The organism is Arthrobacter globiformis (assembly GCF_003261175.1).
Lineage (GTDB): Bacteria > Actinomycetota > Actinomycetes > Actinomycetales > Micrococcaceae > Arthrobacter > Arthrobacter globiformis_A.
Genome location: NZ_QLNP01000076.1, coordinates 1 through 44,782, shown reverse-complemented (window position 1 = coordinate 44,782; position 44,782 = coordinate 1). Strand labels below are relative to the sequence as shown.

39 protein-coding genes are annotated in these 44,782 nt (G+C 66.2%); 19 read left to right on the top strand and 20 right to left on the bottom strand.

What is annotated here, in order from left to right; all coding sequences use genetic code 11:
- Positions 1 to 1,514 (bottom strand): HNH endonuclease (locus DBZ45_RS11515; protein WP_111904044.1); only part of this gene is annotated, 1,514 nt, incomplete at its 3' end.
- A 94-nt stretch (positions 1,515 to 1,608) separates the two neighbouring features.
- A complete protein-coding gene (locus DBZ45_RS11510; RefSeq protein WP_102973571.1) occupies positions 1,609 to 3,207 on the bottom strand; it encodes an ABC-F family ATP-binding cassette domain-containing protein in 1,599 nt (532 codons plus the stop codon).
- Positions 3,208 to 3,521: 314 nt separating this feature from the next.
- Here DBZ45_RS11510 and DBZ45_RS11505 point away from each other — a divergent pair, with 314 nt between their 5' ends.
- Genes DBZ45_RS11505 through DBZ45_RS11495 form a run of 3 tightly spaced genes read left to right on the top strand, consistent with a single transcriptional unit; the run spans position 3,522 to position 5,553 of the window.
- Positions 3,522 to 4,211 (top strand): biotin transporter BioY, encoded by a 690-nt coding sequence (locus DBZ45_RS11505; RefSeq protein WP_111904040.1) that lies wholly within the window; start codon positions 3,522 to 3,524, stop codon positions 4,209 to 4,211.
- Positions 4,208 to 4,933, top strand: a complete 726-nt coding sequence (locus DBZ45_RS11500) for an energy-coupling factor ABC transporter ATP-binding protein (RefSeq protein ID WP_111904039.1) — start codon at positions 4,208 to 4,210, stop codon at positions 4,931 to 4,933. Before DBZ45_RS11505 ends, DBZ45_RS11500 begins: the two co-directional genes overlap by 4 nt.
- Positions 4,930 to 5,553 carry an energy-coupling factor transporter transmembrane component T family protein gene (locus DBZ45_RS11495; RefSeq protein ID WP_111904038.1) on the top strand — a complete coding sequence of 208 codons (624 nt, stop codon included), beginning with the start codon at positions 4,930 to 4,932 and terminating at the stop codon, positions 5,551 to 5,553. The genes DBZ45_RS11500 and DBZ45_RS11495 overlap by 4 nt, the downstream gene beginning before the upstream one ends.
- Before the next feature lie 34 nt (positions 5,554 to 5,587).
- Here the strand turns inward: DBZ45_RS11495 and DBZ45_RS11490 are convergent, their stop codons facing one another.
- A complete protein-coding gene (locus DBZ45_RS11490) occupies positions 5,588 to 5,785 on the bottom strand; it encodes a hypothetical protein (protein WP_111904037.1) in 198 nt (65 codons plus the stop codon).
- A gap of 149 nt (positions 5,786 to 5,934) precedes the next feature.
- Between DBZ45_RS11490 and DBZ45_RS11485 the strand changes: the two genes are divergently transcribed.
- The 3 genes from DBZ45_RS11485 to DBZ45_RS11475 all read left to right on the top strand — a co-directional run bounded on the left by DBZ45_RS11485 (position 5,935) and on the right by DBZ45_RS11475 (position 7,899).
- Complete coding sequence (locus DBZ45_RS11485; protein WP_111904036.1) at positions 5,935 to 6,498, top strand: dihydrofolate reductase family protein; 564 nt, start codon at positions 5,935 to 5,937, stop codon at positions 6,496 to 6,498.
- A 116-nt stretch (positions 6,499 to 6,614) separates the two neighbouring features.
- A complete protein-coding gene (locus DBZ45_RS11480; RefSeq protein ID WP_223257030.1) occupies positions 6,615 to 6,932 on the top strand; it encodes a hypothetical protein in 318 nt (105 codons plus the stop codon).
- A gap of 361 nt (positions 6,933 to 7,293) precedes the next feature.
- Positions 7,294 to 7,899, top strand: coding sequence for a dihydrofolate reductase family protein (locus DBZ45_RS11475; RefSeq protein ID WP_111904035.1), 606 nt, complete (start codon positions 7,294 to 7,296; stop codon positions 7,897 to 7,899).
- A gap of 17 nt (positions 7,900 to 7,916) precedes the next feature.
- On the opposite strand, the gene DBZ45_RS11470 is transcribed toward DBZ45_RS11475, so the two are convergent.
- A complete protein-coding gene (locus DBZ45_RS11470) occupies positions 7,917 to 8,258 on the bottom strand; it encodes a YciI family protein (protein ID WP_111904034.1) in 342 nt (113 codons plus the stop codon).
- A gap of 142 nt (positions 8,259 to 8,400) precedes the next feature.
- Here DBZ45_RS11470 and DBZ45_RS11465 point away from each other — a divergent pair, with 142 nt between their 5' ends.
- Positions 8,401 to 8,835 (top strand): VOC family protein, encoded by a 435-nt coding sequence (locus DBZ45_RS11465; RefSeq protein WP_190243099.1) that lies wholly within the window; start codon positions 8,401 to 8,403, stop codon positions 8,833 to 8,835.
- Here DBZ45_RS11465 and DBZ45_RS11460 read toward each other — a convergent pair.
- From DBZ45_RS11460 to DBZ45_RS23475, 5 genes are all read right to left on the bottom strand, one after another.
- Complete coding sequence (locus DBZ45_RS11460) at positions 8,823 to 9,887, bottom strand: spore photoproduct lyase family protein (RefSeq protein ID WP_111904033.1); 1,065 nt, start codon at positions 9,885 to 9,887, stop codon at positions 8,823 to 8,825. The genes DBZ45_RS11465 and DBZ45_RS11460 overlap by 13 nt on opposite strands.
- A gap of 108 nt (positions 9,888 to 9,995) precedes the next feature.
- Positions 9,996 to 11,069, bottom strand: a complete 1,074-nt coding sequence (locus DBZ45_RS11455) for a DNA polymerase IV (protein WP_440130515.1) — start codon at positions 11,067 to 11,069, stop codon at positions 9,996 to 9,998.
- 72 nt (positions 11,070 to 11,141) lie between these two features.
- Positions 11,142 to 11,699 (bottom strand): hypothetical protein, encoded by a 558-nt coding sequence (locus tag DBZ45_RS11450; protein ID WP_111904031.1) that lies wholly within the window; start codon positions 11,697 to 11,699, stop codon positions 11,142 to 11,144.
- A gap of 692 nt (positions 11,700 to 12,391) precedes the next feature.
- Positions 12,392 to 12,742, bottom strand: a complete 351-nt coding sequence (locus DBZ45_RS11440; RefSeq protein WP_223257029.1) for a hypothetical protein — start codon at positions 12,740 to 12,742, stop codon at positions 12,392 to 12,394.
- A gap of 238 nt (positions 12,743 to 12,980) precedes the next feature.
- Entirely contained in the window at positions 12,981 to 18,677 is a 5,697-nt protein-coding gene (locus tag DBZ45_RS23475) for a peroxidase family protein (RefSeq protein WP_111904028.1), read from the bottom strand.
- A gap of 738 nt (positions 18,678 to 19,415) precedes the next feature.
- On the opposite strand from DBZ45_RS23475, the gene DBZ45_RS11430 reads away from it, so the two are divergent.
- Complete coding sequence (locus DBZ45_RS11430; RefSeq protein ID WP_111904027.1) at positions 19,416 to 20,666, top strand: Nramp family divalent metal transporter; 1,251 nt, start codon at positions 19,416 to 19,418, stop codon at positions 20,664 to 20,666.
- Between the two features lie 490 nt (positions 20,667 to 21,156).
- Here DBZ45_RS11430 and DBZ45_RS11425 read toward each other — a convergent pair whose 3' ends face one another.
- Positions 21,157 to 21,462 (bottom strand): hypothetical protein, encoded by a 306-nt coding sequence (locus tag DBZ45_RS11425; RefSeq protein WP_111904026.1) that lies wholly within the window; start codon positions 21,460 to 21,462, stop codon positions 21,157 to 21,159.
- Between the two features lie 88 nt (positions 21,463 to 21,550).
- Complete coding sequence (locus DBZ45_RS11420; protein ID WP_111904025.1) at positions 21,551 to 22,495, bottom strand: alpha/beta fold hydrolase; 945 nt, start codon at positions 22,493 to 22,495, stop codon at positions 21,551 to 21,553.
- Between the two features lie 75 nt (positions 22,496 to 22,570).
- On the opposite strand from DBZ45_RS11420, the gene DBZ45_RS11415 reads away from it, so the two are divergent.
- Entirely contained in the window at positions 22,571 to 23,194 is a 624-nt protein-coding gene (locus DBZ45_RS11415) for a hypothetical protein (protein ID WP_111904024.1), read from the top strand.
- 91 nt (positions 23,195 to 23,285) lie between these two features.
- Complete coding sequence (locus tag DBZ45_RS11410; RefSeq protein WP_111904023.1) at positions 23,286 to 23,897, top strand: class I SAM-dependent DNA methyltransferase; 612 nt, start codon at positions 23,286 to 23,288, stop codon at positions 23,895 to 23,897.
- A 48-nt stretch (positions 23,898 to 23,945) separates the two neighbouring features.
- Here DBZ45_RS11410 and DBZ45_RS11405 read toward each other — a convergent pair whose 3' ends face one another.
- Both DBZ45_RS11405 and DBZ45_RS11400 read right to left on the bottom strand, forming a co-directional pair.
- Positions 23,946 to 25,145 (bottom strand): thiolase family protein, encoded by a 1,200-nt coding sequence (locus DBZ45_RS11405; RefSeq protein WP_190243098.1) that lies wholly within the window; start codon positions 25,143 to 25,145, stop codon positions 23,946 to 23,948.
- Positions 25,146 to 25,161: 16 nt separating this feature from the next.
- Positions 25,162 to 26,583, bottom strand: a complete 1,422-nt coding sequence (locus DBZ45_RS11400; protein ID WP_111904022.1) for a class I adenylate-forming enzyme family protein — start codon at positions 26,581 to 26,583, stop codon at positions 25,162 to 25,164.
- Between the two features lie 60 nt (positions 26,584 to 26,643).
- On the opposite strand from DBZ45_RS11400, the gene ypfJ reads away from it, so the two are divergent.
- Complete coding sequence (gene ypfJ, locus DBZ45_RS11395) at positions 26,644 to 27,540, top strand: KPN_02809 family neutral zinc metallopeptidase (protein ID WP_111904021.1); 897 nt, start codon at positions 26,644 to 26,646, stop codon at positions 27,538 to 27,540.
- Between the two features lie 71 nt (positions 27,541 to 27,611).
- Here the strand turns inward: ypfJ and DBZ45_RS11390 are convergent, their stop codons facing one another.
- From DBZ45_RS11390 to DBZ45_RS11365, 6 genes are all read right to left on the bottom strand, one after another.
- Complete coding sequence (locus DBZ45_RS11390; RefSeq protein ID WP_102973549.1) at positions 27,612 to 27,944, bottom strand: metal-sulfur cluster assembly factor; 333 nt, start codon at positions 27,942 to 27,944, stop codon at positions 27,612 to 27,614.
- A gap of 16 nt (positions 27,945 to 27,960) precedes the next feature.
- Complete coding sequence (gene sufC / locus DBZ45_RS11385; RefSeq protein WP_111904020.1) at positions 27,961 to 28,749, bottom strand: Fe-S cluster assembly ATPase SufC; 789 nt, start codon at positions 28,747 to 28,749, stop codon at positions 27,961 to 27,963.
- 108 nt (positions 28,750 to 28,857) lie between these two features.
- On the bottom strand, positions 28,858 to 29,217 hold the full coding sequence (locus DBZ45_RS11380) for a non-heme iron oxygenase ferredoxin subunit (RefSeq protein WP_111904019.1): 360 nt from the start codon (positions 29,215 to 29,217) through the stop codon (positions 28,858 to 28,860).
- Positions 29,218 to 29,271: 54 nt separating this feature from the next.
- Positions 29,272 to 30,513 carry a Fe-S cluster assembly protein SufD gene (gene sufD, locus DBZ45_RS11375; protein ID WP_111904018.1) on the bottom strand — a complete coding sequence of 414 codons (1,242 nt, stop codon included), beginning with the start codon at positions 30,511 to 30,513 and terminating at the stop codon, positions 29,272 to 29,274.
- The gene (sufB, locus tag DBZ45_RS11370; protein WP_111904017.1) at positions 30,513 to 31,976 is read right to left on the bottom strand and encodes a Fe-S cluster assembly protein SufB; all 1,464 of its coding nucleotides are present in this window, start codon (positions 31,974 to 31,976) and stop codon (positions 30,513 to 30,515) included. The genes sufD and sufB overlap by 1 nt, the downstream gene beginning before the upstream one ends.
- On the bottom strand, positions 31,976 to 32,830 hold the full coding sequence (locus DBZ45_RS11365) for a helix-turn-helix transcriptional regulator (RefSeq protein WP_111904016.1): 855 nt from the start codon (positions 32,828 to 32,830) through the stop codon (positions 31,976 to 31,978). Before DBZ45_RS11365 ends, sufB begins: the two co-directional genes overlap by 1 nt.
- A 132-nt stretch (positions 32,831 to 32,962) precedes the next feature.
- On the opposite strand from DBZ45_RS11365, the gene DBZ45_RS11360 reads away from it, so the two are divergent.
- The 3 genes from DBZ45_RS11360 to DBZ45_RS11350 are packed head-to-tail and all read left to right on the top strand — an operon-like array spanning position 32,963 to position 35,638.
- Complete coding sequence (locus DBZ45_RS11360; protein WP_111904015.1) at positions 32,963 to 33,931, top strand: ABC transporter ATP-binding protein; 969 nt, start codon at positions 32,963 to 32,965, stop codon at positions 33,929 to 33,931.
- Positions 33,928 to 34,686: an ABC transporter permease gene (locus tag DBZ45_RS11355; RefSeq protein WP_111904014.1), complete on the top strand. Its 759-nt coding sequence runs from the start codon at positions 33,928 to 33,930 to the stop codon at positions 34,684 to 34,686. Before DBZ45_RS11360 ends, DBZ45_RS11355 begins: the two co-directional genes overlap by 4 nt.
- Positions 34,687 to 34,693: 7 nt before the next feature.
- A complete protein-coding gene (locus DBZ45_RS11350; RefSeq protein WP_111904013.1) occupies positions 34,694 to 35,638 on the top strand; it encodes a COX15/CtaA family protein in 945 nt (314 codons plus the stop codon).
- A 386-nt stretch (positions 35,639 to 36,024) separates the two neighbouring features.
- Here DBZ45_RS11350 and DBZ45_RS11345 read toward each other — a convergent pair whose 3' ends face one another.
- A complete protein-coding gene (locus tag DBZ45_RS11345) occupies positions 36,025 to 36,972 on the bottom strand; it encodes a heme o synthase (RefSeq protein ID WP_111904012.1) in 948 nt (315 codons plus the stop codon).
- A gap of 519 nt (positions 36,973 to 37,491) precedes the next feature.
- On the opposite strand from DBZ45_RS11345, the gene tkt reads away from it, so the two are divergent.
- The 5 genes from tkt to DBZ45_RS11320 all read left to right on the top strand — a co-directional run.
- Complete coding sequence (gene tkt / locus DBZ45_RS11340) at positions 37,492 to 39,609, top strand: transketolase (protein WP_111904011.1); 2,118 nt, start codon at positions 37,492 to 37,494, stop codon at positions 39,607 to 39,609.
- 29 nt (positions 39,610 to 39,638) lie between these two features.
- Positions 39,639 to 40,757, top strand: a complete 1,119-nt coding sequence (gene tal, locus DBZ45_RS11335; protein ID WP_111904010.1) for a transaldolase — start codon at positions 39,639 to 39,641, stop codon at positions 40,755 to 40,757.
- A 6-nt stretch (positions 40,758 to 40,763) separates the two neighbouring features.
- Positions 40,764 to 42,398, top strand: a complete 1,635-nt coding sequence (locus tag DBZ45_RS11330) for a glucose-6-phosphate isomerase (RefSeq protein WP_111904009.1) — start codon at positions 40,764 to 40,766, stop codon at positions 42,396 to 42,398.
- Between the two features lie 15 nt (positions 42,399 to 42,413).
- The gene (gene zwf / locus DBZ45_RS11325) at positions 42,414 to 43,973 is read left to right on the top strand and encodes a glucose-6-phosphate dehydrogenase (protein ID WP_111904008.1); all 1,560 of its coding nucleotides are present in this window, start codon (positions 42,414 to 42,416) and stop codon (positions 43,971 to 43,973) included.
- On the top strand, positions 43,970 to 44,782 hold an 813-nt coding region (locus DBZ45_RS11320), incomplete at its 3' end, for a glucose-6-phosphate dehydrogenase assembly protein OpcA (protein ID WP_111904007.1). The genes zwf and DBZ45_RS11320, both read left to right, overlap by 4 nt.

Below are 44,782 nucleotides of genomic sequence, written 5' to 3'. Positions count from 1 at the left end.
CCGCCGCGTGACCAGTAGGTGATGTGGTGGGCTTCGCACCACGCAGCCGGGATGGTGCAGGCGGGGAACGCACAGCCTTGGTCCCGGGCCATGATGGCCTTGCGGATGTGGGGCGGGAAGACGCGTGAGGCGCGGCCGATGTCCAGGATCCGGCCCTGGCTGCCGAGGACGACGGGGATGATGTCGGCGTCGCAGGCAATTTTGCGGATCGTGGCCGGGTTCACCGGCCCGGAGAAGGCGAACAGTGCGGTGCCGCCGGTGCTCCCGGCGTTGGTCCGGCCGGTGTAGGCCGGCTGCGGGCCCTCGGTGCCCTGGTCCCACTGGGTGCCCTGGTCCCCCTGTGAGTCTTGGGCCCATTGTGCGTCTTGTCGCTTCCGAAGGTCGGCGAGGAGGTCGCGGTAGTTGATGGTGGCCAGGATCTGGGGCCGGTGTCCGCCGTTGGCGGGCAGGATGTCGGTGGTAAGGACGGTCTGGACGGCGCCGACGAGCCCGTCGAGCCGCATCTGCCCCTGTGAGCGGTGATCCAGGGAGACCTCCGGGACACCCTCGGTGTCCCAACCGTCAAGGCTGGCCGATTCAGCGTTCCCCGCCCCACTGCTTGGTCCGTCACTGCCTGGTCCGTCGGCGCCGTTCCCGTCGTTGCCGTTGCCTTTTGCAGGGGCCGGGGTGCGGGGGTTGGTGGCGGTGTTCATGGCGGTGGTGAGCGTTTCGAACTGTTCGGTGGTGGCGAAAATTTCCAGGTGCTGCAGGCCGTGTTTGGGGCGGCGGATGAACGCGCCCTGGATTTGCCGGAGGGCCGCTTCGGAGGGTTCGGTCCCGTCCTGGTCGATGGCTTCGGCCCAGTGTTTGGCGACGCGGGTGAGGAAGTCGGCGTCGTTTTCGACGGCGGCTTGGGTCAGGTCGTGTTCCATCACGGCGGTGTGGTCCGGGGTGGTGAAATGCTGCGCCCGGTCCAGGGCCAGGGTGATGGTGGTTGCGGCGCGGGAGCTGATCTGGGCGGTGCTGACCGCGGCGGCAACTCCTTGGTACCTCGGGGGGAGCTGTTGCCCGCCGAACCCTGCCCTGGGCAGGACAGAGTCGGCCAGCCCGATCCGGCGGCGGGCTTCGGCGGAGCTGATCCGCAGCCTGCCCCGGAGGAACTCCACGGTGTTCCGGGAGCCGTCATCGCCCGGACCCGGGCCCGCTTCAGCGGCCGTGACGGGGACGAGGGGTGATGCTGCGGCGGTGACCGCTGCGGTGCGGGCCCGGTCCACCGCGCCCGCGGCGAGCACCTGCAGACGGTCCACCTGCCGGGAGAGTACCTCGACCCGGTCTGCGAAATCCGCGGCCTGCCCGAAACCACACGGCGCGGTGTCTTCGGCGGTGATCGCGTCCGCTGACAGCAGCGCCAAGGCCTCATCAACCACGTCCCCCTCAGCAGGACCACTTTGAAGGGCGTTGGCACCGACGATAGCCAGCCCACCGGCACCGGCCCCTAAGGCCCGGTGATCGGTGAGTCCCCCAATGACTTCCATAGAACCAGTCTGATGAGGGGGTCTGACATTAACGGGCCTCTAGCGAGGCCCGGTCGACATTCTGCAGGCTGGCGGCAGAAGAACGGTGGCGAAACTAGGCCAGCGTGATGAGGTCCAGGTAATCCTCGTTCCAGAGGTCCTCAACGCCGTCAGGCAGCAGCACCACGCGCTCCGGGTTGAGGGCCTCCACGGCGCCTTCGTCATGGCTAACCAGGACGACGGCGCCGGTGTAGTTGCGCAGTGCGCCCAGGATTTCGGCGCGGCTGGCGGGGTCGAGGTTGTTGGTGGGCTCATCCAGCAGGAGAACGTTCGCGCTGGAGGCCACGATGGTGGCCAGCGCCAGACGGGTCTTCTCACCGCCGGAGAGCACGCCGGCGGGCTTGTCGACGTCATCACCAGAGAACAGGAACGAGCCCAGGATGCCGCGGACCTCGGCGTCCTTCATGTCGGGGGCAGAGGAACGCATGTTCTCGAGGACGGTGCGGTCGACGTCGAGGGTTTCGTGTTCCTGGGCGTAATAGCCCACCTTGAGCCCGTGCCCCGGGACAATGTCACCGGTGTCGGGGCGGTCCACACCGGCGAGCATGCGCAGGAGGGTGGTCTTGCCGGCACCGTTGAGGCCGAGGATAACCACCTTGGATCCGCGGTCGATGGCAAGGTCCACGTCAGTGAAGATTTCCAGCGAGCCGTATGACTTGCTGAGGCCCTCTGCCGTGAGCGGGGTCTTGCCACAGGGCGAAGGATCCGGGAAGCGAAGGGCTGCCACGCGGTCGTTTTCGCGCACTGCTTCGAGCCCGCTGAGCAGCCGCTCTGCGCGCTTGGCCATGTTCTGGGCTGCAACAGCCTTGGTGGCCTTGGCGCGCATCTTGTTGGCCTGGTCGAACAGGACCTGGGCTTTCTTTTCGGCATTGGCGCGTTCCCGCTTGCGGGCGCGTTCGTCTGTTTCGCGCTGCGTCAAATAGCGCTTCCAGTCCATGTTGTAGAAGTCGATCTGGGCACGGTTGGCGTCCAGGAGGAACACCTTGTTGACGGTGGCTTCGAGCAGCTCGGTGTCGTGGCTGATCACGATCAGTCCGCCCTGGTGGTTCTTGAGGAAGTCACGGAGCCACGCGATGGAATCGGCGTCGAGGTGGTTGGTGGGCTCATCGAGGAGCATGGTCTCGGCGTCTGAGTACAGGATCCGCGCGAGTTCGACGCGGCGCCGCTGACCGCCGGACAGGGTCTTGAGAGGCTGGTTCAGCAGGCGGTCCGGCAGGGCAAGGTTCGAGCAGATGGCTGCGGCCTCGGCTTCGGCAGCATAGCCGCCGGCGGCCAGGAACTCGGATTCGAGCCGGTCGTAACGGTTCATGGCCTTACGCTGGACCGCGGCGTCCTCGCTGGCCATCTCGTCGTGGGCCTTCTTCAGCTTGCCGACGACGATGTCCAGGCCGCGGGCGGACAGGATCCTGTCCCGCGCCAGCTGCTCCATATCCGGTGTCCGGGGGTCCTGGGGCAGGTACCCGATCTCGCCGCTGCGGGTCACCTTGCCGGCGGCAGGCAGGCCCTCGCCTGCCAGGACGCGGGTCAGCGTGGTCTTGCCGGCACCGTTGCGGCCCACGAGGCCGATCTTGTCGCCCTTGTCGATCCGGAAGCTCACCTGGTCCATGAGCAGGCGGGCGCCGGCGCGCAGTTCAAGATCCTGAACGGTAATCAAAGCAGGTAAGGCCTTTCACAACAGGGAAGCCGCAGCACGGCCGGTTGCATGCCGCACGGCGAAAAAGCTGGAACGCCGGGGATGCCGGCCGTGAGAACGGCCCGTTCAAGTCTACCGGCCAGCGCAACCCTGCCAGAACACGCCTTCCCCACTCCGGAGGAGCGCCTTCCCCCGCCCAAAGGGCCGAGTATTTGTGCCTAGCGCCAGACCCCGCGCGGTCCCTCTTGTAGAAGACCAACAAAATGCGGCCAATACCGGGCCGGTAACGTCGAGACGAGCTGATAATTGTTTGTACCCCCTCGACAGGACCTCCCATGACCCAGACCCATTCCGCCGGCACCCTGCAGCCGGCAAAACGCCGACGCTGGAACGCCACCGACCTCGGACTCATCGCCGTCTTCGCCGCGCTCGTCGCGGCGTCAGCCCTGGTGGCGGCCATCCCGGTGGGCGGCCTCGGGGTCCCCATCACGCTCCAGACCCTCGCGGTCATGCTGACCGGCCTTGCCCTCGGCCCCGGCCGCGCGTTCGCCGCCGTCGGGCTGTACACCTTGCTTGGCCTGGCAGGCCTGCCCATCTTCAGCGGCGGCCGCAGTGGCCTCGGCATCCTGGCCGGCCCGTCCGCCGGCTACATCATCGCGTTCCCCCTCGCCGCAGCGGCGGTGGGCTGGCTGGCCGCCGTCGTTATCCGCCGTACGGTGAAGTTCCGTGCCGTGCTGCTGTTTGTCTCCGCGATGGCCACGAGCATTGTGCTGGTCCACGGTCTGGGCATCGCCGGCATGATGGTCAACGCCAAGCTGGACTTCGCCAAGGCGTTCCTCGCCGACCTCCCCTTCTACCCGGGCGACATCATCAAGAACGTCCTCGCCGTCACGGTGGCCATCGCCCTGCACAAGGCCTTCCCCGACCTGCTGGTCCGCCGCGTCCGGCAGCTCCCGCAGAGGGCCACCACACCGCAGGCCGCGGCGCCGGAAGCAACCGCACCGGAAGCCTCCGCACAGCAGTGAGCACCATCTCCCTCAGGAACGTGGGGGTCAGCGTGGCCGTTGACGGCCGCCCTGACCCCAAGGTTCTGCTGCAGGACATTTCGCTGGAGCTCACCGAGGAACGGATCGGTGTGATCGGGGCCAACGGTTCGGGCAAATCGACGCTGCTCCGCCTGCTCAACGGCCTCGTGGTTCCCAGCGAAGGCACCGTGACGGTCAACGGCGCGGACACCGTCCGCAACGTGCGTGCCGTGCGCCAGCAGGTGGGCTTCGTCTTCACCGATCCCCTCTCGCAGCTGGTCATGCCCACCGGGCGTGAGGACGTGGAGCTGTCGCTCCGTCGTTCGGTGCGGAGCGGGAAGGAGCGCCGGGAGCAGGCCACCGCCGCCCTGGACCGTTTCGGGCTTCTCCCCCTCGCGGACCAGAGCATTTACGAACTCTCCGGCGGGGAACGGCAGCTCCTGGCCCTGGCGTCCGTGCTGGCGGTGGAACCCGGAGTTCTCGTGCTGGACGAGCCCTCCACGCTGCTGGACCTCCGGAACCGCGAGCTGCTGCGCCGCACCCTGGCCGGCCTCAGCCAGCAGATCGTAATGTCCACCCATGACCTGGAGCTGGCGCTGGACATGGACCGGGTTCTGGTGGTTGAGTCCGGACAGATAGCGTACGACGGCGGTGCTGCCGCCGCCGTCGAGCATTACCGCTCGATCTCAGCCCGGAGCCTGTCAGGCGGCGACTTCCGGTGAGGGGCCATGGCTTCCTGCTCGCCAACTACGTGCCCGGCACGTCCCTGATCCACCGCATGCCGCTGTGGCTGAAGTTCCTGCTGGTCCTGGCCTGCGGGATGGCCTCGTTCCTGATCGTCGACTGGCGGCTGGCCGCCGCGGCCCTCGCCGTTCTGTGCGGACTGTTCCTGCTCAGCGGCGCCGGGCCCATGCGCCTTTTCCGCGCCGTGCGGCCGCTGCTCCCCATCCTGCTGGTCATCGGCGCCTTCCAGTGGTGGCAGCTGGGCGGGCCCGTTGCCGCGCGAATTGTGCTGAACATCCTGCTGTGCGTGGTGGCGGCGTCCCTGTTGACGGCCACCACGCCGCTGCACCGGCTACTCGACGGCGTCGTTTCCCTGGCCCGCCCGTTCCGGCGCTTCGGCGCTGACCCCGAGCGGTTTGCCCTGACCATCGCCATCATGCTGCGCAGTATCCCGTTCATCGCTGGCGCCTTTTCGGATGTCCGGGACTCGGCGCGAGCCCGCGGACTGGAACGCAACCCCCGGGCGTTGGTCCTGCCGGTGTTCATCACCACCGTTGCGTATGCCCGCCACACGGGCGAGGCGCTGGCCGCCCGCGGATTGGGCGAGCCGGAGGACTGAGCTGGCTGAAGCATAAGCGCCGTCCCTGCTCCGCTCAGCTTGCCGTGGACGACGGCTTCCGCTGGGCCGGTCCCGTCGACTGCCCTTCCTCGAAACGGCACATCACCGCGGCCTGGCGCATGGGACCGCCCCGTTCCTCGAGCTGATCGACCAGCGTCTCGACGCCCATACGCCCCAGCTCCGTACTGGGCAGCGTGAGCACGGTCAGCCGAGGATCCGTCGTCCCAGCCATATCCGGCGTTGAGCCGATCAGCAGAATGGTGCCAGTAAAGGTTCCACGTACTGGACGAAAGACCCATGGTGGACACCTGCCCTCGGTGATGACTTTTCCGCACCGCGCTGGTCTGTACAACGAATACCGGCTCGCGGGAGACTGACGCCATGCGCAACCTGACCTTCGGCATGAACGTGAGCCTGGACGGCTATATCGCCGCGCCCGGCGACGACCTCGGCTGGAGCGTACCGAGCGACGAGCTGTTCCAATGGTGGTCCGACCGGGTGGGGGCGACGGGCCTGGCGCTGTACGGGCGCAAACTGTGGGAGACGATGAGCTCCCACTGGCCGACCGCCGACCAGCAGCCTGGCGCCACACCGGCGCAGATCGAGTTCGCCCGCCGCTGGCGGGACATGCCGAAAGTGGTGTTCTCCTCCATGACCAGCACGGTCGACTGGAACACCCGCCTGGTCACCGGCGACGCGATCACCGAGATCACCCGGCTCAAGGCCGACGACGGCGGCCTCATGGACATCGGCGGTGCCACACTCGCCGCGGCGGCCATGCGCGCCGGGCTGATCGACGTGTACGCGATCGTCACCCATCCGGTCCTGGTGGGCGGCGGCACGCCGTTCTTCACAGCCCTGGACAACTGGGTGAACCTGAGCCTGGTGGAGACCCGCACGTTTCCCGACGGCGTGCTCCTGACCAGGTACGAGACCAGGCGCTGAGGGCGCGACGTCACAGGTTCCCTTTGCGGAGACGTCAATGCTCGTTTATCTCTTGATTGATTTTCACGTTGCATACGTGGATCGTTTGCTCCCTGAGCCGGGGGAAGCCAATCGCCTTGTCATTGCTGTTTTTCTCGTTGCTGCTTGCAGGGGTTCTCGCCTGCGTGAGGTTATGGAACGTCCATCAACAAACGTCGTACTGGGTCCTTTCGCCCAAGGAAGTGCCTTCCAAAGTGCAATTTGCCGACCGCGAATATAACTGCGGTCCCGATGCCAAGCCCGCCGAGCACGACATGACCGGCCTGACCTCCCAGGCTAGGACAGCGGGAGGGGCTGAAATATTTGCGCAGTCACCTTCTGCTGAAGCCAAAGTCTTTATCATCGTGCGAACGGATCAGGGCACTTTCGGGTGCGATCTAATGGGCGGACCCTAGGCCAAGCGTCTGACCCTGAAATGTGGGCCAATGGGGTAGGGCATCCTCATCCACGAAGCTCATCGGTGCCGGGCTTCGATGGGCCAACTGCAAGCAAACGGGCGTCCGAACTCTCGGGTTCGTCCGTTGCCGGCATCCCAAACGGCCCCCTCTGTCGTAGCTGATCTGTTGCAAACAGTTGCAGTGAGGTCATCCCAAAGTTCGGACCGCCGTCGGGCCAGCAGCTCGGCTCGTGCACTTGGAGGGAGACCATCGGCGACTAGCCGCTGAAGGCGGTCGGCGAGGATGCCATCACGTGCTAAGCTCCCCAGAATCGCCACACACGCCCGCGTGCAAGTCGCAATCACTCAGGAGGTTCGCGGTGCCGGACACCACCTGCCACATGTCGATCTCGCTTGACGGCTTCGTCGCCGGGCCGGACCAGAGCCGCGAAGACCCCCTAGGCAAGCGGGGCCGGGAGCTGCACGGCTGGCACATCGGCGACCCGCGAGCCAACGACGCCGACAAGGTCGCGAACGAATGGCTCATGCGCCCGCGCGGCGCGTATGTGATGGGTCGAAACATGTTCGGCCCGATCCGCGGGGACTGGGATGAGGAATGGACCGGGTGGTGGGGCCCCATACCGCCGTACCATGCACCGGTGTTCGTGCTGACCCATCACGAACACGACCCGATCCAGATGGACGGCGGGACCACCTTCCACTTCGTCACCGAGGGCTTCGACACTGCTTACTCGGCAGCGTGCCAGGCCGCAGGGAACAAAGGCGTGGACATCGCCGGTGGGGCCTCGACCGTCCGCCAGGCACTGATCGCCGGCGTGATTGACGAGCTCACCCTCGATATCGCACCGGTCCTGCTCGGTTCGGGCGAGCGCATCTTCGACGGGGTTGAATCCTTTGGCTTCGAACCCGCCGAGGTGCTCCACTCACCGCTGGCCTCCCACATCCGCTATCGCCGCGTCAGCTAACGTCACCCGGCCGGGACCTAGCTTGCGGGGTCGTATTGGAAGGCTCGCACCTCCTGCGGGCAACGACAGGCGACCGCGATCCTCGCGGCCCACTCCAAGGCGGCGTCGTACGTGGGCAGCTCCAGCACCGCGTAGCCGCCTTGGAGCTGCTCCGTCTGGGGGTAGGTTCCCTCGCTCACGGTCCCATCGCCGTCGACCATGACGGGCGGGATGGTCTCATCGATGCCGCCGCCGAACACCCAGACGCCGGCGTCCTTCGCCTCCTGAACCACCGCGTGCGCCGCATCCGAAACGGCCTGCAGGTCTTCGTCAGGGACGGCCATAGCGGCACTCGGAAACGAGATCAGATACTTGGTCATCGCGTCGACTCCTTCTTCGCAGTACGGGGGACCGCCTTCATCCTCGCGGATGCAATCGTGCCGTGCCAAGGCCCCTGCCGTCCCCCGGATGCCGGTACGCGCTGACGGATCCTCTAGCCAGACAGCATGAAAGACTCGCAACTTGAACGACGACACCAAAGGCGCCCTGCACCATATCGAACTGTGGGTGCCTAACCTCAAGCGGGCCAAGGAAGAATGGGGCTGGATATTGTCCCGCTTGGGATACGAGATTTATCAGAATTGGGGCAGCGGAATCAGCTGGCGGCTGGGTCCCACCTACATAGTTGTCGAAGAATCACCGGACTTGAGCAGCCGGGAACATCAGCGCACTGCGCCCGGGTTGAATCACCTGGCGTTCAAGGCCGGGAGCCGAGAAGGTGTAGATGCTTTGGCTGGAGAGGGCGCGCACCACGGCTGGAGCCCGTTGTTCGTGGACAAGTATCCGCACGCTGGCGGGCCCGAACACTACGCCGCTTATCTCGTGAACTCCGACGGCTTCGAACTAGAGCTCGTTGCCACCGCCGAGGAACCCCAACTGCACCCTCAAAACGCGTAGCGGATGCGGCAGTAGGGAGCGATCTTCTCAATAAGCGCGGTCAGTTGCCGCACGTAGCCCGCCTTGGCTCTTGAACGGTACCGGACGTTGGTGAAGCCGTTGGACGAGACCTTCGACTCCTGGAGGTCCGGACGCCACAGCACGTTCTCCGCCTGCGGATGCCACCCTAGGTTGACCTCGTGGAGGCCCTCGTTGTGAGTCAGGAAGATGACTTCCGCCGCGAGTTGGGCCTTCGCGGCGTCTGACAGGGTGGCATCGAGTTGGCGCAGCAGCTGCTCCCAATCGCTGAGCCAGGTGTCCGTAATGATGACAGGCGAGAAGTTCACGTGCACCTCGTAGCCTGCATCCACGAAGTCGTTGATTGCAGCCATGCGTTCCGCAACCGCCGACGTACGAACGTCAACCGATTTGGCCAAATCCGCGGGCATGAGGGAAAAGCGGATCCTGGTGTGACCGCCGTGGTCCCACTCGAGCATCGCCTGGTTCACGTACTTGGTGGCGAAGGACAGCTTGGCTGTCGGCAGGTCGCGGAAGAGCGTGACGAGGTCCTCCACGTTGTCGCTGATCAGCGCATCGACGGAGCAGTCGCTGTTTTCACCGATGTCGTAGACCCAGAGTTCCGGGTCGCACTGGTTGGGCTCCAGCTTCATGCCCTGGCGTGTGGCGTGACGTTCAAGCGCCCCGGCAATCTGGTCGATGTTGGCGAACACAGTTACCGGGTTGCTATACCCCTTGTGCCGGGGAACGTAGCAGTAGGCGCATGCCATGGCGCAGCCGTTCGCGATGGAGGGGGCAATGAAGTCCGCGGACCGGCCATTCGGCTTGACCGCCAGCGCTTTCTTTACGCCCAGGACTAGCGCCTCCGTTTTGATCCGGGACCAGCGCGGCACGTTCGTTTCGTCACCGTGCACCTCCGGGATGTTCCAGTGATTGTCGACAAGCACGACGTCGGCATCCGGCCAGCGTTCGACGATCTCCTGGCCCCTGGGCAGCTCCAGTGCAGCACTTTGCGCATAGATGCGCCGGATCTGCAGCAGCCGGTTGAATTCCATACTCCCATTCTCCCAAGACGCCGAAGATGCCGTTGGCCGTTAAGCCCACGGCATCTGTTACGTCCGCGAAGCAATTCATCCGCGCCGGCAAGGAAGGGGACGACGGCGTCACCAACCGCCGCGTGTTGGCGTATGTCCCTTTCGGGCATCGGCGGGCATGGCCATTTCGGCCCGCAGGCCCAGGAGCCGGATGGGACGGCCCGCTTCGATTGTGGCTACGAGGTCCAAGACCCTCGCGAGGATTTCGCTCCGGTCGAATGTCTCGGGGATCTTCTTCGCGTGGGTCGTGGTGAAGAACGGCGCGTACCGGACCTTGAGGGTCAGCCCTATAACGGGCCGTCCTTCGGCCACAACGTCCTCAAGAACGCGCGCTGTCAGCTCCCGCACGGCGTCGTCCACCTGGGCAGGCTCGGTCAGGTCTCGCTGGAAGGTGGTCTCCCGGCTATGCCCGCGGGCAACCCACGGGGTGTCGTCCACAACGCTGACGCCGTCTCCGCGTCCGAGCTCCGCGTACCAGGGGCCCATCTTTGGCCCGAATTCCGGGACCAGGTCTTGAGGGTCGGTCGCGGCGAGCTGGGCGACTGTGTTGATACCGAGTTTGGTCAGTCGGCCGGACACTTTCGTTCCGACGCCCCACAGGTCCTTGGTGGGGCGATTGCCCATGACGTCGAGCCAGTTCCCGGAAGTGAGGCGAAAGACGCCGGCCGGCTTGCCGAATCCCGTGGCGACCTTGGCTCGAACAAGGGTGTCGCCGATACCCACGCTGCAATGGAGCCGAGTTCGCTCCAGGACAGCCGCCTGCACCTGCCGGGCGTAGGCTTCCGGGTTCTCCGTCTCAGTGCCTACAAAAGCTTCGTCCCAACCCAGCACCTGCACGGTGGCGCCGGGCTGCGAGCGCAGGGTAGCCATCACCGTGTCAGACGCCGCGAGGTAAGCCTCCTGATCGACGGGGAGAATCACAGCGTCCGGCACTTTCCGGGCCGCGATGCGCAAGGGCATTCCGGACCCCACGCCGAACGCCCTGGCTTCATAGGAAGCAGTCGACACTACAGCCCGTTCCGTTGGGTCGCCCCGGCCCCCGATAATGATTGGCTTGCCCACGAGATCCGGCCGCCGGAGCACTTCGACCGCCGCGATGAACTGGTCGAGATCGACGTGCAGCACCCACCGGATTCCGCTCACGCCACCAGTGTGCACTAAACATCCCGAGCAAGCACCATCGCTGCAGGCCGCATCGCCCAAGGAACTGCGAAGCTAAAACTCACCGCGGACCGCGCGGAGCTGCGAACGGCGGCCTTGCAAATAGGGCTCTATGTCGGAAACAGTACGCAGGGACAGTGCCCTTACGTCCAGTCCCCTCGTCCCTTCCAGCACCAGGCCGTTGCCATCATGCTGACCGGCTGCCCACCAACGGTCAGCGTCCCGCCATATGGCGAATAACTCCTCCGCACCGTCGACCGGTATCGACACTTCCTCGCCCCGCTCCGCAGTAAGCACCTGTAATCGGCGTGACAAGTCCTCTCCGCTGACTGGAGGGCCGTCGGCCATCAGCCGGCGGTGGGCAATGGTCAGCCGCGGATCCTGACTTGTGGTGGTGACCTGGACCCTGGGGCCGGCTTGGCCTGAACCAAACACAACGCCCACTGCGGTGGGCGGGCGGCTGCCAAGATCCCACTCGCCTATTGCAATTGGCCCGGACCACTCGCCGAGTCCGTAACAGGGCAACTCGCCGAAGGACCCCCGGACGAGTTCCTCCATGCGCCCGTACTCATCCCAGAATTCGTCCGGCGAAAGCCACCCCGTCACCTTCATAGCGAAAGTATGACAGCGCTGGGCGCCACAACCGCCGTCCGCGCCGGCAGCCAGGACCGTAGCGCCGTCATGTGTAAAAAGGACTCCACCGCCACACCCCCGCATAGTGCGCATAGTGTTTGAGCGCAGAAGGGCATCAGCCGCCGGGTTGCGCGACGTTACGGGCGCCTCTTGACCCCTCCCGGCATCCGGACCACACTCGTTACTGATTACCAATTGAGAAATTCGTAAATTCCTGTCGACACCCCACCCAGCGCCGTGGCCGGAACCGGACAGCGCAGTGTTGACGGGCCAGCGCCGTGATTGGGGGCCGGTGGGCATGAGTACCTAGGCTGTGCGCGCTTGGTGATTTCTGCACGTTTAGCGGCGCCGTGAGGCCTTAACCCGGCTGCCGCCATCAACTAATGTAGGGTCTCAATCCGAGGAGCACCTCATGGGCCAAAGGCCAATTGTTCAGTGGTGGAATGAGCTTGATGAGCCCACAAGGAAGTGGCTCGTTGATAACCCCGGTTGCGTTGTACTTCCGCGGACCGTGGCAAACGTGGTTTGCCAGGTCTCCGGCGGCCATGTCGCCCAGGATCAGCACGGCGAACTCCAGCTTTCAGAGGCGGAACAGTCCTTCATCAGGGCGAAGAGCAAAGCCTCCCAGGTATCGGCCGGCAAACGCGCGTGAATTCACCGGTGGCGGAACGCTACCGGCCGATGGTCAGGGGTTTTGTCGGCAATACACACGATGCCCGCTGCAGCTGAACGACGGCGGCGCCCGCCACCCGGTTGTTTCTTCCGGTGTCGTCGCACCAGTCAAGGTTGTACGGCACTGCCGTGACCGTCGCCTGTCCCGAAACAGTGCGGGCGGGGACGACGAAAGTGTAAGAGAAGCCGCCGCCGTCGTTCATTGCGGAGGTGGTGTTGACGACTTTCGCCCCGGAGGAATCGGCAACGCTGATCTGAATCCGGGCGTTGGCACCATAGCGGGGGTTGCAATCGGCGTCCGGTGCCGCGACGGTCACCGGCTCCCCCGGCCTGGCTTCTGAAGGCTTCACCGAATATGGCGGCGGAAAGCAGGGCGGTTCCCCGGCCGGGGAGGGAGCGCAGCCCGCAGCGGCAATCGCCACCATTGCGCCGGCCGCGGCAACGGCGGCGATTCGCCGACACCCCGGGGAATCCACACCGCCATTATGGCACCGGAGGGTGCCGCAAGCACGGCACAAGGATGCGGGGACCGCCTGCAACAGGCGGTCCCCGCATCCTTTGTTATTGCGGATCAGTGGCTCTTTGCGATCACCGCGTTCCAGTGGTGAAGGTCCAACTCCGCGAGACGAACGGGTTGCCCGCCATGTCACGGATGGACGAGACCAACACTGTGTACGTACGGTTCGCCGCCAGCGTTTGCGACGGGTTGAGGGTCACTGTCCGGGTGGTGCTGTTGTAGCTTACCGCCGCCGAAATGACCGTCGTTCCGAGCCGCAGCACCACAGTTCTTGTGCTGACGCCGGTGATGGGTTCGCTGAACCTGGCGGCCACATTGGCCGTCCGGGCTACGCCCCGTGCACCGCTGGCCGGGCTGACCGCAACCAGCGTGGGTGCCGGTCCTGCGGTGAACTGCCATGACGCTGGTGCCATCGTGTTCCCCGCCGTGTCGCGGATCGACGAGAATGCCAGGCTGTAGGTGCGGTCCGCCAGGAGGTTCGCGCTCGGGTTGACCGTGACGATCCTGGTCGCGTTGTTGTACGTCACCGCGGCGGGGACGACAGCGGTTCCGAGCCGCAGCACCACCGTCCGTGTGCTCATATTTGTGACCGGCTCGCTGAACGTCACTGTCAGGTTGGTGGCCTGACTGACCGACGTGGCCCCCGGCGCCGGGTTGCGCGAGGTGATAGTCGGGGCAACGAACTCGGAGCGCGGGGTCGTAATGGCCGTGCGTGCCGACCGCGCCCCTGTGCCTACCGCGTTGATCGCAGCGACATCGAATGTATAACCCGTGGCGTTGATCAGCCCGGCCACCACAGCACCCGTTCCGGTGCCGACGGTGGTCGTCCGTACCGGGGTGGTTCCGGTGCCGATGAAAGTACGGACCTCATAGCCGGTGATCTGTGCCCCGCCGTTAGATGCCGGCGCGGACCAGCTCAGTGTGACCAGCGCGTTGCCGGCCACAGCCCTGACGCTGCCGGCCGCAGCCGGTGCCACCGCCGCAGGCGCCGGGGTAACCGGTGCCGAGGCGGCCGAGGCCGCCCCGGTGCCCGCCGCGTTCACGGCGGCAACATCGAACGTGTACGCCGTCCCGTTGGCCAGGCCGGTAACGACGGCGGTTGTCACGTTGCCGGTGACCTGCTGCGTAACTGCCACAGCGGCTCCGTTGAAGGCCCGCACGCGGAATCCCGTAATGGGCGACCCGCCGTCGGAGACCGGGGCAGTCCAGGTCAGCGTGGCCGTTCCGTCGCCCGCCCTTGCTGTCACCGCGGTGGGAGCATCGGCAGCGGCCAGCTCGGCTGTTGGCGCCGGGGTCACCACGTTGGAGGCCACCGAGAACGGGCCCGTGCCCTGGGCGTTCGTTGCCGAAACCTGGAACACGTACTTGTTGCCGTTCGTCAGGCCCGGCACCACGAGGCTGGTGTCGGTTCCCGCCGCTGGGAGCAGGTTGCCCACCTGCACGCCGGCAGGGTTCGTGGTCACATCAAGCACCTTCACGCTGAAGCTGCTGGCGATGCCGACGGTCGGCGCGGTCCAGGTAACAGTGGCCCGGGCATTTCCGGCGGTGGCGGTGCCGATGACGGGAGCTCCCGGCAGTACCGTGTCGGAGAATGCGAGGGCTTCGATGTTCCGAAGGGTGTCCGTTCCATCGGTGCCGACGTTATCCGTCACGGTGGTGGTGGAACCGGGTGAGCCGAGGGTACCGTCGCCGCCGGTGGTGGCCACGGTGTAGTTGGCCGCCGGTCCGGAGAAAACGGCAGTGTCGGTGTTGCCCGAGGTCTGCGCGGCCGTCGGAGTGATGACCTCCCGGACTGCCACCAGGTTGCCTGGATCGATCAGGCCGGCGGCGACGTCGGCTTCCAGGGTGTGGGTGCTGTCCGGCCGGTAGGTGTGCTCCATGAGGTCCGTGCTGCCGATTTCACTGGCAGGATCGCTCGGGTTGCTGCGGACGCTGATCCGCACCTGGACGTACCGGTCACCGTCGATCACGTCGTCGGCGCCGCGGCCCTCCAGCCTGTCGCTGCCGAGGCCGCCCAGCAGGATGTTCCCGTCGCCCCACACCGGTCCTTCAAGGGGGCAGGTGCCCATTGCGGAAGCCGCGGCGATTGGGTCGAGCGGGGTGCTCGGGGCCGGAAGGACCGCGCCCAGTCCGGCGATCCGGTCGATGCCCGCCTGGTCGAGGACGTCGCAGCCGCTGAAGCCGGCGCCGCCCACGGTGCTCGGCGCCCGGTCGTCACCCTTGATCACGTCGTCAAACGCGGATCCGGAGTTGGCTTCCGTTTCCTGCCAGCGGTCGCGGTTGACCACAATCTGCAGCGGCAGGCCGCCCAGGTTCTGGTTGATCTTCATGTCATCGTTGGCGCCCACCGTGTCGTACTGGTGGATGGCCCAGTCGAACCCGGCCGCACCGGCGAACCGGTCAATCGCTGCGTTGGAGGCCATAAGGTCGTCGCCGCCTTCAGCGTCGTAGTCGTTCTCGCCTACCTGGCCAACCATGATGTCGTTGCCCGGCTTGGTCTGCGCCGGGTCGTCGAAGAACGGGGCACCGTGGTCGCCCTGGAGCAGGTCCTGGCCGGAGCCGCCCTGGATCCAGTCGTCCCCGCCGTCGCCGAACACCGCGTCCGCGCCGTCACCGGCCCGGACGAAGTCGTTGCCGGGCCCGGCAAACGTCTCGTTGTCGTTGGCGCCGCCGTTCATGAAGTCCTGGCCGTCGCCGCCCATCGTGATGTCGTCGCCGATGCCGGCATTGACGTAGTCGTTGCCCGGGCCGCCCTTGAGCACGTCGGCCCCGGAAAGGTCGGTGATCCTGTCGTTGCCGTCACCGCCGAGTGCCACGTCGTCGCCGCCGTTGCCTTCCATGACGTCGTTGCCGGCGTTGCCCCAGAACGTGTCGTTGTCGTTGCCGCCGGTGACCCTGTCCGGGCTGTCCGTGCCGTTGTAGACGGACTGCCCGTTGATGCCTGACGGGTCGACCGTGTTCTTCTCCTGGTACTGGATGGTGCCGTCAGGCTTGCGCAGGAGCAGCGCATTCTCGTTGCAGTCGGTGGTCGTCGTGTCGTCGGCCACGGATGGACCTGACGCAGTGAACCCGTCCGGCGTGCCGGCGAGGTTGCCCAGCTGGAACTTGCAGTCCGCCGTCGCAAACACGTCAGCCTTCAGCGTGTTCACGCCGTCGGTGTTGCGCATGATCATCTCGGAGAAGCTGTTTCCCTCGAGCTGGGTTCGCAGGTTCATGCCGGGCGTGCGGGCCAGGTAGTACAGCCGGTCACCGTTCTGCAGGTCAGTCAGCTGGTTCTCGAACACGTAGTTGAACGTGCTGCCGAGGAGACCACCGAAGAGGTTAGTTTTCTCCGCCAGGCCGCCGACCCACAGGTCAACCTTGTTCAGCCCGGTCTCCTGGCCCGCCCAGGCTCCGGAGCTGTTCATGAAATCGATCATTTCCGCGGTGGGAGGCGTGGCACCGGGGCCCGGATCGACGATCGCTTTTGCCGCTGCGCGCTTGTCCGCCAGGGTGGTGGCGTTGGCAATGGTCGGGTACGTGCCGTAGGCGGCCACGAAGTTGATCAGGGACTCGGGGTGCTTGATGTTCTGCCCGAAATCAGCCCAGCTGGTGTAGGGGGCAAGCTGCCCGTCACCGGTGGAGTCGTGGAGCTGGCGCCGCACTTCGTTCAGCGGAGGGACGCCGGCTTCACGGGCACGGGTCATGTTGATGGTTGCGAGGTCGAGCGGCAGGCCGAGCAGGTTGTTGCGGAGGGTGTCCGTGACGAACTCATCAAGCTCGTTGCCCGTCTGGTCGCTCATGCCCATGACGACGGCGCCCGCGGCCTGCTGTGAGGTCAGCTGGTTACCGTGCCCGTCGTCGGTGAACGCCGGCGGATTCAGGAAGCCGTTAAGCAGCGGGATCGAGTTGTCCGTTCCGTCCGGGTTGGTGCGGGCGATGGTCTCGGTCAGCATGGAGTGGCCGAACCGGTATACGGCGTGCGCGAACTCGGCGTGGATCGCACCGTTGACGTCCGTGTGGTAGACGTGGAACGGCTGGACCGCCGGCTGGACCTTCCGGGCAAACTCCTCGAACACCAGGTGCTGGTATTCCATCTCGGTGACGAAGCGGGCGGCCTGGAAGAGTCGCTCACCGTTCCAGCCGTCGGTGGTGCCCGAGGCCAGCTTCCATTCCGCCAGTGCCGCGATGCCGGTGACCGAGGTGTCGTTGGTCAGGGTGTTCTTGAAATCGTCGACGAGCCGGTCGTGTTCCGAGTGGAAAATCTGGTGGATGGTGGTGAGGCCGATGTTCTCGTTGACGCGGCCGTCACCGGCAATGAAGTGCGCGTCCAGCATTTCATCGTCGTAGGTGCCCGGAGCCTGGCTGGCGAAGTCGGCCGAGGCCACCTTGTCGTCGTCAGGCACGGGTGTAACCGGCGGCGTTCCCGGGTTGTGGTCCGTGTCCTGCGGGGACGGGTCCGCGTTGTGCGCGATGTCCGTCAGGAAGGGGGTATCAAAGTACTTGACGTTCGCGGGCACAGGCACGGGATTCGTTGTGTCGCCCTCGACCATGCCGGTCGAGGTAACGTACTGCGGCAGTCCGCGGTCGGGCCCGAGGATGAACTTGCCGTAGGGGTCCGTGGCGATCATCGGAACGTTAAGGACGTCCTTGTCCGTGAGATGGAGACCGAGGAGGGTCTCTGCCTGGGTCTTGACGGTCTCCCAGGTGGCCATCCCGTTTGCGGCGTTGGTGCCGGCTGCTCCGCCGAGCAGCTTGCCCGTGGAGACGGGCTTGCCTTCAGTGTTTTTCACGTACTCCCGTACGAACACCTGGTGGGATGGGTGTGAGGTGTAGGTCTGGGACTGGTCCACATACGGGGAGTCGGTGTTGAGGGCTTCCTGGACGTCGTCCGCGCTTTCATCGGTAGGCGTCGCGGGGTTGTCGCCCAGGACGCCGTCGGGGCCGGGCTGGTTCTGTGCGCGGGTCAGCACCATGAAGCGCTGGCTGGCGGGCAGGTCATCGGCGTTGCCGGAGATGTGGTCAGGCCCGGCTACCAGAGGGTCATCAGCGTGGAGCGGCACGAACACGTTGCCGCCGCTCTTGACGGTCTGGTCCACGCCGTGGTCAAAGAACTGCCCGAACAGGGTGAACATCGAGTTGTAAGGTGGCGAAAGCCCGACGTCGGTGGTGACGTTCGGAATGAAGAGAGTGTCGTGCGACGGCACGCAGCCGGCCGGAACACCCGCCACGGGCGGATTTGGCAGCGGATCGGGGTCGGTGGTGCAGGGGTGGACCCCGACGTTGCCTTGGGTGCGGACCGGGAACCCGGCTGCGGCGACCGCTGCCGGGTTGGTGGAGGTCTGGTCAACGATCAGGTTACTGATGTCGCGCGGCTTGCTGTCGAAAACGTTCCCGCTCTTCTGCTTGTAAGACGTTGGGCCGGCAGGACCGAAACCGGCGGGCACGGGGTCTGCATCGTTGAAGACCGGCGTGGTGTAGCGGGGAAACTTCTGATCAGAGGCGCCGTAAGTTTCGCGCCCGGCCAGCAGGTTGTTGCAGGATCCGTCGACCGTACGGAGGCCGTACGAGGTCAGTGCGTCGGGGATCTGGTTGGGGCCCGTACCGATCAGGGCGCCACAGGGGCCGGTGACCGACGTCGTGTTGGCAACGTGGGCTTCAGCGATCTTGATCTGCTTGAGGATGAAGGCGAGGTCCGACGTCGTGACGGTGAAGCCCTCGCCCACAGGTGCGGTCACCGCCTGGGCCGAGATGGTTGCCGACTGGCCAATGGCCGCCACTAGGGACATGACCACGCCGGCCGCGACGACGCGGTTAGGGGCGGCGAACAGGCGCCGCCGGCCTCCTCTAGCGTGCTTGGGGCGCCGCGGCGCCCCCAAGGAGGCCGTCCGATCACCTCCAATGGCACTGATTGGGTGGAACACTTTCATGACGCACCTGCCTATTTTCTTGGTTGAACGCTTTGATTGAACGTTGCATCGGACGGTGCAAGATTGCGGACGTTGCCCTGCAGAAACCTTGGGCCGTTTTTCCCGGCAAAGACGCCGTTCGGACAGGCGGCAGGCGCTTCGCCCGGTACCTAATAGGTCGATTGAGCCGCGCAGCGGCCCCGCCGTCCCCCAGATCAGGGGGTGCAGCCCTACCAGACAGCGGACCTGGCCGGGGCTTTCCGCAAGTGGCGCCGCCTAGTCTCGGCCGCCATGCGAGGCCGGACCACTCGGCGGTGTGCGCCTGTTCCGGTGCGGAATCCCGTGACTCTCAGGGAATTCCCAGTTGTCAACAAGCCTTTCCGAAGGGTTGCTCTTGTAGCTTGTCCGCAGTTGCCACTAACATTCCGTGCAACTGCCGCTAGGAAGGCCCCGCACCTCCTCTCGCCGAGGTGTGCGGGGCACTCTCCTCTAAGGGCGATGGGACAGATCCTTACAGATCTGAACCACCGTCCACCAGTCCGCCTAATCGTTACTTTTCGGTATACCTAAATCTCGGTATCCTCGTCTTATCGGTACCCCCAATGACGAGGATGGATGATGGCTGTTTCGACCCTTTCAGAGCGCACCGCACCAGGCCGGGTCTGGTCGCGCCTGCTGTTGCTGGGTCCGGCGTTCGTGGCGGCCATCGCCTATGTCGACCCGGGCAACGTGGCAGCGAACCTGACTGCCGGGGCGAGCTACGGCTACCTGCTGGTCTGGGTGCTGGTGGCGGCCAATGCCATGGCTGTGCTGGTGCAGTACCAGTCCGCCAAGTTGGGCCTGGCCACCGGCATGAGCCTTCCCGAGATTCTGGGCAAGCGCCTGGGGACCCGCCGCCGGCGGGCGTACTGGGCGCAGGCGGAGATCGTGGCCGGAGCCACCGACATGGCTGAGGTGATCGGCGGGGCCGTCGCACTGAACCTGCTGTTCGGGCTTCCGCTTTTGGCTGGCGGGATCATCATCGGCCTCGCGTCGATGCTGCTGCTGTCGCTGCAGTCGAACCGGAGCCAGAAGTCCTTCGAAGTAGCCATTCTGATCCTGCTCGGCGTGATCGCCGTCGGGTTCGTGTCCGGGCTGTTCGTCAATCCGCCGGACGCCGGCAGTGCGCTGACCGGCCTGGTGCCGCGTTTCGAGGGAACGGACACCATCCTGCTTGCCGCGAGCATGCTCGGCGCCACGGTGATGCCGCACGCCATTTACCTGCACTCCGCCCTCGCCCGGGACCGGCACGGTTTCTCGGAGAACCCCGCAGTGAGGACCCGCCTCATCCGGGCTACCCGGTTCGACGTGGCCGGCGCACTGTTGCTGGCCGGCGTCGTCAATATCGCTATGCTGCTGCTGGCAGCCTCCAGCCTGCGCGGCGTGGAAGGGACGGACACCATCGCCGGCGCCCACGCCGCGGTGACATCGGCACTGGGTCCGGCGATCGGCGTCGTGTTCGCCATCGGCCTGCTCGCCTCGGGCCTGGCGTCCACCTCCGTGGGCTGCTACGCCGGCGCCACCATCATGGGAGGCCTGCTGAAGGTCCGCATACCTCTGCTCACCCGGCGCGTGATCACGCTGGTTCCGGCATTGGCGATTCTCGGTGCCGGCATCGAACCGACGCTGGCCCTGGTCCTGAGCCAGGTGCTCCTTAGCTTCGGGATCCCGTTCGCCCTGATTCCGCTGATCCGGCTCACCGGCAAGCGCGAGGTCATGGGCATTCACACTGACTCCACCCCGCTGAAAATCGCGGGCTGGACCAGCGCCACGCTCATCGTCGGCCTGAACTGCGTGCTCATCGCCCTCACCGCGCTGGGTGTGTCCTGACGGTCCGCCGCCGGCCGACAGATCCGTCGCTTCGAAGGCCGAATCGTAGGGACGCCGCCCGCCGCGGGAGGCACTGCCATTCAGGACGCCTACGGTGCGTTTGCCGCCGTCGCGGATGCGCAGCGGGGGAACTGGACCAGTGGCGCGAGCTGAGCCTCAGCTCAGGCATCGACGAATAAGAACCGGCACGGCCCCGCCGTGCTTTTACTGGGGGCGGTGGAGTCGACAGCTCGCTGCGGACAGCCTTCCGGATCTTTACCACTTGCTCCGTTCCGAGAGCTCGTGTTCAGCTGCCACACGCATCTGCCTGAAATGGCGTCGCGCTTTCGGTGCCCGGCCTGTGCCGGGAGCGTCGGCAGAGTCTTCCTTGTCGCTTGCCCACCCGCGCATCACTTCACCTTTTCATCGGTTGCAGTACGCAGGTCCCGCTCAAAGTCAGACTGGCTTTCCCACCACATGGTTGCCATGGAAGCCTCCTTAGCCCCGCCAGCTATTCGGATTCGAAGCCGAGGCGGTCGCGGACGAGCTTGGCGACGACGGCGGCGTGCTGCTTGTTGTCCGCGCGGGCATCCGATTTCAGCGTCGCCAGATATGCCACGTACGCGGCAGTCCGGGTGTCATATGCCGCGGCGCGCGTTTCGAGCGCGAGGGCAAGGGTGGCGTGGGCCTGGGCCAGCCTGGTCTGCAGTTCGGCGTCGACATCGGCGCCTGAGAGTGCTTGCTCTGCGGCGGAGAGAAGGGACCGTGCGACGTCCGCGTGCTCGTTCGCGGCACGCTGGCCAAGGTCGGGCTGCATAGGCTCTGCCTCTCTCTGTAGCTCGCGACGGGCGGACGCGAGATGTGGAGTAAGCCTAGATCACAATGCCCGTTCCTGTTGTGCAGCTTCAGTCCGTCCGGGACAGACCGGCTGCAATTTCTTCAACGCTCCCGACAAGCGCGGTCATGGATTCAGGGCCTCCATGCCCTTCGTTCTCGATGACGGTGAGACGGCTGTCCTCCCAGCGCTGATGAACTCTCCAGGGCGTGATGACGGGCCCGCTGACGTCTCTCCGGCCGTGAATGAGGTAGCCGGGAATTCCGTTGAGTTGGTGGACCCTCTCCATTATGGCTTGCCCACCAGTGAGGAAGCCGTCATGTGACCAGTAGTGGGTGACGAGAATGGCGAAGGTCATGCGCTTGCGGTCGTCGTCGAACATCGCGCCGGGCTGCCACAGCGGATCCAGCGAGATATGCGTCGACTCCCAACGGTCCCACGCCAAGGCTGCCGCGGCGGCGTCCTCCCGATCCGGGCCCGCGAGGCGGCGGGCATACGCATCCACCACCCGTTCCCCGGGCCGGCATTTGGCGTTTTTGGAGAATTCCTCCCATGCTTCCGGGAATATCCGCCCGACGTCTTCGGTGATCCACTGAACCTCGCCGCGGCTCGACGTGGTTACTGCCACCAGGGCGAGCCCGTGCACACGGTCCGGATGCTCAAGGGCATATGCCAGGGCGAGCGTGCTACCCCACGACGCCCCTGTGACAATCCACTTCCCTATACCGAGATGCTTGCGCACGGCTTCGATGTCCTCGATCAAGGTTTGGGTGGTGTTTGCGGGCAGGGAGCTCAGGTCATCCTGAACTGTGGGCGAGCTTCTGCCGCAGCCGCGCTGGTGCAACCCGACGGTCCAGAATTTTGAAGCATCATGGCGGGTCCGGTAACCCTGGCCGGGAGCAGCGCCAGGGCCGCCGTGAAGGTACAGCACGGGAATCCCCGCGGGGTTCCCCGACGTTTCCCAATAGATTTCCGCTCCATCGACTTTCACCCAGCCGACACTGGCCCCGGTCATGCAGCAAACCCTACGAGACGGGCTCCGGCAAGGGTAGGGTCGGGGCAAGCGTCAGTTTGGGAATTGGGGGAACCGATGAGGCTTGACGGCCATAGCGTTGCTAAGGCGGAGGACGGCCAGGCCGTCACGCACCGTGCTCCGTCGGCCCGCGCAGTCGCTGCGGCCGTGTGGCTACTCGCCGCCGGCACGCTCTCGTGGTTGCTGGTGGGCGGAGCCACCACAGCCACAGGAGAGGCGGCGCCCTGGCTGATCCTTCTGTCCTGGTTAGTTTACGTTGCCCAGTGGCGGCCATGCCTGCGCGTTGACGGCTTTGGGTTCGAAGTGATCAATGGTTGGCGCGATCACCGGATACCGTTCGGGGCGGTGGAAGACATCGAGGTTCGCTTCACCACGGTCATCTGGGCGGCTGGCAAGAAGTATGTCAGTTGGGGTGCTCCCCCGCCGCCTACCGCGCTTGGAGCAGGGTTCCAGCATCTGAGCGATTTGAAGAGCCGTCCCTACAGCATCCTCCCGAGCAACGAGCGGATCAGCCAGCCCGAGGCGAGAACCGGACGGGACGCCGTCGTGGCCGCCTGGCACCGTGCCCGCTTCGGCGGTATCACTCCCGGCCAGGATGGAGTCACGTCGAGGTGGAACAAACCTGTCATCGCCGTCGGAGTTCTTGCAGGTCTTGCGGTGGTCATTACCGCATCCTTTTAGGTACCCGCACACCGCCTGCCCGTTCGCCCCGCCCGGACAACCGCGACAGCCGCCGGCTGAAGTCTTGGACCGGAGTCGGTAGGCTCGCATAGTGAGCGACTCTCGTGTTCAGAACGCGTACGCCGCCCGGGCATCGGAGTACACGGCGCTGTTTGGGTCGACTGACGCAGCCCATCAGCAAGATCAGCGGCTTATCGCCGGCTGGGCTAAATCCCTCCGGGGATCAGCCATCGATGCCGGCTGCGGTCCGGGCCACTGGACGGCGTTTCTCGTGGACCACGGCGCCGACGTTGAGGGCATCGATCTGGTTCCACTCTTCATTGAAGAGGCGCGACGGCGTTTTCCCGCGCCACACTTTCGAGTGGGGACGCTCCGGGCGTTGGGAGTTCCTGATGGTCATATTGCCGGCATTCTCGCGTGGTATTCGCTGATCCATTGCGTGCCGGCTGAGTTGCCTCTCATTCTTGGCGAGTTTGCCCGCTGTGTGAAGCCGGGAGGCAGCATTCTTCTCGGATTCTTCGACGGTCCCGCCGGCCAACCGTTCCCGCACGCGGTTACGACCGCGTACTACTGGTCGGTGGACGCACTGACTCAGCACCTCCTCGCCGCAGGCTTCGATGTCCAGGAAGTCCACTTCCGCGCTGAACCGGAAAACCGGCCGCACGCGGCAATAATCGCCGTCCGGACCACAAGCCACGGTTAGCGGGCCTGTACGTCCCACCGGATTCGCTCCGTGGCTCGCCTGCCAGACCTACAAGCGAATGTGGCGGAACAGCGCCGCTGTACCCATGCCGCCAGCGATACTGATCATTGCCAGGGCTAACTTTTCCTGGGCAGGCTCAGCCGCCGCCTGCCGGGCCTGAGCGAGCAGCCGGGTCACCAGCACGGCCCCGGACGCCCCGTAGGCGTGGCCCAAGGCCAGCGCCCCGCCGTCGGCGTTGGCCCGGACGGAGTCGATTCCGAGATAGTCCAGGCAGGCAAGGGTCTGTGAGGCAAACGCCTCGTTGAACTCCACGAGGTCCACGTCCGCGGCATCCACGGACTGCGCCGCCAGCAGGCGTGAGGCGGCGGCCGCGGCACCGATCCCCAGCAACGTCGGCTCCACGCCCGCGGTCTCCGTGCCGAGCACAGCCAGGGCGTCGGCAGCGCCCAGTTGGTGGGCCCTGGCTAGCGATGTGATGACGACGGCGGCCGCCCCGTCCGCGTCGAAGCACGAATTTCCGGCGGTGACAGTGCCTGATTCCACGAACGCCGCGGGGAAACGTGCCATCAGGGCATTGCTGAGTTTGGGACGGGGACCGTCGTCGGCCGTGATAGTTGCGGATTCCAGCGCGGTCCCCGACGCACCCGGCAGCGGGATTGTCTCCCGGGCAAATATGCCGCCGGCCCGCGCGGCCACCGCCCTCTGGTGGCTGCGCAGCGCAAACTCATCCTGCCGGGCGCGGCTGATGCCGTACTCCCGGGCCACGTTCTCGGCCGCGACGCCCATGTCCGGGTCCCCGTGGCCGTGCGGCGCAAACTGGGCGCGGCTGAAGAAGGCGGGTTCGCCGTCGTCGTTACGGTGTGCGCGCAGCGGCGCGGTGCTGATGCTTTCGACGCCGCCCGCAAGGTAGGTGCCGCCGCCAGCCGCGACGAGCCGCGATGCCAGCACGATGGCGTCAAGGCCGGAGCCGCACTGCCGGTCGACGGTGAGGCCGGGGACGGTGACGGCCAGGCCGGCTTCGAGGGCAGCAAACCGCGCGACGTTCCCGCCCGCACCCACGGCGTTGCCGATGACGACGTCCGCCACCTCGCCCGCGTCCACACCCGTTTCAGCGAGCAGCGCCGTGAGGACCGGGGCCAGGAGCTCGTGGGAGCGCAGGTGCTTCAGCGCACCGTTGGCCCGGCACACGGGCGTGCGCAGCGCGGCGATGATCACGGGCTGCCGGTCGTCAGGCAGCTCCAGTTGCACGCCAGACGCCGTACCCCTAAACAAGGTGCCGGACCCGGCTGTCGCGGGACGCAATCCAGTCGAGCAGCAGCCGCCGGCTCACCTTTCCGCGGTCCGTAACCGGAAGCTCATCCAGGGCGTAGTACTGCAGCGGCCGCTTGTCCTTGGCCAGGACGTCCTCCAGCCCGGTCCTGAGCTGGGTGGCGGTGACCCCGCCGTGTGAGGGAACGATGCCAGCCACCACGCGCTGCCCGCGGAGGTCATCCTCCATGCCGGCGGCGATGGCGGAGGCCACCCCGGGGACGGAGGACAGCGCCAGCTCCACCTCGTGCGGATAGACGTTCTTGCCTGCCGTGATGATCATGTCGGCGCGGCGGCCGAGGATGTGCAGCACGCCGTCGGACAGGTAGCCTTGGTCCCCCACGGTGAACCAGCCGTCGAAGCAGCGCAGCGCCTGGCCGTCGTCGCCCCAGAGGTAGCCGTTGCTGACCATGCCGCTTTGGACACTGATGTTGCCGGCGGCCCCGTCGGGGAGCTCGTTTCCTGAGTCGTCCAGGATCCGCACCTCGACGCCCGGGAACGGCCGGCCGATGGCGGTGCTTCCGGCGGCGAACGGCGCCCCGGCGGCCAGGCCGGCACCGGAGACGAAACTGAGTTCCGACGCACCGTAGTACTCGAAGATGGTGGCATGCGGGGCCCACCGGCGGGCCGCCTCCAGCGTGCGCGCATCCAGCTTCGAGCCGGCGCAGATGATGGTCCGGACGCCCGAGGCGTCCACACAGCCCAGCAGTCCGCGTTCGCTGAGCAGCCGCAGCATGGTGGGAACGAGCACCAGGCGGGTGATGCCGTCGTGGGTGATGGCCGCGTGGACGTCGCCGACGTCGAACGATTCAAGCGTGTGGAATTCCGAACCGGCGTAGAGGCACTCGGCCAGGGCGTACAGGTTGAGGCTGGCGGCCAGAGGGCCCGGTGCGAGCGTCCTGTCCTGCTGGCTGAGCCCGAAGAACTCCATCGACGCATCGAAGGACTGCTGCCAGGAGCGCCTGGAACGGGTGAACGCCTTGGGCACGGAGGTGGTGCCGGAGGTCAGGCCGATGAGGAATGAGGACGCTGGATCCCCGTCCGCCAACCCAGCGCCGGCGCTCCCCGGCACGGCGTGAACCCCGCCGCCGTTAACACCACTGAGCAGCCGCTGGACAATCTCTTCCTGCAGCGAGTCGGGCCAGGTGTGGTCCAGGACCGCGCACTCGCGGTCTCCGGCGACGGCAGCGGCGAACTCAATGGCGAACCTGGTGGAATTTGGCTGGGCGAGGACAGTGACGGGCGCCGTGCTGCAGGCTGCGGCGGCCCGCGCACTGTCGCGCAGTTCGGCCCAGCTGAGCCGTTTTCCGGCCACGACGACGGCGGTGTCGTCGGGGCGTTCATCGGCCCAACGCTGAAGGTTGTTGAGAAAAGGCATCGGACCAACTTTACCGGCCCGGACCCGCCACTGCCCTGCGGTGCAGACTATTGTGACAACATGAGCTTCAATGACGGGGTCGAACTGGACCCATCCCAGGTGGAAGACCGGCGCGGCGGTGGAGTTGGCCGCGGCACGAAAATCGGCGGAGGCATCGGGGGCGGCGTCGTCCTCCTCCTTGCTGCCCTCTTCGGCATCAATCCGCAGCTGCTCGGGGGGCTCCTGGGCACCGGCCAGGAACAGCCCGCCCAGAGCACGGGAACACCCCTCACCCAATGCAAGCTGGGCTCCGACGCAGACAGGGACCTCGACTGCCGGATTGCCGGGACCGTGAACAGCCTCAACACGTTCTGGCCGGCCTACCTCGCCGACTACAACGTGAAGTACCCGCGGCCGAAGGCTGTGCTGTTCGAGGGTGCCACGACCACCGGCTGCGGCACGGCCACGTCCGAGGTGGGCCCGTTCTACTGCCCGGCAGACACCACGGCCTACTTCGATCCCGGGTTCTTCCAGGACCTCGTGACCCGTTTCGGTTCCTCGGGCGGCCCGCTGGCCCAGGAATACGTGGTGGCCCATGAGGTCGGCCACCACATCCAGAACATCCTCGGCGACCTGGACAAGGCGCAGCAGGACCCGCAGGGCGCGGAGTCAGGCGCCGTCCGGGTGGAGCTGCAGGCTGACTGCTACGCAGGGCTCTGGACCCGGTACGCCACCACGCAGAAGGAAGGGAAGACCGGCAAGCCGTTCCTGGAGCCGCTGAAGCAGCAGGACCTGAACGACGCGCTCTCGGCCGCCTCCGCCGTCGGCGATGACCGGATCCAGAAAGCCGCCACCGGACGCGTCTCGCCTGAGGGCTGGACGCACGGGTCCAGCGCCCAGCGGCAGAAGTGGTTCTACCAGGGCTACAAGACCGGCGACATCAACCAGTGCGACACGTTCAGCGCCGCTTCGCTGTAAAGCTGGGACGTTGGGTACGACGACGGCCGGTCACCTTCGTGAAGAAGGTGACCGGCCGTCGTCGTACTTGTTTAGATGTTGAAGCCGAGGGCCCGCATCTGGTCCTTGCCGTCGTCGGTGATCCGCTCCGGACCCCATGGCGGCATCCAGACCCAGTTCAGGCGCCAGTCATCCACGACGCCGTCAAGCGCCTTGCCGACCTGCTCCTCGAGCACGTCGGTCAGCGGGCAGGCCGCCGTAGTGAGGGTCATGTCGATCAGCAGGGCGCCGTCGTCCTCCGAGTACTTGAGGCCGTACAGCAGGCCCAAGTCCACGATGTTAACCCCGAGCTCGGGGTCGATGACGTCCTTGAGTGCCTCTTCGACATCCTCCAGCCCGGTGCGGGCTGCGTCGATTTCGGTCATGGTCAGTCAGTCCTAACTAGGCCTGGACCGCTGCGGCAGCCGTGGCGGTTCCGGCAGCACCGGCGTAGCGGTCGTAGCCTTCTTCTTCCAGGCGGTCGGCCAGTTCCGGGCCGCCCTCTTCCACAACCTGGCCGTTCACGAACACGTGCACGAAGTCAGGCTTGATGTAGCGCAGGATGCGGGTGTAGTGCGTGATGAGCAGCGTGCCCATGTTGCCGGTGGCGTGTGCACGGTTGACGCCTTCGGAGACAACCTTGAGGGCGTCCACGTCCAGGCCGGAGTCGGTCTCGTCGAGCACAGCGAACTTCGGCTTGAAGAGTTCCAGCTGCAGGATCTCCACGCGCTTCTTCTCACCGCCGGAGAAGCCTTCGTTGACGTTACGCTGGGCGAAGTCGGCGTCGATGCGCAGCTGCTGCATGGCGTCCTTGACGTCCTTGGTCCAGGTGCGCAGCTTGGGTGCCTCACCGTCGATGGCGGTCTTGGCGGTCCGCAGGAAGTTGGTCATGGTGACACCCGGAACCTCAACCGGGTACTGCATGGCGAGGAAGACGCCGGCGCGGGCGCGCTCGTCAACGCTCATGGCCAGGACGTCTTCGCCGTCCAGGGTGATGGTGCCGCCGGTGACGTTGTAGCGGGGGTGGCCGGCGATGGTGGAGGCCAGGGTGGACTTGCCGGAGCCGTTGGGGCCCATGATGGCGTGGGTCTCACCGGTGCGAATGGTCAGGCTGACGCCCTTCAGGATCTCCTTGGTGCCCTGCTCGGTGTCGATGCTGACGTGCAGGTCCTTGATCTCAAGAGTAGACATGTGTCTTGTTCTCCTCTGCACCTGCCGGTGTGTCGGCGGTGCGGTCTTTGGTCTGGAAGTTACTAAGTTCTGCTTCAGGCCCGGCCGGGCTTCAGCGTGGGCTGCGGATTAGCTGAAGTTCGGCGCTTCGGCGCCGTTCAGGACGTTGGTGGTGTCCACGTAGACGCCGTCTCCGTGGATCTCCACCGCGAACACCGGAACGGGGTCGTAGGCCGGCAGCTGCAGGGGTTCGCCGGAGCGCAGGTCGAACTGGGAGCCGTGGCCCCAGCACTCGATGGCGCAACCCTCCACCTCGCCCTCGGAGAGCGAGATGTCGGCGTGCGAGCACGTGTCCCCGATTGCGTGGATTTCTCCCATCGAGTCCTTGACGATCGCGACCGGGTAGTCGTCGATCAGGATCCGCAGGGCCTGCTTGGGCTGGATCTCGTTTGCGTTGCAGACGAGTTCGCCCTTTGGCTGTTCAGTCATCCGTTGTCCTGTGCTGTAGTTTCCGGCTGGTTGGACCGGGCCTGGTCCGTACGGTCAGTTCTCGTTGGCGACGAGCTCGCGCTCGACTTCCGCGGTCAGGCGCTCTTCGAGTGCCGGAACCTTGATCTGCTGGATGATCTCGTTGAGGAAGCCTCGCACGACGAGCCGCCTGGCCACGTCTTCGGGAATGCCGCGGGCCATCAGGTAGAACAGGTGCTCGTCGTCAAAGCGTCCGGTGGAGCTGGCGTGGCCGGCACCCTCGATGAGGCCTGTCTCGATTTCGAGATTGGGCACGGAGTCCGCGCGGCAGCCGTCGGTGAGCACCAGGTTCTGGTTCTTCTCGTACGAGTCGGTGCCCAGGGCCTGCTTCTGGATCAGCACGTCGCCCACCCAGACGGTGTGCGCGTTCTTGCCCTGCAGGGCGCCCTTGTAGAGCACGTTGGACTTGCAGTTGGCCACGTTGTGGTCAACGAAGGAGCGGTGCTCGAGGTGCTGGCCGGCGTCGGCGAAGTAGAGGCCCAGCAGTTCGGCCTCGGCGCCCTCACCGGAGAAGCGGACGTTGGAGTTCAGGCGCACCACGGAACCGCCGAGGGAGACGGCGATGTGCTTGTAGACGGCGTCCTTGCCAACCTGGGCGTCGTGCTGGCCCAGGTGCCGCGCGTCGTCTTCCCAGAGCTGCACGGAAATTACGGTGAGGTGCGCGCCGTCGCCGACGATCACTTCCAGGTTGCCGTTGTGGTCCGCGGCGCCCGTGTGTTCCACGATGACGACGCTGCGGGAGTTGGCGCCGGCTTCCAGCACGAAGTGTGCGTTGGAGCGGCGGCCTGCGCCCGCGCCGTCAACCAGGATGCGCACCGGCTCGGCCGGTTCGGCGTCGGCGGGGATGACCACGTGCAGGGCCTCATCCGTGTTGGCGGAGGCGACGACGGCGGCCCGGTCAGCAGGGGTCAGGACGGTGCCGCGCGGGGCGGCTCCCTGTGCCAGGGCGCTGCGGACGTAGCCTTCGGGGGCTTCTACGGTCAACGCGGCCGCGGCCTCGTCCGTCCCTGCGTCGGAGAACAGGTTGGCCAGTCCGCGGACCGGGGTGAAGCGCCATTCCTCTTCACGGCCGGTGGGCAGCGCGAAGTCGGCGACGTCGAAGCTCGTGAGCCGCTCGGCCCGCGAGGACATGACGGTGACGCCGTGGTTGTGGCTATGGTCCACCTTGGCGGAGACCAGCCCCTCGCCTTCCTCGGTGAAGCCTGCGATGGAAGGCGCCCCGATGCGGGCCTTTTCAGTAGTAATTTCGGCAGTCATTAACCGACGGATCCTTCCATCTGGAGTTCAATGAGGCGGTTCAGCTCGAGGGCGTATTCCATCGGCAGCTCGCGGGCGATCGGCTCGATGAAGCCGCGCACGATCATGGCCATGGCTTCGTCTTCGCGCATGCCGCGGGACATGAGGTAGAAGAGCTGCTCCTCGGAAACGCGCGAGACGGTTGCCTCGTGCCCCAGCTGCACGTCATCCTCGCGGATGTCGATGTACGGGTAGGTGTCCGAGCGGCTGATGGTGTCCACCAGCAGCGCGTCGCAGCGCACCGTGTTCGCGGAGTGCTTGGCACCCTCGCGGATCTGGACCAGGCCGCGGTACGCCGCGCGTCCGCCGCCGCGGGCAACGGACTTGGAGATGATGGAGCTCTTCGTGTTCGGCGCGATGTGCACCATCTTGGAGCCGGTGTCCTGGTGCTGGCCCTCGCCGGCGAACGCGATGGACAGGGTCTCGCCCTTGGCGTGCTCACCCGTGAGGTACACGGCCGGGTACTTCATGGTGACCTTGGAGCCGATGTTGCCATCGATCCACTCCATGGTTCCGCCCTCTTCGCAGATGGCGCGCTTGGTCACGAGGTTGTACACGTTGTTGGACCAGTTCTGGATGGTGGTGTAGCGGACGCGGGCGCCCTTCTTGACCACGATCTCGACGACGGCCGAGTGCAGCGAGTCCGAGGTGTAGATCGGCGCGGTGCAGCCTTCGATGTAGTGGACGTAGGAGTCCTCGTCGGCGATGATCAGCGTGCGCTCGAACTGGCCCATGTTTTCCGTGTTGATGCGGAAGTAAGCCTGCAGCGGGATGTCCACGTGCACGCCCTTGGGCACGTACACGAAGGAGCCGCCCGACCAAACGGCCGTGTTCAGCGAGGCGAACTTGTTGTCGCCCACCGGGATGATGGTGCCGAAGTACTCCTGGAAGATCTCCGGGTGCTCGCGCAGCGCGGTGTCCGTGTCCAGGAAGATGACGCCCTGGGCCTCAAGGTCCTCGCGGATCTGGTGGTACACGACCTCGGACTCGTACTGGGCTGCCACGCCGGAGACCAGGCGGCTGCGCTCAGCTTCCGGGATGCCCAGCTTCTCGTACGTGTTGCGGATGTCCTCGGGCAGGTCCTCCCAGGAAGCGGCCTGCTTCTCGGTGGAACGCACGAAGTACTTGATGTTGTCGAAGTCGATGCCGGAGAGGTCTGCACCCCAGGTGGGCATGGGCTTGCGGTCGAAGTACTTCAGTCCCTTGAGGCGCAGGTCCAGCATCCATTCCGGCTCGCTCTTCTTGGCCGAGATGTCGCGGACCACGTCCTCGTTGAGGCCGCGGCGGGCGTTGGCGCCGACGTCGTTCTTGTCGGCCCAGCCGTACTCGTAGGTGCCGATGCCGTGCAGTTCGGGATTCTTTTCAAGAATCTCGGAAATCACAGCAGTTTCGGCAACCTTCTTCTCTGATAGTTGGTCCGTCATCACGGCCTTTCTTGCAGATGGTTGGATACTTCGTCCAGGTTGTCCGGTGCGTGACCGGCGGCCGGGGCCACCGTCACGGCCGGACGGCCTGTAGGTATGTGGGTGGTGCAGACGTGTCCCCCGCGGGCGAGGGTGGAAAGCCTGCGGACATCGACGCCGACGAGGCGCGAAAACATTTCCGTTTCCGCGTCACAGAAGACGGGGAACTGCGTGGCCAGCTGCTGGATGGGGCAGTGGCCCTGGCACAGCTGGACGCTGGACAGCGCCGCCGGCAGCGGGGCCTTGGCTTCAATGGACGCAGTGGAAGCGACGAAGCCGTCCCGGGACAGGGCGGCGGACAGGGCCTGCGCACGGGCGGTGATGTCAGTTCCGGCCGCTTCCACCTCGGGGGCGTAGCGGCGTTCCATCTCCGCGAAACGCTCGACGGCGAACTGACGGACGGCTTCGTCCCCCGCCATCACGCCGAGCTGCTTGAGCGCCAGGCTGGCAATGTTCAGGTAGTCGTCGCCCAGTGAGGACTGGCCCTGGGAGCTGAGGACGTAGCGGCGGGCCGGGCGGCCGGCGCCGGCCCCTGCGCGGGCCACGCGCTTGACCTCGATCACGCCCGCGCGGGACAGATGGTCCAGGTGGCGGCGGACGGCGGCCGGGGTGAACCCGAGCAGGTCACCCAATTCGGCTGCGCTGACCGGACCGTGCTCCAGGACGGCGCTCAGGACGCGGTCACGCGTGCGCTCGTCGGCGTCGGCCGCTGCCGGCACGGACGCCAAGGCAGCAGGCTTCCCACCGCGCAGCGTACCCGCAGGCGCGCCCTGTCCGGCCAATGGCACGGAAGTGGTGTTGGTCATGGAATACACAACACAATCATGTCGTAATTTATTGCGGCGTTCCAGTAAGGCTAGGCTGACCTGCGCCCCGGTGGAGCTGCGCGGTTCGGCGGCAGTACTCCGGCTCACCAGTGACAGTACTACTTCACGTAGAATGCTGGGGTGCGATCCCCCAAATCCCCCGTCTTGACCATCGACGGGCTCATCAAGGACGTCGGTCCGCTCCCCACCCTCGATGGCAAGATGCTCAGGGTGGTGAGCGACGTCTCACTCGTCGCCGGCCGCGGCGAGGTCACGGCGCTGCTCGGAGCCAACGGTGCCGGTAAGACTACCACCATCGAATGCGCCCAGGGCCTCCAGAAACGCACGGGCGGAGCCATCACGCTGCTCGGTGCCGATCCCGGCACCGCCGGAGCGGAACTGCGCGCCCGCGTCGGCGTCATGCTCCAGGACGGCGGCCTTCCGCCGTCGGCCCGTCCCATCCCCCTGCTCCGGCACATAGCCGGCATGTACCGCAATCCCAGGCCGCTGGATGAGCTGGTGCAGCGGCTGGGCATCGACAGCTTCAGCAGGACCAACGTCCGCCGGCTGTCCGGCGGACAGAAGCAGCGGCTCGCCCTCGCCGCCGCCCTGATCGGCAACCCCGAGGTCCTGTTCCTGGACGAACCCAGCGCCGGGCTGGACCCGCAGTCCCGCCAGCTGGTCTTCGAACTGATCTCCGAACTCCGGGACAGCGGGATGGGGATCATCCTCACCACCCACCTTATGGATGACGCCCAGCGGCTGGCCGACTACGTGTACATCATCGACGCCGGCAGGAACGTTGCTGAGGGCACCGTTGCCCAACTGCTGCAGCACAACATGCCCGAGACGCCCCACCGCGACCACGTCCGGACACTGCACTTCGAGGCACTGCCGGGGCTGGACTTCACCGGCGTTCTGGCGGCCGAGATCGAGATCCGCGAGACGCGTTCCGGCAGTTACACGGCCACCGGCGCGCTGACCCCGGAGGACCTCGCAGCGCTGACCGCCTGGTGGGCTCACCACGGCATCATGCCGGGCTCGCTGAGCATGGAGGCCCGCAGCCTCGAAGACGTATTCCTTGACATTTCCGGAAGGGAAATCCGATGACGACAGCCACGGGCAGCGCTCCCGCTCCCCTGCTCCGCCGGATCCTGCTGCAGGGCAAATACGAGGCGGCGACCATGCTCCGGAACGGCGAGCAGCTGATCCTCGCGGTGGTCCTGCCCCTTCTTGCCCTGATCGGCCTGACGGTCACCCCGCTGCTCGACGGCTTGGGGGACAGCCGGGTCAATGTCGCGGTCCCGGGCATCCTCGCGCTCTGCGCCATGTCCACCGCCTTCACGGGGCAGGGCATCGCCACCGGCTTCGACCGCCGGTACGGCGTGCTGCGGTTCCTGTCCACCACGCCGCTGGGCCGGGCCGGCCTCATTGCCGGGAAGATCCTCGCGGTCCTGGCCGTCCTGGTGATCCAGGTAGTCATCGTCGCCGCCGTCGCATTCCCGCTCGGATGGCGCCCCGATCCGCTGGGCGCGCTGCCCGGCCTTTGCATGCTGGTGCTGGGCGCGGCCGCCTTCACCGCGCTGGGGCTGCTGGTGGCGGGCACTGTCCGGCCCGAAGCCACGCTGGCCATCACCAACCTGCTGTGGATCCTGCTGGGCGCCCTGGGCGGCATCGTCATCCCCATGCAGCGGCTGCCGGAACTCGCCCAGAATACCGTTCACCTGCTGCCGTCCGGATCCCTCGGCGAAGGGCTGCGGGACGCCTTCCTGCACGGCGCCGTCAACGGCAACGCTGTCCTTGTCCTGCTGATGTGGACGGTTCTCGCCGGCGCAGCAGCCATCCGCTGGTTCAAATGGAATTGAGAATAAAGTGAGCACGGCTTCGCGCCTCCCCCAGTTCGTCGGCCGCCTGGCATCCAAGCTTCCGGTCACCGTCGATTCGACCGTCCGCCGCCTCGCCGTGCTGTCCCTGATCGGACAGACGGTCCTGGTGGTCACCGGCGGCGCCGTCCGGCTGACCGCCTCAGGCTTGGGCTGCCCCACCTGGCCCAGGTGCACGAACAATTCCCTGGTGAACACCCCCGAGATGGGCATCCACGGCTTCATCGAGTTCGGGAACCGGCTCCTGACGTTCGCCCTGGCCGCCGTCGCGGCGCTCATGCTCGTCTACTTGTGGAACCTTCGCAAGGAGCGCAAGGACCTGTTCCTGCTGGCCCTGGGCCTGCTGGCGAGCATCCCGGCGCAGGCCGTCATCGGTGGCATCACCGTCCTCACCCAGCTGAACCCGTGGGTGGTTGGCCTGCACTTTCTGGTATCCATGGCCCTGGTGGTTTTTGCGACCCTGCTGGTCAACCGTGCCTACGGCAGGACCGGCCGGTTCCGGGCCCGCCCCCTTGCCGCCCTGCCGGGGGTCCTGCGGCCGGTGATGACCGCCGTCGCGCTTTTCTCCGCGATCGCCGTCATGCTGGGCGTCGTGGTGACCGGCGCCGGACCGCACGCGGGTGACGCCGACGCGCCCCGCAACGACCTGGACTGGGACCTCTTCTCGCACATCCATGCCGTGCCCGCCTACCTGGTCACCGCCGGCACGCTGCTCGCCGTGTACTTCGTTTTCCGCCGCGGCATTGCGGGGACGTTCCGCGCCGCCGTGCTGATGCTCCTGGGCGTCACGGTGCTGCAGGCCGTCATCGGCTTCACGCAGTATTACAACGGCATTCCCGCGCTCCTCGTCGGCGCGCACATGCTGGGCGCGGCTCTGCTCATGAGCGCAGCAACCAACGCCGCCGACATCGCCCGCTCCAGCCCCGTCAGGTAACTTCCCACCCGACGCTCTATCACTACCTGCCGCTTTCCCCCGACGCTCTATCACTACCTGCCGCTTTCCCCCCGACGCTCTATCACTACCGCCTTGCGGCAGACGCATCCTCGGGTCCCGCCGGATCACGCATGACGCGTCCACACGTCCCGTTGCTTCATTCCCGACGCGTCCTCAGGTCCCGTCAATTCATGCCCGACGCTTCCTCAGATCGGGCCACGGCGGCCAACGAAAACGCCCCTTCACATGTTGAAGTGAAGGGGCGTCTCGTCATTCCGCAGGATCTGATGGAGCGTTTCTGGAAAACCTGCAGGAACTGATAGAGCGTCGGGGAAAACCCGCAGGACGTGAGGACGCGTCTGGGAGGGCTGGTTGGCAGGAGGGACTCAGCCCATGATCGGCGAGCCGACGAATGGGTCGACGGCCAGCGCGATGAAGAGCAGCGTTAGGTAGCTGATGGAGCCGTGGAAGACCTTCATGGCGCCCTTGTCAGAGAGGTCCCCGCCCTGCGCCCGGTTGTAGAGGGCGTGGGACTCGTACAGGAACCAGGCACCGGCCAGCACAGCAACAGCGGTGTACACCCAGCCTGCGCTGCCGGCCGGGATCATCAGCAGCGAGCACGCGACCATGGCCCAGGCATACAGGACCACCTGGACGGACACGACCTTGGCACCGGCGATGGCACCGAGCATCGGCACGTTGGCGTTGCGGTAGTCCTCGCCGTAGCGCATGGACAGCGGCCAGTAGTGCGGCGGGGTCCAAAGGAAGATCACCATGAACAGGACGATGGCCGGCCACTCGACCGTGTTGGTCACGGCGGACCAGGCGATCAGCACGGGGAAACAGCCCGCGGCGCCGCCCCAGACGATGTTCTGGGCCGTGCGGCGCTTGAGGATCATCGTGTAGATGACGACGTAGAAGACAATGGCACCCAGCCCGAGCCAGGCGGAGAGCGGGTTTGCGCCGAACCAGAGGATGGCGATGGCAGCGGCGCCCAGCAGCCACGCAAAGATCAGGGCCTCGCGCGGGGTGACCTCGCCGGTGACCAGGGGGCGCTTCTCGGTGCGGTGCATGAGCTTGTCGATGTCGCGGTCGATGTAGCAGTTGAAAGCGCCGGCGCTGCCGGCAGCGAAAGCGCCGCCCACGAGGGTGGCCATAATGAGGCCGAGGGACGGGAAGCCGCGCTGCGCGTAGATCATGGTGGGCAGGGTGCTGACCAGCAAGAGTTCAATGACCCTGGGCTTGGTGAGCGCAATGTACGCCTTCGCCTTGCGGGCTAGTCCGGCTCTTCCGTGGACCCGGGAAGAGGTCAGCGGCGTATCTGTTGTGCTCACGTGGCAGTCACTCTGTTTCTGTCTGGCTGTTTATCTGATCAGTGCTCCCGGACACGCGGTCCGGACCGATCCCTCATCGGCGGCTGACGGGGCAGTCATGTGTGCCCTGGAACCCGCCCTGCCCGCCGGTGGCCTCCCGATATCATACCGCGGTCCCGCATGGATCGCTGGCATCGGTGTGTGACGGCAAATCACTGAAAATGATTCGTTCGTGCTTGCTTCAATCACATTAACGCAGCCTCACCGCACGGATGATTCACAAAAGAGAAATTGCGTCCAATTGGTGAGATTTTGACCGCCCGAAGTGTGGAATGGAGCTAAGCTGTCTGCAGATCAGCGCACACTGGAAGACGGGCAAGAAACCGCATTCCAACCGTCCGGCGACTGAATGAAGATCAACGTTTCAATGGTGAACGGCTGGTAGGCACAAAATGCAGCGGGCACCAATTATGCCCTGCCGCTGTGTGTCATGACCGCTTGTCGTTTAACACAGAGAGGGGCCCGGATTCCGTGGCACATGTGAAAGAGCAAGAACTGACTTGGACCGACCTCGACCAGCGCGCCGTTGACACCGTGCGTGTCCTGGCCGCCGACGCCGTGGAGAAGGTGGGCAACGGCCACCCCGGCACCGCGATGAGCCTGGCTCCGGCCGCTTACCTCCTGTTCCAGAAGCTGATGCGGCACGACCCGAAGAACCCGGACTGGATCGGCCGCGACCGTTTTGTCCTCTCCCCCGGCCACACATCCCTGACGCTCTACATCCAGCTGTTCCTCTCCGGTTACGGCCTGGAGCTGAAGGATCTCGAAGCACTGCGCACCTGGGGCTCCCTGACCCCGGGCCACCCCGAGTACAAGCACACCGCCGGCGTGGAGATCACCACCGGCCCGCTGGGCCAGGGCCTGGCCTCCTCCGTGGGCTTTGCGTACTCCCAGCGCCGCCAGCGCGGCCTGTTCGACGCCGACGCCGCCCCCGGCACCAGCCCGTTCGACCACACCATCTGGGTTATCGCTTCCGACGGCGACCTCCAGGAAGGTGTGACCTCTGAGGCTTCCTCCCTCGCCGGCCACCAGGAGCTCGGCAACCTCGTGGTCATTTACGACGAGAACCACATCTCCATCGAGGACGACACCGACATCGCCTTTACCGAGGACGTCCTGAAGCGCTACGAAGCCTACGGCTGGCACACCCAGCGCGTTGACTGGACCAAGACCGGCGATTACAAGGAAGACGTGCAGGAGCTGTACTCGGCGCTTCTGGCGGCCAAGGCGGAAACCTCCAAGCCGTCCATCATCTCGCTGCGCACCATCATCGGCTACCCGGCCCCGAAGAAGCAGAACACCGGCAAGATCCACGGCTCCGCCCTGGGTTCGGAAGAAGTGGCAGCACTGAAGAACGTCCTCGGCTTCGACCCCGAGAAGTCCTTCGAGGTGGACGAGGACGTACTGGCCCACGCCCGCGCCGTCGTCGACCGCGGTGCCCACGCACGCAAGGAATGGGAAGAGTCCTTCTCCGCGTGGCAGTCCGCCAACCCGGAAGGCGCTGCCCTGCTGGAGCGCGTTGAAGCCCGCCAGCTGCCCACCGAGCTCGACGGCGTTCTCCCGGTCTTCCCGGCCGGCAAGGACGTCTCCACCCGCGCCGCGTCCGGCAAGGTCCTGAACGCCATCGGCCCGGTGATGCCGGAACTGTGGGGCGGCTCGGCCGACCTCGCGGAGTCCAACAACACCACAATCGAGGGCTCGCCGTCGTTCGTTCCCGCGGGCAAGCAGACCAACGCCTGGTCCGGCAACCCGTACGGCCGCGTCCTGCACTTCGGTATCCGCGAGCACGCGGCAGCGTCGATTGTGAACGGCATCAGCCTGCACGGCAAGACCCGCGCGTTCTCCGGCACGTTCCTGATCTTCAGCGACTACCAGCGTCCGGCCATCCGCCTCGGCGCCCTCATGGGCGTGCCGTCCCTGTATGTCTGGACGCACGACTCCATCGGCCTCGGCGAGGACGGCCCGACTCACCAGCCCGTTGAGCAGCTCGCATCGCTGCGCGCCATCCCGGGCCTCGACGTCGTCCGTCCGGGCGATGCCAACGAGGTCGCGGCAGCGTGGAAGACCATGCTGGAGAACCACGAGAACCCGGCCGGCATCGTCCTGACCCGCCAGAACATCCCCACCTACGAGCGTGGCGAGGGCGCGGCCGAGGGTGACACCTTCGGTTCGACCGCTGGCGTCGCCAAGGGCGGTTACGTCCTGGCCGAGGCGTCCAAGGACGGCAAGACCGTGGACGCGCAGGTCATCCTGATCGGCACCGGCTCGGAAGTCCAGCTGGCCGTCCAGGCCCGCGAAGCACTGCAGGCCGAAGGCATCGCCGCCCGCGTGGTGTCCATGCCGTGCGTCGAGTGGTTCAACAAGCAGGACGCCGCCTACCGCGAGGCAGTCCTGCCCGCAGCTGTCAAGGCCCGCGTTTCGGTTGAAGCCGGCCTGTCCCAGGGCTGGCGCGAGTTCGTCGGCGACGCCGGCCGCTCCATCAGCCTCGAGCACTACGGCGCATCCGCCGACTACAAGCGCCTGTTCCAGGAATTCGGCATCACGGCAGAAGCAGTTGCCGCCGCCGCCAAGGATTCCCTCGCCGGACTCCAGTCCTGACAGCACCCCACAGTTCAAGGAGATTAGAAATGACTAGCACTCCCACCCAGCAGCTTTCCGACGCCGGCGTTTCCATCTGGCTCGATGACCTCTCCCGGGGCCGTCTGAAGACCGGAACGCTGCAGAAGCTGATCGAAGAGAAGAACGTTGTCGGTGTCACCACGAACCCCAGCATCTTCCACGCCGCCATCACCTCCGGTACGGACTACGACGCCACCATCGCGGCCCAGGCCGCTGCCGGTGCCTCCATCGAAGAGACCATCTTCGAAATCACGACGACGGACGTCGCCGACGCCTGCGACCTCTTCGCCCCGATCGCCGCGGCAACCAAGGGTGTTGACGGCCGCGTCTCCATCGAGGTGGACCCCCGTCTCGCCTGGGACACCGCCGGCACCATCGCCGAAGCGAAGCACCTCTACAAGAAGGTCAACCGCGACAACGTCCACATCAAGATCCCGGCCACCCTTGAGGGCCTGGAGGCCATCACGGCAACCCTGGCCGAGGGCATCAGCGTCAACGTGACCCTGATCTTCTCGCTGGAGCGCTACCGCGCCGTCATCAACGCCTTCCAGAGCGGTCTGGAGCAGGCCAGGGACAACGGCCACGACCTGTCCAAGATCCACTCCGTCGCGTCCTTCTTCGTCTCCCGCGTGGACACGGAAATCGACAGGCGCCTGGACGCGATCGGCACCGAGGAAGCCAAGGCCCTCAAGGGCAAGGCCGGCGTCGCCAACGCACGCCTCGCCTACCAGGTCTACGAGGAGCTCTTCTCCACCGAGCGCTGGGCCGTGCTGGCCGAGGCCGGCGCGCTGCCGCAGCGTCCGCTGTGGGCTTCCACCGGCGTGAAGGACCCGGCTTACCCCGACACCCTCTACGTCACCGAGCTCGTCGCCCCGAACGTCGTGAACACCATGCCGGAGAAGACCCTGGACGCCACGTTCGACCACGGCGTGGTCACGGGCGACACTGTCACCAACGGCTACGATGAGGCGAACGCCACCCTCAACGCCCTTGATGCCCTCGGCGTGTCCTACAACGAGGTCGTTGCCCTGCTGGAATCGGAAGGCCTGGACAAGTTTGTTGCCAGCTGGAAGGAACTCCTGGCAGACGTCGAAGGTGCCCTCGCCACCGCACGGAAGGCTTCCTAACCCAACATGAGCACACTCAGCTACGACGCCACCGGTTCCGCCCGGAAGGCCCAGGAGCAGCACCTGCCCGCCCTCGTGGAAGACCGCGTTGCCACCCGGATCTTCGCCAAGGACCACACCCTGTGGGGTCCCGATGCGGAAGCCGAGGCGGCCATCCGCCTCGGCTGGGTCGAGGCGGCCACCGTCTCCCGGCCTCTGGTGGACGGCATCCTCGAACTCCGCGATGCCCTGAAAGCGGAGGGTGTTACCCGCATTGCCCTCTGCGGCATGGGCGGCTCCTCACTTGCTCCTGAGGTCATCGCCGGCACCGCTGGCGTCGAGCTGACTGTGCTGGACAGCACCGACCCCGAACAGGTCGGTGCTGCCCTCGCGGACCGCCTCGCTGAAACCGCGATCGTGGTTTCCTCGAAGTCCGGTTCAACCCTGGAAACCGATTCGCAGCGGCGGATCTTCGAACACGCCTTCACCGAGGCGGGTCTCGATGCGAAGAGCCGGATCATCGTGGTCACGGATCCCGGGTCGCCGCTGGACAAAGCCTCACGCGAGGCAGGCTACCGTGCGGTCTTCAACGCGGACCCGAACGTGGGCGGCCGCTACTCTGCGCTGACAGCCTTCGGGCTCGTCCCGTCCGGCCTGGCCGGCGTGGACATCGCGGCCCTGCTTGACGAGGCAGAAGAAGCCGCGGAGATCCTGAACGAGGACGCTCCCGAGAACATCGGGCTGGTCCTCGGCGCCGCCCTGGGCGGCACCAACCCGCTGCGTGACAAGATCGTCATCGCGGAGGACGGCTCCGGCATCGTGGGATTCCCTGACTGGGCCGAACAGCTCATCGCTGAATCCACGGGCAAGCTCGGCACCGGCGTCCTGCCGGTTGTCGCCGGTCCGGATGCCCCGGAAGTCAGCTCCGGCGCTGAAGACGTCCTGGTAGTCCGCCTCGTCAGTACGGATGCCGACGTCGAACTCGGCGAGAACGAAGTTGCCATTGCCGGCGGCCTCGCCTCGCAGATGATGGTGTGGGAATTCGCCACCGCTGTGGCCGGGCGCCTCCTGGGCATCAACCCGTTTGACCAGCCCGACGTCGAAGCCGCCAAGGTGGCTGCCCGTGGTCTGCTGGACGCCCAGCCGGAACCGACACCGGCCAACTTCACCGACGGCGCCATCGAGGTCCGCGGCGGAGAATGGCTTGGCGACGCCACCTCAGCAACCGACGCGGTCTCCGCGTTGCTGGCGCAGCTGGGCAGCGACGGATACCTCAGCGTCCAGGCCTACTTCGACCGCCTGGCGTACGCACAGCTCGAGGGCGTCCGGGACGAACTCGCCGCCGTGAGCGGCCGGCCTGTCACCTTCGGCTGGGGACCGCGCTTCCTGCACTCCACCGGCCAGTTCCACAAGGGCGGCCCCGCGATCGGTGTCTTCCTGCAGGTTACCGCGGCGTCCGCCCAGGACCTCGCCATTCCGGAGCGTCCGTTCACGTTCGGTGAGCTGATCACGGCCCAGGCTGCCGGCGACGCCCAGGTGCTGAGCGAACACGGCCGGCCCGTCCTGCGCCTGCACCTCACCGACCGCGCCGCGGGCGTTGCCCAGCTGCAGGAGATCGTTTCGTCGCTTGCCGGCAAGGCAACGTCCGCCACTGAGAGCTAAGGCCCTGAATTAACCATGCCAGATACTTTGAACGGCAGAAGGTCAGCGGGCCGGTCCGGGAATCCTTTGCGGGATCCGCGGGACCGGCGGCTGAACCGGATTGCCGGACCGTCCTCGCTTGTGCTCTTCGGAGTCACGGGGGACCTTGCCCGCAAGAAACTCATGCCTGCCGTGTATGACCTCGCCAACCGTGGCCTGCTGCCGCCCAGCTTCGCGCTGGTTGGTTTCGGCCGCCGCGACTGGGACAACGAGGACTTCGCCTCCGAGGTGAAGGACGCGGTGAAGTCCTACGCCCGGACGCCGTTTGATGAGGCGGTCTGGAACCAGCTCTCCGAGGGCATCCGGTTCGTGCAGGGCGCGTTCGACGACGACGCCGCGTTTGAGCGGCTCGGCGAGACGATCAAGGAACTCGACGAGGTCCGGGGCACCCGCGGCAACCACGCGTTCTACCTCTCGATCCCGCCGAAGGCCTTCGAGCAGGTCTGCCGGCAGCTGTCCAAGCACGGCCTGGCGCAGGCCGGGGGCGAGAAGTGGCGCCGGGTGGTGATCGAGAAGCCGTTCGGGCACGACCTGGAATCGGCCCGGCAGCTGAACGACATTGTGGAATCGGTGTTCCCGGCCGACGCGGTGTTCCGGATCGACCACTACCTGGGCAAGGAAACGGTCCAGAACATCCTGGCGCTGCGCTTCGCGAACCAGCTCTTTGAACCGCTCTGGAACGCGAACTACGTGGACCACGTGCAGATCACCATGGCCGAGGACATCGGCACCGGCGGCCGCGCCGGGTATTACGACGGCGTGGGCGCAGCCCGCGACGTCATCCAGAACCACCTGCTGCAGCTGCTGGCGCTGACGGCGATGGAGGAGCCGATCTCCTTCAACGCCGACGACCTGCGCGCGGAGAAGGAAAAGGTCCTCGCCGCGGTGCGTTTGCCCGAGGACCTGTCCACGCATTCGGCCCGCGGCCAGTTCGCCGGCGGCTGGCAGGGCGGGGAGCAGGTCCAGGGGTACCTGGAGGAGGAGGGCATCCCGGCCGACTCGACCACCGAAACCTATGCCGCGATCCGGGTGGACATCAACACCAGGCGCTGGGCCGGGGTGCCGTTCTACCTGCGCGCCGGCAAACGCCTGGGCAGGCGGGTCACGGAGATCGCGGTGGTGTTCAAGCGGGCACCGAACCTGCTCTTCCGGGACCACGGGGACGATGATTTCGGGCAGAACGCCGTGGTGATCCGGGTCCAGCCCGATGAGGGCGCCACGATCCGGTTCGGGTCCAAGGTCCCCGGCACCCAAATGGAAGTGCGGGATGTGACCATGGACTTCGGCTACGGGCACTCCTTCACCGAATCCAGCCCGGAGGCGTATGAGCGGCTGATCCTGGACGTGCTCCTGGGCGAGCCGCCGCTGTTCCCGCGGCACGAGGAAGTGGAGCTGTCCTGGAAGATCCTGGACCCCTTCGAAGAGTACTGGGCCGGCCTGGGTGAACAGCCCGAGCCCTACGCGCCCGGCAGCTGGGGCCCGGCCTCGGCCGATGAGCTGCTAGCCCGCGACGGACGCACCTGGAGAAGGCCATGATCGTAGACCTGCCCAACACCACCACCTCGAAGGTTTCCAAGAAAATCCAGTCCCTGCGCGAGCAGGGCGGGGTGATCGCGCTCGGCCGGGTCCTCACCCTCGTGGTGGTCACCAAGTCCGGGCTCGAAGAAGAAGCGATCGAGGCCGCGAACGAGGCCAGCCGCGAACACCCCTGCCGGATCATCGTGCTCGCCGACGCCGGCTCGTCCGCCCCGAACCGGCTCGACGCGCAGATCCGGGTCGGCGGGGACGCCGGCGCCTCGGAAGTGATCGTGCTGCGCGGCTTCGGGGAACTCGCCGAGGAATCCGAATCACTCGTCGCCGCGCTGCTGCTGCCCGACGCCCCGATCGTGGCCTGGTGGCCGCACGGGGCACCCAAAAACGCCTCTGAAACCTCGATCGGACGGATCGCGCACCGCCGGATCACCGACTCCGCGAACGAGGCCGAACCCCAGGTCGCTTTGGAAAACATCCGGAACACCTACAAGGCCGGCGACACCGACCTCGCCTGGACCCGGCTAACGAACTGGCGGATCCAGCTCGCCGCCGTCCTGGACCAGGCCGACACCTCACCCGTGACCGCCGTCGCGGTCGAAGGCGCCTCGGACTCACCCAGCACCATCCTGCTCGCAGCCTGGCTCACCCTGTCCCTGGACGCCCCCGTCACCATCGTCGCGGACCCGGCCGGCACCGGCATCCGCCGCGTCCGGCTCACCCGCACCAGCGGCGACGTCCAACTCTTCCGCCCCGGCCTCTCCATCGCCGAACTCACCCAACCCGGCCAACCCGCACAACGCATCTCCCTCCCA

Coding starts and splice junctions, on each gene's coding strand:
- sufC (WP_111904020.1), bottom strand. CDS start 28,749: ATGTCTACTCTTGAGATCAAGGACCTGCACGTCAGCATCGACACCGAG.
- DBZ45_RS11355 (WP_111904014.1), top strand. CDS start 33,928: ATGACGACAGCCACGGGCAGCGCTCCCGCTCCCCTGCTCCGCCGGATC.
- DBZ45_RS11415 (WP_111904024.1), top strand. CDS start 22,571: ATGAGGCTTGACGGCCATAGCGTTGCTAAGGCGGAGGACGGCCAGGCC.
- tal (WP_111904010.1), top strand. CDS start 39,639: ATGACTAGCACTCCCACCCAGCAGCTTTCCGACGCCGGCGTTTCCATC.
- sufB (WP_111904017.1), bottom strand. CDS start 31,976: ATGACGGACCAACTATCAGAGAAGAAGGTTGCCGAAACTGCTGTGATT.
- DBZ45_RS11490 (WP_111904037.1), bottom strand. CDS start 5,785: ATGGCTGGGACGACGGATCCTCGGCTGACCGTGCTCACGCTGCCCAGT.
- DBZ45_RS11450 (WP_111904031.1), bottom strand. CDS start 11,699: ATGAAGGTGACGGGGTGGCTTTCGCCGGACGAATTCTGGGATGAGTAC.
- DBZ45_RS11485 (WP_111904036.1), top strand. CDS start 5,935: ATGCGCAACCTGACCTTCGGCATGAACGTGAGCCTGGACGGCTATATC.
- ypfJ (WP_111904021.1), top strand. CDS start 26,644: ATGAGCTTCAATGACGGGGTCGAACTGGACCCATCCCAGGTGGAAGAC.
- DBZ45_RS11330 (WP_111904009.1), top strand. CDS start 40,764: ATGAGCACACTCAGCTACGACGCCACCGGTTCCGCCCGGAAGGCCCAG.
- DBZ45_RS11470 (WP_111904034.1), bottom strand. CDS start 8,258: ATGACCAAGTATCTGATCTCGTTTCCGAGTGCCGCTATGGCCGTCCCT.
- DBZ45_RS11380 (WP_111904019.1), bottom strand. CDS start 29,217: ATGACTGAACAGCCAAAGGGCGAACTCGTCTGCAACGCAAACGAGATC.
- DBZ45_RS23475 (WP_111904028.1), bottom strand. CDS start 18,677: ATGTCCCTAGTGGCGGCCATTGGCCAGTCGGCAACCATCTCGGCCCAG.
- DBZ45_RS11400 (WP_111904022.1), bottom strand. CDS start 26,583: ATGCCTTTTCTCAACAACCTTCAGCGTTGGGCCGATGAACGCCCCGAC.
- DBZ45_RS11460 (WP_111904033.1), bottom strand. CDS start 9,887: ATGGAATTCAACCGGCTGCTGCAGATCCGGCGCATCTATGCGCAAAGT.
- DBZ45_RS11390 (WP_102973549.1), bottom strand. CDS start 27,944: ATGACCGAAATCGACGCAGCCCGCACCGGGCTGGAGGATGTCGAAGAG.
- zwf (WP_111904008.1), top strand. CDS start 42,414: ATGCCAGATACTTTGAACGGCAGAAGGTCAGCGGGCCGGTCCGGGAAT.
- DBZ45_RS11420 (WP_111904025.1), bottom strand. CDS start 22,495: ATGACCGGGGCCAGTGTCGGCTGGGTGAAAGTCGATGGAGCGGAAATC.
- DBZ45_RS11425 (WP_111904026.1), bottom strand. CDS start 21,462: ATGCAGCCCGACCTTGGCCAGCGTGCCGCGAACGAGCACGCGGACGTC.
- sufD (WP_111904018.1), bottom strand. CDS start 30,513: ATGACTGCCGAAATTACTACTGAAAAGGCCCGCATCGGGGCGCCTTCC.
- DBZ45_RS11505 (WP_111904040.1), top strand. CDS start 3,522: ATGACCCAGACCCATTCCGCCGGCACCCTGCAGCCGGCAAAACGCCGA.
- DBZ45_RS11430 (WP_111904027.1), top strand. CDS start 19,416: ATGGCTGTTTCGACCCTTTCAGAGCGCACCGCACCAGGCCGGGTCTGG.